General features: G+C 71.9%; 44 protein-coding genes (1 of these 44 only partly in view). 11 read left to right on the top strand and 33 right to left on the bottom strand.

The features are described 5' to 3' along the window. From ASE20_RS22825 to ASE20_RS22815, 3 genes are all read right to left on the bottom strand, one after another. Nucleotides 1-341: the 5' portion of an NTP transferase domain-containing protein gene (locus ASE20_RS22825; RefSeq protein ID WP_056896860.1), read on the bottom strand. The gene continues 211 nt to the left of window position 1, outside the view; only the first 341 of its 552 coding nucleotides appear in the window; its start codon is at nt 339-341; the stop codon falls past the left edge of the window. Between the two features lie 261 nt (nt 342-602). Next, on the bottom strand, nt 603-2,318 hold the full coding sequence (locus ASE20_RS22820) for a GMC oxidoreductase (RefSeq protein ID WP_056896859.1): 1,716 nt from the start codon (nt 2,316-2,318) through the stop codon (nt 603-605). Between the two features lie 3 nt (nt 2,319-2,321). After that, nucleotides 2,322-3,950 (bottom strand): succinic semialdehyde dehydrogenase, encoded by a 1,629-nt coding sequence (locus tag ASE20_RS22815; protein ID WP_056896858.1) that lies wholly within the window; start codon nt 3,948-3,950, stop codon nt 2,322-2,324. 191 nt (nt 3,951-4,141) lie between these two features. Between ASE20_RS22815 and ASE20_RS22810 the strand changes: the two genes are divergently transcribed. Next, nucleotides 4,142-4,519, top strand: a complete 378-nt coding sequence (locus ASE20_RS22810; RefSeq protein ID WP_056896857.1) for a cupin domain-containing protein — start codon at nt 4,142-4,144, stop codon at nt 4,517-4,519. A 34-nt stretch (nt 4,520-4,553) separates the two neighbouring features. Further along, the gene (locus tag ASE20_RS22805) at nt 4,554-7,553 is read left to right on the top strand and encodes an ATP-binding protein (RefSeq protein ID WP_056896856.1); all 3,000 of its coding nucleotides are present in this window, start codon (nt 4,554-4,556) and stop codon (nt 7,551-7,553) included. On the opposite strand, the gene ASE20_RS22800 is transcribed toward ASE20_RS22805, so the two are convergent. From ASE20_RS22800 to ASE20_RS22775, 6 genes are all read right to left on the bottom strand, one after another. Beyond that, nucleotides 7,540-8,292, bottom strand: coding sequence for a class I SAM-dependent methyltransferase (locus tag ASE20_RS22800; protein ID WP_056896855.1), 753 nt, complete (start codon nt 8,290-8,292; stop codon nt 7,540-7,542). The genes ASE20_RS22805 and ASE20_RS22800 overlap by 14 nt on opposite strands. Beyond that, entirely contained in the window at nt 8,289-9,278 is a 990-nt protein-coding gene (locus ASE20_RS22795; RefSeq protein WP_056896854.1) for a hypothetical protein, read from the bottom strand. The genes ASE20_RS22800 and ASE20_RS22795 overlap by 4 nt, the downstream gene beginning before the upstream one ends. Then, nucleotides 9,271-9,657: a hypothetical protein gene (locus ASE20_RS22790; protein ID WP_056896853.1), complete on the bottom strand. Its 387-nt coding sequence runs from the start codon at nt 9,655-9,657 to the stop codon at nt 9,271-9,273. Before ASE20_RS22790 ends, ASE20_RS22795 begins: the two co-directional genes overlap by 8 nt. Before the next feature lie 200 nt (nt 9,658-9,857). After that, nucleotides 9,858-11,312 (bottom strand): aldehyde dehydrogenase, encoded by a 1,455-nt coding sequence (locus tag ASE20_RS22785; RefSeq protein WP_056896852.1) that lies wholly within the window; start codon nt 11,310-11,312, stop codon nt 9,858-9,860. Nucleotides 11,313-11,332: 20 nt separating this feature from the next. After that, a complete protein-coding gene (locus ASE20_RS22780; protein ID WP_056896851.1) occupies nt 11,333-12,523 on the bottom strand; it encodes a hypothetical protein in 1,191 nt (396 codons plus the stop codon). Then, a complete protein-coding gene (locus ASE20_RS22775) occupies nt 12,520-13,668 on the bottom strand; it encodes a phosphotransferase family protein (protein ID WP_200952916.1) in 1,149 nt (382 codons plus the stop codon). The genes ASE20_RS22780 and ASE20_RS22775 overlap by 4 nt, the downstream gene beginning before the upstream one ends. Nucleotides 13,669-13,765: 97 nt before the next feature. On the opposite strand from ASE20_RS22775, the gene ASE20_RS22770 reads away from it, so the two are divergent. Both ASE20_RS22770 and ASE20_RS22765 read left to right on the top strand, forming a co-directional pair. Next, nucleotides 13,766-14,353, top strand: coding sequence for a TetR-like C-terminal domain-containing protein (locus tag ASE20_RS22770; RefSeq protein WP_056896849.1), 588 nt, complete (start codon nt 13,766-13,768; stop codon nt 14,351-14,353). 66 nt (nt 14,354-14,419) lie between these two features. After that, the gene (locus tag ASE20_RS22765; RefSeq protein WP_056896848.1) at nt 14,420-15,406 is read left to right on the top strand and encodes a type IV toxin-antitoxin system AbiEi family antitoxin; all 987 of its coding nucleotides are present in this window, start codon (nt 14,420-14,422) and stop codon (nt 15,404-15,406) included. An 855-nt stretch (nt 15,407-16,261) separates the two neighbouring features. On the opposite strand, the gene ASE20_RS22755 is transcribed toward ASE20_RS22765, so the two are convergent. From ASE20_RS22755 to guaB, 16 genes are all read right to left on the bottom strand, one after another. Beyond that, nucleotides 16,262-19,216 carry a S8 family serine peptidase gene (locus tag ASE20_RS22755; protein WP_162260966.1) on the bottom strand — a complete coding sequence of 985 codons (2,955 nt, stop codon included), beginning with the start codon at nt 19,214-19,216 and terminating at the stop codon, nt 16,262-16,264. 116 nt (nt 19,217-19,332) lie between these two features. Next, on the bottom strand, nt 19,333-20,046 hold the full coding sequence (locus ASE20_RS22750) for a carbon-nitrogen hydrolase family protein (protein WP_056896845.1): 714 nt from the start codon (nt 20,044-20,046) through the stop codon (nt 19,333-19,335). A 13-nt stretch (nt 20,047-20,059) separates the two neighbouring features. Next, nucleotides 20,060-21,166 carry a GuaB3 family IMP dehydrogenase-related protein gene (locus ASE20_RS22745; RefSeq protein ID WP_056896844.1) on the bottom strand — a complete coding sequence of 369 codons (1,107 nt, stop codon included), beginning with the start codon at nt 21,164-21,166 and terminating at the stop codon, nt 20,060-20,062. Between the two features lie 34 nt (nt 21,167-21,200). Then, nucleotides 21,201-21,800: a hypothetical protein gene (locus tag ASE20_RS22740; protein ID WP_056896843.1), complete on the bottom strand. Its 600-nt coding sequence runs from the start codon at nt 21,798-21,800 to the stop codon at nt 21,201-21,203. A 27-nt stretch (nt 21,801-21,827) separates the two neighbouring features. After that, complete coding sequence (locus ASE20_RS22735; RefSeq protein WP_082612801.1) at nt 21,828-22,808, bottom strand: phosphate ABC transporter ATP-binding protein; 981 nt, start codon at nt 22,806-22,808, stop codon at nt 21,828-21,830. 26 nt (nt 22,809-22,834) lie between these two features. Next, nucleotides 22,835-23,800 carry a sortase gene (locus ASE20_RS22730; RefSeq protein ID WP_056896842.1) on the bottom strand — a complete coding sequence of 322 codons (966 nt, stop codon included), beginning with the start codon at nt 23,798-23,800 and terminating at the stop codon, nt 22,835-22,837. Next, nucleotides 23,797-25,575: a substrate-binding domain-containing protein gene (locus tag ASE20_RS22725; RefSeq protein ID WP_056896841.1), complete on the bottom strand. Its 1,779-nt coding sequence runs from the start codon at nt 25,573-25,575 to the stop codon at nt 23,797-23,799. The genes ASE20_RS22730 and ASE20_RS22725 overlap by 4 nt, the downstream gene beginning before the upstream one ends. Continuing rightward, the gene (locus tag ASE20_RS22720; protein ID WP_082612799.1) at nt 25,572-26,882 is read right to left on the bottom strand and encodes a PstA family ABC transporter permease; all 1,311 of its coding nucleotides are present in this window, start codon (nt 26,880-26,882) and stop codon (nt 25,572-25,574) included. The genes ASE20_RS22725 and ASE20_RS22720 overlap by 4 nt, the downstream gene beginning before the upstream one ends. Then, nucleotides 26,882-27,907 carry a phosphate ABC transporter permease subunit PstC gene (pstC, locus tag ASE20_RS22715; RefSeq protein ID WP_056896840.1) on the bottom strand — a complete coding sequence of 342 codons (1,026 nt, stop codon included), beginning with the start codon at nt 27,905-27,907 and terminating at the stop codon, nt 26,882-26,884. Before pstC ends, ASE20_RS22720 begins: the two co-directional genes overlap by 1 nt. After that, nucleotides 27,904-30,666, bottom strand: coding sequence for a hypothetical protein (locus ASE20_RS22710; protein ID WP_056896839.1), 2,763 nt, complete (start codon nt 30,664-30,666; stop codon nt 27,904-27,906). The genes pstC and ASE20_RS22710 overlap by 4 nt, the downstream gene beginning before the upstream one ends. A gap of 34 nt (nt 30,667-30,700) precedes the next feature. After that, a complete protein-coding gene (locus ASE20_RS22705) occupies nt 30,701-32,419 on the bottom strand; it encodes an Ig-like domain-containing protein (protein ID WP_056896838.1) in 1,719 nt (572 codons plus the stop codon). An 80-nt stretch (nt 32,420-32,499) separates the two neighbouring features. Then, nucleotides 32,500-34,137, bottom strand: a complete 1,638-nt coding sequence (locus ASE20_RS22700; RefSeq protein ID WP_157538311.1) for an Ig-like domain-containing protein — start codon at nt 34,135-34,137, stop codon at nt 32,500-32,502. After that, nucleotides 34,134-36,368, bottom strand: coding sequence for a hypothetical protein (locus ASE20_RS22695; RefSeq protein WP_056896836.1), 2,235 nt, complete (start codon nt 36,366-36,368; stop codon nt 34,134-34,136). The genes ASE20_RS22700 and ASE20_RS22695 overlap by 4 nt, the downstream gene beginning before the upstream one ends. A gap of 126 nt (nt 36,369-36,494) precedes the next feature. Further along, entirely contained in the window at nt 36,495-38,420 is a 1,926-nt protein-coding gene (locus ASE20_RS22690; RefSeq protein ID WP_056896835.1) for an Ig-like domain-containing protein, read from the bottom strand. 192 nt (nt 38,421-38,612) lie between these two features. Next, a complete protein-coding gene (locus ASE20_RS22685) occupies nt 38,613-39,776 on the bottom strand; it encodes a hypothetical protein (RefSeq protein ID WP_157538312.1) in 1,164 nt (387 codons plus the stop codon). 404 nt (nt 39,777-40,180) lie between these two features. Then, a complete protein-coding gene (gene guaB / locus ASE20_RS22680; RefSeq protein WP_056896833.1) occupies nt 40,181-41,680 on the bottom strand; it encodes an IMP dehydrogenase in 1,500 nt (499 codons plus the stop codon). A 58-nt stretch (nt 41,681-41,738) separates the two neighbouring features. Between guaB and zwf the strand changes: the two genes are divergently transcribed. Next, nucleotides 41,739-43,178 carry a glucose-6-phosphate dehydrogenase gene (gene zwf / locus ASE20_RS22675; protein ID WP_056896832.1) on the top strand — a complete coding sequence of 480 codons (1,440 nt, stop codon included), beginning with the start codon at nt 41,739-41,741 and terminating at the stop codon, nt 43,176-43,178. 33 nt (nt 43,179-43,211) lie between these two features. Continuing rightward, the gene (locus ASE20_RS22670) at nt 43,212-43,919 is read left to right on the top strand and encodes a hypothetical protein (RefSeq protein ID WP_056896831.1); all 708 of its coding nucleotides are present in this window, start codon (nt 43,212-43,214) and stop codon (nt 43,917-43,919) included. On the opposite strand, the gene ASE20_RS22665 is transcribed toward ASE20_RS22670, so the two are convergent. From ASE20_RS22665 to ASE20_RS22655, 3 genes are all read right to left on the bottom strand, one after another. Further along, nucleotides 43,882-44,889 carry a cytochrome d ubiquinol oxidase subunit II gene (locus ASE20_RS22665; protein ID WP_056896830.1) on the bottom strand — a complete coding sequence of 336 codons (1,008 nt, stop codon included), beginning with the start codon at nt 44,887-44,889 and terminating at the stop codon, nt 43,882-43,884. The genes ASE20_RS22670 and ASE20_RS22665 overlap by 38 nt on opposite strands. Further along, nucleotides 44,886-46,283 (bottom strand): cytochrome ubiquinol oxidase subunit I, encoded by a 1,398-nt coding sequence (locus tag ASE20_RS22660; RefSeq protein ID WP_225868936.1) that lies wholly within the window; start codon nt 46,281-46,283, stop codon nt 44,886-44,888. The genes ASE20_RS22665 and ASE20_RS22660 overlap by 4 nt, the downstream gene beginning before the upstream one ends. Nucleotides 46,284-46,370: 87 nt before the next feature. Further along, entirely contained in the window at nt 46,371-47,234 is an 864-nt protein-coding gene (locus ASE20_RS22655; protein WP_082612797.1) for a GNAT family N-acetyltransferase, read from the bottom strand. Between the two features lie 76 nt (nt 47,235-47,310). Here ASE20_RS22655 and ASE20_RS25090 point away from each other — a divergent pair, with 76 nt between their 5' ends. After that, nucleotides 47,311-47,610 carry a YciI family protein gene (locus ASE20_RS25090; RefSeq protein ID WP_162260967.1) on the top strand — a complete coding sequence of 100 codons (300 nt, stop codon included), beginning with the start codon at nt 47,311-47,313 and terminating at the stop codon, nt 47,608-47,610. A 244-nt stretch (nt 47,611-47,854) separates the two neighbouring features. On the opposite strand, the gene groL is transcribed toward ASE20_RS25090, so the two are convergent. Together groL and groES are read right to left on the bottom strand one after the other, a co-directional pair. Next, entirely contained in the window at nt 47,855-49,480 is a 1,626-nt protein-coding gene (groL, locus tag ASE20_RS22645) for a chaperonin GroEL (RefSeq protein WP_056896827.1), read from the bottom strand. A 105-nt stretch (nt 49,481-49,585) separates the two neighbouring features. Continuing rightward, nucleotides 49,586-49,879, bottom strand: coding sequence for a co-chaperone GroES (gene groES, locus ASE20_RS22640; protein WP_056896909.1), 294 nt, complete (start codon nt 49,877-49,879; stop codon nt 49,586-49,588). 175 nt (nt 49,880-50,054) lie between these two features. On the opposite strand from groES, the gene ASE20_RS22635 reads away from it, so the two are divergent. Further along, nucleotides 50,055-52,202 (top strand): MMPL family transporter, encoded by a 2,148-nt coding sequence (locus ASE20_RS22635; RefSeq protein WP_056896826.1) that lies wholly within the window; start codon nt 50,055-50,057, stop codon nt 52,200-52,202. 12 nt (nt 52,203-52,214) lie between these two features. Continuing rightward, nucleotides 52,215-53,390 carry a class I SAM-dependent methyltransferase gene (locus ASE20_RS22630; protein ID WP_056896825.1) on the top strand — a complete coding sequence of 392 codons (1,176 nt, stop codon included), beginning with the start codon at nt 52,215-52,217 and terminating at the stop codon, nt 53,388-53,390. A gap of 14 nt (nt 53,391-53,404) precedes the next feature. Here the strand turns inward: ASE20_RS22630 and ASE20_RS22625 are convergent, their stop codons facing one another. The 3 genes from ASE20_RS22625 to ASE20_RS22615 all read right to left on the bottom strand — a co-directional run bounded on the left by ASE20_RS22625 (nt 53,405) and on the right by ASE20_RS22615 (nt 55,825). Continuing rightward, entirely contained in the window at nt 53,405-54,040 is a 636-nt protein-coding gene (locus ASE20_RS22625) for an MBL fold metallo-hydrolase (protein WP_056896824.1), read from the bottom strand. Further along, the gene (locus ASE20_RS22620; protein WP_056896823.1) at nt 54,040-55,152 is read right to left on the bottom strand and encodes an S-(hydroxymethyl)mycothiol dehydrogenase; all 1,113 of its coding nucleotides are present in this window, start codon (nt 55,150-55,152) and stop codon (nt 54,040-54,042) included. The genes ASE20_RS22625 and ASE20_RS22620 overlap by 1 nt, the downstream gene beginning before the upstream one ends. A 61-nt stretch (nt 55,153-55,213) precedes the next feature. Further along, nucleotides 55,214-55,825 carry a hypothetical protein gene (locus ASE20_RS22615; RefSeq protein ID WP_056896822.1) on the bottom strand — a complete coding sequence of 204 codons (612 nt, stop codon included), beginning with the start codon at nt 55,823-55,825 and terminating at the stop codon, nt 55,214-55,216. Nucleotides 55,826-55,947: 122 nt separating this feature from the next. Here ASE20_RS22615 and ASE20_RS22610 point away from each other — a divergent pair, with 122 nt between their 5' ends. Then, on the top strand, nt 55,948-56,433 hold the full coding sequence (locus tag ASE20_RS22610; protein WP_056896821.1) for a hypothetical protein: 486 nt from the start codon (nt 55,948-55,950) through the stop codon (nt 56,431-56,433). Then, nucleotides 56,433-57,665: a hypothetical protein gene (locus ASE20_RS22605; protein WP_056896820.1), complete on the top strand. Its 1,233-nt coding sequence runs from the start codon at nt 56,433-56,435 to the stop codon at nt 57,663-57,665. The genes ASE20_RS22610 and ASE20_RS22605 overlap by 1 nt, the downstream gene beginning before the upstream one ends. Nucleotides 57,666-57,671 lie beyond the last annotated feature (6 nt).

Raw genomic sequence — 57,671 nt, 5'->3', positions numbered from 1 at the left:
AGGACGCGCGCGACCGCCGCCGCGGGGACGTCGGGCAGGTCGACCAGGTGCACCAGCGCCGCCTCGGTCACGACCGCCGCGAGGCCGGCGACCAGCGAGGCGCCCATCCCCTCGGCCCAGTCCGCCGAGCGGACCGCGGTCACGCCGGCCATGCCGTCGAGCAGCGGGGCGGCGTCGTCGGCACCCGCCCCGAGCACCACCACGACCTGCGGGCAGCCGCCGTCGAGGAGCACCTGCGCCGACCGGCTCAGCCACGGGCCGTCGTCGTCGCGGACCAGCGCCTTGGGCATGCCCATGCGGCGGCCGGCGCCGGCGGCGAGGAGGAGCCCGGTGACGGTCATGGCCCGACCCTGCCACAGGAATCCGGGTGAAAACGCACCAGGACCCGGCCGGGGAGGGAGGGTGGCCGGGTCCTGATTGTCCACGCAGCTGATGGACAGTGCCTGGACCGAGCCCGGGCTTCGGGAGGGAGCGTGATTCCCGGGCTCGCTCAGTTCAACGAGGGGACAACGGGCGGGTTACGCCGCCGGGTGACAACTTGCTCCAAAACTTCTGGGGCGGTCCCGGTGGTCCGGAACCGCCCCAGGGGACACTTCAGCCCCTCAGCTCACACCCACGATGGGCAGGCGCAGCGCCGCCGGCGCATCGTCCGGTACGACGGGCGCCTGCGGCGCCACCGGGTCGATCCGCTGGTAGGCCTCGCCGAGGGCCGGCCGGCTGTCGGTCGTGCCCTTGTTGGGCCAGTAGGCCATCGCCCGCTCGGCCTGGGCGGTGATCGTCAGCGACGGGTTCACGCCCAGGTTCGCGGAGATGGTCGAGCCGTCGACGATGTGCAGGCCCGGGTGGCCGAAGACGCGCTGGTAGCCGTCGACGACGCCCGACTCGGGGCTGTCGCCGATCGTGCAACCGCCGATGAAGTGGGCGGTCAGCGGCCGGTTGAACGGCTCACCGATCGTGCCGCCGGCGGTGCCGCCGCCCATCACGTCGGCCATCCGTCGTACGGCGTCGTTGGCGGCGGGGATCCAGGTCGGGTTCGGCTCGCCGTGGCCCTGCTTCGACGACAGGATCCACTTGCCCGCGACCCGGCGCGGGAAGGTGGTGATCGAGTTGTCGACCGACTGCATGACCAGCGCGATGACGACCCGCTCCGACCAGTGCTTCACGTCGTAGAGGTCCCGGACGCGCGAGCGCTCCTTCCACAGCTCCTTGAGCCACACCTTCCAGCGCGGCTGGTCGCCGTCACCGTCGGTGAGCACGGTCTGCATCAGCGACATCGCGTTGCTGCCCTTGCCGTAGCGCACCGGCTCGATGTGGGTGTGCTCGTCGGGGTGCCACGAGGAGGTGATCGCCACGCCCTCGGTGTAGTCGACGTCGGCGCCCTCGGGCGCGATCGCGCCGAGGATCGACTCCGAGTTGGTGCGGGTCAGGTGCCCGATCCGGTCGGAGATGTTCGGCAGGTCGCCCTCGGCCTTGAGCCGGTGGAGCAGCTTCTGGGTGCCGAGCGCCGCGGCGGAGAAGACCACCTGCTCCGCGGTGAACGTCTTGACCGCGGTACGACGGGAGAGCTTCGCCTTCGTCCAGCGGGTGTCGACCTGGTAGCCGCCCCCGGCCAGCGGGCGGACCCGGGTCACCGTGGTCAGCGGGTGCACCTCGGCGCCGTTCTGCTCGGCGAGGTAGAGGTAGTTCTTGACCAGGGTGTTCTTCGCGTTGTGCCGGCACCCGGTCATGCACTCGCCGCAGTTGAGGCAGGTGTTGCGCTTCGGGCCGACGCCGCCGAAGTACGGGTCCTCGACCGCGTCGCCGGCCGCCTGCGAGGGACCGCCGAAGAAGACGCCGACCGGGGTGTGGTGGAAGGTGTCGCCGACGCCCATCTGGTCGGCGACCTTCTTCATCACCTCGTCGGACGGCGTCATCCGCGGGTACTCGACGACGCCCAGCATCCGCTTGGCCTGGTCGTAGTAGGGCGCCAGCTCCGACTTCCAGTCGGTGATGTGGGCCCACGACGGGTCCTTGTAGAAGGGCTCGAGCGGCTCGTAGAGCGTGTTGGCGTAGACGAGCGAGCCACCGCCCACGCCGGCACCGGCGAGGATCAGGCAGTCCTTGACCATGTCGATGCGCTGGATGCCGTAGCAGCCGGCCGACGGGGCGTAGAGGTACTTCTTCAGGTCCCAGGAGTTGTCGGCGAAGTCGGCGTCGGTGAACCGGGCGCCGGCCTCGAGCACGCCGACCCGGTAGCCCTTCTCGGTCAGCCGGAGCGCGGTGACGGAGCCGCCGAAGCCGGAGCCGATGACGAGGACGTCGTAGTCGAAGTCAGCCATGGGTCACGCCCGTCCGAGCTTGTCCATGAGCCGCAGCGAGGCGGTCATCATCTTCGCGTAGCCCTCGTCGGACATGCCGAACATCGGGCCGAAGCGGAGCAGGCGCTGGGTGCCGACCGACTGTGTCTCGGTGTAGCGGTGGATGCCCTCGCTGCCCTGGCGGCGGCCCATGCCGGACTCGCGCATGCCGCCCATCGGGGCGTCGATGCTGGCGAAGGTGGCCCCGAACGCCTCGTTGACGTTGACCGTGCCGCACTTGATCTGGCGGGCGACGGCCCGGCCGCGGTCGGTGTCGCGGGTGTAGACCGAGCCGTTGAGGCCGTAGTCGCCGTCGTTGGCGCGGGCGATCGCGTCGGCCTCGTCGTGGAAGCGGTAGATCGAGATGACCGGACCGAAGGTCTCGTTGGCGAAGCAGGTCATCTCCGGGGTGACGCCCTCGAGGATGGTCGGCTCGTAGTAGTACGGCGCCAGGTCGGGCCGCGCCTTGCCGCCGGCCAGGACGCGAGCGCCCTTGGCGACCGCGTCGTCGACGTGCGCCGAGACCGTCTCGAGCTGGTCGGCGGAGATCAGGGTGCCCATGTCGGCGTCCCAGTCCATGCTGGCGCCCAGGCTCATCGCCTTGGTCCGGGCCACGAAGCGCTCCACGAAGCGGTCGTAGACCGCGTCGGCCACGAACATCCGCTCGGTCGAGACGCACAGCTGGCCGGCGTTCGAGAAGCAGGCACGCACGGCGCCCTCGGCCGCCCGTTCGATGTCGGCGTCGCGGAGCACCAGGATCGGGTTCTTGCCGCCGAGCTCGAGCGAGCAGCCGATCAGCCGCTCGGCCGCCTGCTGGGCGATGATCTTGCCGGTCGCGGTGGAGCCGGTGAAGCAGATGTAGTCGGCGCGCTGGATGATCGGCGTGCCGAGCTGGCGGCCGGGGCCGGCGACGACCTGCCACAGGTCGCGCGGGAACCCGGCGTCCTCGAGCATCTGGGCACCGAGCAGCGCCGACAGCATGGTCTGGGCGTCGGGCTTGGTGACCACGGCGTTGCCCGCGAGCAGGGCCGGGAGGCCGTCGCACAGCGCCATCGTGAACGGGTAGTTCCACGGCGAGATGATGCCGACGACGCCCTTGGGCACGCGGTTCAGCTCGACCTTCGTCAGCACCGGGACGACACCGGGGCGGCGCTCGGTGTCGAGGTGCTTGTGGGCGGTGCGCGCGTAGTAGCGGGCGGTGAGCGCGATGTGCAGCGGCTCGTCGAAGGCGTGCTTGCGCGCCTTGCCGGACTCGAGCTGGATCAGGTCCATGATCTCGGCCTGGCGGTCGAGCACGATGTCGTGCAGGCGGTGCAGGATCCGCGCCCGCTCGTCGATCGAGACCCGCGCCCAGGCCGCCTGGGCGACGCGCGCCCGGCGGAAGGCCTCGGCCACGTCGTCCTCGCTGGACTGCGGGATGTTGGCGACCGGGGCGCCGTTGATCGGCGAGTGCACCTGGGCGGTGGTGCCCGTGGTGGCCAGGATGCGGTCGGTCAGCCGGGCGACGTACTCCGGCTCCAGGGCGTACGACGCCCGCGGGTCGTGCTCAGGATCCTTGGGGCCCTCGACGACGGGGCCCTCGGAGCCGCCGGAGCCGGAAATCGCTTCGCTCATGGGAGGAGCGTAGGTGACCGCCGTCACCGAATCTACTGATCGGTAGCAGATGTGCTGCTTTACACATCCCCGCCCCGTGTCAAGGACCGGAAAAGGGGTGCCCGGCGGCTGCAAGCCGGCTGCAAACCACCGGGCGCAGGCTCCTCCCGAGGGCGACGGACCGCGTCGCCGCCGACGCCGAGGAGAAGGCCATGAGCACCGACCAGCACCACCAGCAGCACACCGAGCAGAAGAGCTTCAGCACCCCCGACGAGACCCGCTCCTTCGAGCGGGGCGTCGCCGAGATCCTCGAGGTCGCCGGCACCCCGATCGGCCGGCTCACCCTCCAGCCCGGCTGGCGCTGGTCCGAGCACGTCAAGCCGATCGCCGGCACCGACTCCTGCGAGGCGCCGCACTTCCAGTACCACGTCAGCGGCCGGCTGGGGATCCTGATGGACGACGGCACCGAGCTGGTGGCCGGCCCCGGCGACGTCACCTCGCTCCCCCAGGGCCACGACGCCTGGGTCATCGGCGACGAGCCGGTCGTCGTCGTCGACTGGTGGGGCGCGTCGTCGTACGCGAAGCCCTGATCGCACACCGCCTCAGCGGCGTACCATCGCGACAGTGGTCAGCGCACTCGCCGTGCGTGTGCTCGGGGAACTCACGGTCGACGGCTTCGACACCGCAGTGCTGGACAGGAAGGCCCGCGGCCTGCTCCTGCTCCTCGCGCTGGCCTGCGGGCGACCGGTCCCCGTCGACGCGATCGTCGAGGGGCTCTGGGGCGACCGGCCTCCGGGCAGCCCGGCCGACCAGGTCGCCGTCCTCGCGAGCCGGGTACGACGGCTGCTGGGCCGCGAACGCGTCGAGCGCACCGACCAGGGCTACCGCCTGCACGCGGACTGGACCGACCTGACCGAGCTGGACGCGGTGGTCCACGAGGCGGAGCGCCGGCTCGCGGCGGGCGAGACCGGCGCGGCGGCCAGTGCCGCGCGGGCCGCGGTCGCCCTGCTCCGCGGGCCGGTGCCCGAGGTCCGCGCCGAGGCCGCCTGGGCCGCCGCCGAGCACGCGACGGCCACGCGGCTGGTCCAGCGGGCCCGGCGGGTCGCGGCGAGCGGCCTGCTCGCCGCCGGCGAGTGGCGCGACGCGCTGGAGCTGGCGAGTGCCGACCTCGTCGCCGACCCGCTCGACGAGCAGGCGGCCCGGACGGTGATGCGTGCCCACGTGGCCGGGGGCCGCCCCGCCCAGGCCCTCGCCGTGCACGCCGACCTGCGCGCCACCCTCGCCGACGAGCTCGGCACGGATCCCGCGGAGGAGACCGCCGTGCTGCACACGGCGATCCTGCGCGGCGACCTGCCCGTCGTCCGACCGTCGGTGCGGGTGCCGACGCTGGTCGGCCGTGACAGCCAGTTCGCGCACCTGAACTCGCTGGTCGGCCGGGCCGCCGCCGAGCACGCGCCGCGGGTCGCGCTGGTCGCCGGTGAGGCGGGGATCGGGAAGACGACGCTGCTGATGAGCTGGGCGGCCGCGCGTCGCGCCGCGGGCGACCGAGTGCTCGTCGGGACCTGCGGACCGCTGGACCGCGCCGCGCCGCTCGACGTGGTCCTCTCGGCCCTGGCAGGGCACGTGGAGGACCACGGTGTCCTGGTCGGCTCCACGGACCCTGCAGGGTCCGTCGATCCCGCGCTCGGACCCTCGGTGCTCTACGCCGAGGTGACCCGGGCACTTGCCCGGATCGCGTCCGACCGGCCGCTCGTGCTCGTGGTCGACGACGCGCACCTGGCCGGGCCGACCCTCGCCCACTGGCTGGCCTACCTGCGCCGGCGGCCGGTGCCGGTGGTCGTGGTGCTGGGCGCCCGGCCCGACGAGGGAGCCCCCCTGTCGGCCACGGATCACGTCGGCCTCGGGCCGCTGGACCGCGCGCACGTCGCCGCTCTGGTCGGCGAACGGCGTGCTGACGAGCTGCACGCACGCTCCGGCGGCCACCCGCTGTTCCTCGCCGAGCTGGCGTCGGTGCCGTCCGGGGACCTGCCCGAGTCCCTCGTCGCCGCGGTGACCGGTCGCTGCGACGACCTCGGCACCGCCGGCGAGCTGGTCCGCACCGCGGCCGTCCTCGGCGGCGACCTCGACATCGACCTGCTCGCCGGCGTCCTGGGCCGCAGCACCCTCGAGGTGCTGACCGACGCCGAGCGGGCGGTCCGCAGCGGCCTGCTGGTCGAGACCACCGGACGGCTGCGCTTCCGGCACGACCTGGTCCGCACCGCCCTCGTGTCCGGTACGACGACGGGCCGGGCCGCGCTGCTCCACCGCGAGGCCGGACGGGCGCTCGCTCGTCGCCGCGACGCCGACCCGGCCACCGTCGCCGAGCACGCCCGGATCGGTGGCGACCACGACCTCGCGGCCCGCTCGCTGCGCACGGCCGCCGCGCGCGCCGCCGAGCGCTTCGACCACGCCACGGCGGAGGAGCTGCTCGACCAGTCGCTCGCCCTCACCCCGGACGACGCCACACTGCTCGCCCGGGCCCGGGTGCGGATCCGGCGCCGGCGCTACCGGGACGCGGAGGCCGACGCGCTCGCGGCCGGCGGCGCGGGGGCGCTGCGGTGGGAGGCGGCTGCCTGGGCGGCGTACTTCGACCGCCGCTTCGACGACGCGGCGTCGTACGCCGACGACGGGGCGCTCGCCGCCGACGACGCGACCTCCCGCACCCGCTGCCTGGTCGCGTCCGGACGGATCCTGCACGCCCGCGGGGAGCTGGGCCGCGCGGGCGAGCGCCTCGACGCCGCGCTGGCCGGGGCGAGTGGGACGGACCGGCTGGAGGCGGCCGCGTGGCGCGGGGTGCTGCACGCCCACCGCAGCGAGGTCGACGACGCGCTCGCACTGCTCCGGCCGGCGACCCGGCCCGGCGTCGGGGTCGCGCACACGCCCGCCTCGCTGCACGCCCTGCTCTTCACCGGTCACACGCTCGCGGTCGCCGGCCGGGCGCGCGAGGCGCTGGCCTGCTTCGCCGACTACACGGCCGAGGTGGAGCGGCGCGACGTCCCGCGCTTCGCCGGGCGGGGCGTGAACTTCTCCGGCTGGGTGCTGCGCAACCTCGGCGACGTCGCCGCCGGCGTCGACGCCCACCAGCAGGCGGCCGACGAGGCGGTGGCGGGCGTGGTGATCCCGGAGGTGCTGGTCGCGGCGCTCGAGGACCTCGCCGAGGAACGGGTCCGCGCCGGGGACCCCGACGCGGCCGACGTCCTGCTCGAGCGGGCGCGGGCCGCGCTGGTGGGCGACCTCGTGTTCGGGTGGCGGCTGACGATGAAGCTGCAGCTGCTGCAGGTCCAGGTCCACCTGCTCCGTGAGCAGCCCGAACCGGCCCTCGCCGTCGCGACGGCGCTCGCGGCCGACGCGGCCCGCGCCGGCGTCCCCCGGTACGACGCCTGTGCCCGTCTGCTCGTCCACCGGGCCCTGCACGCGCTCGGCGAGCCCGTCGACCCGGCGGCGGCCCGGCGCGACCTCGCGGAGGTCGAGCGTGCCGTGGGGATCGAGGCGTGGTGGTGGGCCGCGAGCACCGGTGCCGCACTCGGGGACGAGCGGTGGCTGGCCCGCTCGGAGCTGCTGGCCGCGGAGCTCAGGTCGCGGTGAGGACCAGCATCGGGACGACCACCTCGGGCGCACCGGCCAGCCCGCGCTCGGCCTCGGATCGGAGCGCCTGCTGCGCGGTCTCCGGGAGTGTCGCGACGAAGGGGGCGACGTGGGCCATCCCCAGTCGCCACGCCACCAGGTCCCGCGGTGCCGAGAGCCCGGTCGCGACCTCGACCCGGCTCACCCGCACGTCGTGGTGACCGGCGGCGACGGCCAGGTCCGCCAGCCGGTCGGGGGCGCCGGCCCGGCGCTCCGGACCGTCCTTGAAGGCGGTGTACCAGTCGGGCGCGCGGTAGCCGTGCACGGCGAGGACGTCGTCGACGACCTCCTTGGCCGGGTGCGTCCACCCCTCCGCGAAGGCGGAGGCGAGCAGGGCCGGCGCGACCCGGCGCAGCTCCCGCACGCCGAGCACCGGGTCGTCGAGGTGGCCCAGGCTGAAGGCGGCGACGGTGAGGTCGAACGCGCGGTCGCGGAACGGGAGTCTCCTCAGGTCGGCGGCCACTCCTCCGGGCGCAAGGATCTCCGGCGCGAGGTCAGCGTCCACCACCCGGGCCGCCCCGCGGACCCACGCGGCGTCGCCGGCCACACCGGTCCCGGCACCGGCGTCGAGCACCACCGCTCCTCGGACCGGGACGGGAGCGTGGTCCAGCAGCACCTGGGCGAGGACGCCGTAGAGGCGCGCCGGACCCACGCGCCAGGCAGGCGCGGCGGCGTCGTAGGCCTGCCGGATCTCCTTCATCGCAGGAGGGGCGCCGCCGCGACGGCCCGCTCCTCCCACCAGGCGAGCTCGTCGTCGTACCCGCCGAGGGCCTTCTCCCAGCCGAACTGCACCAGCGCGCCGAGCAGCCCCAGCGCGAGCTGGCGGTCCCACCAGGGACCGGTGTCGAGGCCGCGACGCTCGAGCGCCGCGCGGTAGAGCTCGGCCGACGCCTCCTTGCTGACGGGCAGGCGGCGGCAGTTGATCGCGAGGTACCAGGCCAGGTCGGCGGTGCCCGCGCCCCGGCCGGGCGTCTCCCAGTCGAGCAGGAGGGTGCGGCCGGTGGCATCGGTGCCGAGGTTGTCGAGCTTCCAGTTGCCGTGGACGAAGGTCTGCGGCGTGCTCGCCAACACGTCGAGCAAGGGGCCCGGCTCGTGCACCAGCGGTACGACGACCGCCGCGGCCCGCGGCGCCACCGACTCCAGCAGCGGCCACCCCTGCGCGACCAGGCGCGGCACGAGGTGGTCCTGCCCGAGGGCGGCCTCGGCCGCCGCCATCCGGGGCGAGAGCTCGAGGTAGCGGTCGACGGCCGGCACCACGTCGATGTCCTCGGCCGTCTCCCAGAAGGCGGCGTGCAGCGCGGCGAGGTGGTCGAGGAAGCGCGCGTTCTGCTCGACCGTGATCGGGTCGTCGACCGCCGGCACGAGGTCGGAGCCGATGTCGTGCATCAGCAGTGCCGAGAGGGCCGGGCGCTCGCGGTCGTGGGCGACCGCCACGATCGGCTGCGCGATCTCCGCGGGCAGCCGGTGCAGGATGCCGCGACGCCACAGCTCGACCGTCGGGCTGCCGGGCACGCCGGCCGCCCGCAGCGACCAGTCGCGCTCGTGGTCAAGGTACTTCACGACGTACCGGCGCCCGTCGATGGTGACGCACTCGAGGACCGCGCCGGACTTGCCCGGCGCCTCCAACACGTGACGGTCCGAAGCACCGGCCAGCAGCGCGTCGACGGACTCCAGGACCTCAGGCATCTGCCGCCTCCATCTCGGCGAGCAGACCGGCGGACCAGCGGCCGCCGCACAGCACGACGTCGGCGACGATGCGGTCGTCGGCGACGGTGAGCAGGTGCACGTGGTGGGCGAGGTGCGGCACCCCGTCCTCCCACCAGGTCAGGTCGTACTCGACCACCTCGCCCCCGGACACCGGCTCCCGCCGCAGGCGCTCGAAGGAGCCCGGATCGGCGAACCACCCCCGGTAGGTCTCCCTGATCGCGTCCGCACCGGTGCGGTGGAAGCGCCAGTTCGGCACCGTGGCAGCGAGCGTGGCCCCCGGCGCCCACGCGTCGCAGTGGTCGATGTCGGCGCGCTCGATCGCATCCAGGAAGCGGTCGACGACGGCATGCTCGGTCATGGCGGGCTCCTCGGCTCGGGACTCTCTTGCGGTCCCGAGCCTGCGCGCCCAGCCTTGCAGACGGATTGCAGGAGTTTCACCGGCCGGCCGGTGTTTCTCCCGCACCTGGACGACGAAACTCACGCTTGGACGAGGAAACTTCGTCGTCCAAGCGTGAGTTTCACCGGCCGGCCGGTGAAACTCCCTCGACGCCGCGAGCGCTACATCGCGGGCGCGGAAAGGTACACCGACTTCAGCTCGGTGTACTGCCCCAGGCCCTCCGGGCCGAACTCGCGCCCGAGGCCGGAGGCCTTGAAGCCGCCGAACGGTGCCGCGAAGTCCATCGTGTAGGTGTTGATGCCGTAGGTGCCGGTGCGCACGCCGCGCGCGACCTCCAGGCCCGCCTCGGGATCGGCCGTCCACACCGTGCCCGCGAGGCCGTACTCCGAGTCGTTCGCGATCCGCACGGCGTCGGCCACGTCGACGTACGGGATCACCGAGAGGACCGGGCCGAAGATCTCCTCCTGCGCGATCCGCATCCGGTTGTCGACACCGGCGAAGACGGTGGGACGGACGTACCAACCGGTGTCCAGCCCGTCGGGCCGGCCCTCGCCGCCGGTGAGCAGCTGCGCGCCCTCGTCCTGCCCGATCCGGATGTACGACGCCACGCGCTCCTGCTGGCGCTGGGCGACCATCGGCCCGATCTCGGTCGCCGGGTCGAGCGGGTCGCCCACCTTCATCGCACCGATCGCCGACGCGAGGGCGGCTGCGAAGGCGTCGTGCCGCTCGCGGGAGACGAGCACCCGGGTCTGCGCGACGCAGGCCTGGCCGGAGTTCATCACGCCCAGGAACTTCAGGCCCTCGATCGCGGCCGCCTCGTCGGCGTCGTCGAGGATGATCGCCGCCGACTTGCCACCCAGCTCGAGCGAGACCCGCTTGAGCTGCTCACCGCAGATCGCGCCGATCTTGCGGCCCGCGGCGGTGGAGCCGGTGAAGGCGACCTTGTCGACCCCGGGGTGCCGGACCAGGTGCTCGCCGACCTCGCGGCCGCCCGCGACGATCGAGACGACCCCCTCGGGTACGCCGGCCTCGACGAGCAGCTCGGCCAGCAGGTAGGCGTCCAACGGCGTCTCGGGGGCCGGCTTCACCACGACGGTGCAGCCGGTCAGCAGGGCCGGGACCACCTTCGACAGGATCGTGAACTGCGGGACGTTCCACGGCGGGATGGCCGCGACGACGCCCACCGGCTCGTGGCGGACCACGACGTCGGCGCCGAGCGAGCCGGGCCGGGTCGCCTCCCACGGGAACTCCCGGGCGATCGCCAGGAAGGCCTCGATCTGCATCCACGGGGCCGGCGCCTGGGCGAGCGAGCTGAACGAGATCGGTGAGCCCATCTCGGTCGAGATGATCGTTGCCATCTCGTCGAGCCTGGCGGCGTACAGGCCGGAGAGGTTCTGGATGACGTCGATCCGCTCCTGCGGCGACATCCGCGGCCAGGGTCCCTCGTCGAACGCCTTGCGCGCCGCCGCCACCGCGGCGTCGATGTCGGCGGCCGAACCCTCGGGGACGCGGGCGACGACCTGCTCCGAGTGCGGAGAGACCACCTCCAGCACGGCGTCGGTGGCGGGCCTGGCCCAGGTGCCACCGATGAAGAGGGCGTCGCGGTCGAGGGTCATGGAAGTGCCTTTCCTGGGTCTCACGGGGCGAGGGTGAACCAGTCGGCGAAGCCGCTGGGGTCGTGGCGGCCGAGGGAGCCGTGCTCGAACAGGCCCCACCCCTCCGCGCCGTCGGGTACGCCGGCGCCGGGGCCGTGCACGGTCGCACGGCCCACGTGGTCGATCACGCCGAACATCACCCGTCCGGCGACGGCCGGGTCGGCCAGGTCGTAGGTGAGCCGCTCGGTGAACGCGGGGCCCTTCCACATGCCGTGGGTCCAGTCCGAGTCGCCGCCGTAGCCGCCGCCGACGTGGATCGGCACCGGCAGCAGGGACTCGACCTCGAGCACCAGCTCCGTGCCCTGCGGCGTGGTGCAGGTGATCGTGGCACCGGTCGGGACCCGCGTGTCCGAGGTGTAGCGGACCTCGACGCGCGGCCACCCGAGCTGCTCGACCCGCCCGTCCTTCCAGACCCGTGTGCAGTCGTTGAGCGTGCGGAAGCCGTCGGGGGTCTCCTGGATGATCAGCACGACACAGAACTCGTCGAAGCGCATCGGCACGTAGAGCCACCACATGCCCTCGAACGCCGGGTCGGCCGGCTTGCCGGCGGGCGCGGCCTCGCCGACCGGGCGGATGCCCCACGACCGGTCGCGGCTGCCGACCCATCGGTCGGGGGTGACCGCGATGTCGGTGCCGTCGACGTGGAGGGTGCCCTCCCAGGTGCCGACCTGCGCGAAGCGCTGCGCGTCGAGCGTCGTACCGCTGCCCTGGCGCATAACGTGCGGCAGCTCCTGCACGACCTCGAAGGAGCCCTCCCACCGCAGGTCGAGCGCGACGCCCTCGGTCTCCTCCATCACGATGCGCAGCCTGCGCATCGGCTCGGTGACCTCGATGCGGTAGTTGCCGACCTGCTGGGCCATCCGGTCGGCGCCGCGCGGGTCGGCGGCGTCGCTGAGGTGGACGGCGGTCTGCTCGCGGCGGCCCTCGACCTCGCGGCTGAGCAGGACGAAGGCGTCCTTGGTGCCGAGGTTGGGGTAGAACCCGAGGCCGGTGATCAGGAACAGGTCACCCGTGCGGTCGTGGGCGTTGAGGTAGCAGCGGTCGTAGAAGTTGCGGTCGCTGCTGCCGGCCCAGGCCACGGGACGCGGGAGCTGGTGGATCGGGAACTCGTCGAGCGGACCGAGCCCGTAGTACTCGCCGTGCAGGCCGTGCGGACTCGTGGGGTCGCTCATGCGCCGACCTCTTCGAGGAGGCGCTCGAACAGCGGGCGGTGGTGGAACACCGACTCCGGGTCCGCGGGCACCTCGATCTCACCGAAGTGGATCTGGCGGGCGCTGGTCCGCAGGAAGACGCAGCCCCAGTTCACCGCCGCGTGGAGGAGGTACCAGGTCAGGTCGCCGGTCTCGACGCCCGTGAGCTCGCGGTACGTCGCCACGACGTCGTCGGTCGCGAGGAAGTCGGGCATGCCGGGCAGCCCCAGCATGGTCGCGATCTCCTGGAAGACCTGGTGCGCGAACACCATCCACGCCAGGTCCATCTCGCGCGGGCCGAGCGTCGCCATCTCCCAGTCGAGGACGGCGACCGGCTCGAAGTCGCGGTACATCATGTTGCCGATCCGGGAGTCGCCCCAGACCAGCACCGGCTCGCCCTCGTCGGCCGGGAGGTTGGCCTCCAGCCAGTCGAGGCCGCGCTCGATCAGCGGCGAGCGGGGGCTCGCCTCCCTCGTCGTGATCGCGTAGTCGTACCAGGCCCGGGTCTTGGCGAGGTTGCGTGCGAGCGGGGTGGCGCCCTCGTGGCCCGTGACGGCCGGGTCGAGGAAGGCGAAGGTCGTCGCGGCGGCCGGGATCCCGTGCAGCTTCGCGAGCACCTCGACGCTGGTGCGCTGCAGCCTGGCCTGCTGCTCGGGCGAGGCGTCGAAGAGCCAGTTGTCACCGAACGGGTACGGCAGCACGTCCGGCGGCACCGCGCCGTCGAGCCGCTCCATCAGGAAGAACGGCGTGCCGAGCACCTCCCCCGTCGTCTCATTGAGGCCGACCGGCGGCACCGGCACGCCGGCCAGCTCACCGGCGAGGCGCATCGCGTCGTACTGGTCGGTGAGGCGGTACTCCGCGAAGACCGGCAGGTCCCCCGCCGCCGGGGCCACGCGGGCGACGTACTCCTTCGTGACCCGGCGGCCGTCCTCGGTCGCGGTGACGCCGAGCAGCACGGTCTCGCTCGACATGCCGTTGGTCTGGATGCCCTCGTGGACGGTGACCTCGGGGTCGGCACCCTCGGGGAGCACCGTGGCGAGCCAGCCGGTCAGCCGGGCGCGGACGTCGTCGGCATCGCGACTCGACCGCTGCAGGGTCATGTCGGCGGGTGGGGGCGACTGGGTCACGAGGGTCCTCCTGAGGTGGCACAAGCCTGTTAGAACGTGTTCTAACTTGTCAACGGATCGTTACGGTACCCTCGGTATCGAAAGAGGGGAAGAGGTCATGGGGACACGTTCTTCCACCCGGACGACGGGTCGCCCGCGGGACCCGCGGATCGAGCAGGCCGCGGTCGCCGCGGTCCGCGAGCTGCTGGCCGAGGGCGGGTACGCCGCCGTCACCGGCACCGCCGTCGCCGCCCGCGCCGGGACGACGAAGGCGGCGCTCTACCGCCGCTGGCCCGCCCTCCCCCACCTCGTCCACGAGGCCGTGTTCCCCGGCGAGCTGGCACTCGGCACCGACCTCGAGGCCGACCTCGACGCGGTGGTCGCCCGGCTCGTCAGCGGCACCCGCGACGCCCTGTGCAGCCCGGTCGCGGTGGCCGCGCTGCCGGGCCTGCTCGCCGAGGCCAGCACCTACCCCGACCTGCACGCCAGCATGATCCGGCGCTTCTCCGGCGTGCTGGTCGCGATGGACGAGCGGCTACGTCAGGCCATGGCTGCGGGCGAGGCCCACCCCGACGCGCGCGCCGACGACCTGGTGCAGCTCGTGGTCGGCACCGTCATCGCCGCGATCCTGCTGACGCCCGGCGCGCTCGACGACGCGTGGGCCGACCGGCTGACGCGGTCGGTACTGCGGAGCCTGCGTCCCTAACTGTTCAATATTTCGCGCAGTTCAGTTATTCTGAACGTGCGCCTGAACTGAACACAAGGAGTGATCGTGAGCCCGTACGCCCCTGTCGCGCACCGCATCGAGGAGCTCGGCATCAGGATCTCCACCGGCCGAGTACACACCAGCACCTCGCGGGTCGGCGAGCTGGATGCCACCTTGGCGAGGGGGCGGTCGCATCAGGCCTATCACGTCGCACACGGAGACCGGGTCGCCCTCTCTGACATCACTCGGGTCACCGGCAAGTCCGACGCGCCCTTGTTGGTCTGGAGCATCGTGATCCCCCCGCGCACCGCTGAGGCCTACCGGCGGATGGGGGTGCAGTATGCCGACGCCGCCGGAAACGCCTGGCTTGAGTTCGGCGACGTCCTCATCGACATCCGAGGACGGCGGCCTGTGGAAGAAATGCACCCGCGTCCCCTCGACAAACGGTCCACCAACCTCTTCAGCGCAGGCCGGTCGAAGGTGATCTTCGCCCTGCTCACGTGGCCACACCTGTGGGAGGCCAGCAAGCGCGAGCTGGCACACGTCGCCGGAGTGTCCGTGGGCTTGGCACACGACTCGATCACCCTGCTCGAGCAATCGGGCTACGGAAAATACTCACGCATGTCCCGGAACCACGGCCTGCTCGACCCGTGGGCCGCTGCTTACGCGACGGCCCTGGCACCGCAGATCACGTTGGGAAGCTACCGCGGCGACTTCGGCGCCGTGGTCACCACCCGGGAGTCCGGCGAGGTCCTCGTCAGCGGAGAGTCGGCGGCCAAGGACCTGATCCGACCGACCACGTTGACCCTCTACGTCGAGCAGCCCGACCCCCGACTGCCGGTCGCGAACAGGTGGCGCGCCGACGGAGAGCCGACCATCTTCGTCCGTCGTAGGTTCTGGCACGCACCCGACGAGCGTCAAGATCATCCGCCGGGCTTGGGCTTGCGCGACGCACCGTGGACGATCGTCTACGCCGATCTGGTTAGCAACGACGACCCTCGCCTCCAGAACGTCGCGCGGGAATGGCGGGACCGGCATGCTGACCCTTCCTGATCCCGGCGCCTCAGTGCTCGCCCCGCTCCAGGTCGTCGTCGAGGATTTACGGGCGGCCTGCCCGGAGCTTCCACCCGAGTCGATCATGCTCGTCGGCGCTCACTGCCGCGATGTGCTGCACGCGGCGCTCGGCCACGAATCTCCCACGTCGACCACCACTGACCTCGACCTGGCGCTCGCACTGTCGTCGTGGACCACCTACGAGACCATCACGACGGCGTTCCAGCCCGTCGGGTCGAACCAGATCCGGTACCGGATCGCATCGATGCCCGTGGACCTCATCGCCTTCGGCGCCGTCGAGGCCCCTACCGGAACGGTGACGCCACCGCCCCGGGACGAGGCCATGAGCGTGTGGGCATTCGAGGAGATCTTCGCCGGATCGTTACCGCTCGCACTCGACGGCATGACCATCCGCATCCCCGATCCTGCTGGATACACGGCGGCCAAGCTCATGGCCTGGCTGGACCGATCAGCATGGGGCGAGACGAGAGACGCCCGGGACATCGCCCTCGCACTCCACTGGTACGCGGAGTCGCCGTCCGTGCAGCAACGCCTGTGGGAGACCGACAGAGGAAACGACCTCTTGGTCGCGGAGAGTTCAGACCTCTCCCGATCGGCGGCGAGGCTCCTCGGCGAGGACGTTGTCGCGGTGATCGGACCGGAGCGCAGCGCAGAACTGGTAACACGGTGGCCGGGCGACCAGGTCATGCTGACCCACCACTTGATCAACACGACTCCGACGCCTTGGCAGCAAAGCCGCAGGGATGAGCTTGTCGATGCGCTGACACGTGGGCTCACCNCCCGCGGGCCGGGGATCACTCCCCGGCCCGCCGTGCTGAAGGTGTCGCCGCGGGCTCAGCCCACCGACAGGTAGGTGAAGCTGGTCGTGCCCGCGTAGTTGATGACGCCGAAGTACCGCTTGGCCGGGTCGAGACCGGTCCAGCTCGCGGTCAGGGTGGTGTCGACGCCCTGGGTGACCGACGCCGGGTCGGGCGCGACCGAGGCGTTCCCGGCCGAAGCCGCGTCCACCACGAAGTTGGCCAGGCCGTAGCCGGTCGAGCCGCCCGGGGTCGAGAACCCGTTGACGTAGACGTCGTAGGTGCCCGCCGCAGGGTCGAGCATCGTGACCTCCTCATCGGCCGCGCTGGACGCCGACAGCGCCACGAGCTCGCCGTCCTGGTAGGCGTACAGGTCGAGGTCGGCCGTGTCGTCGTTCGCGTCGAGCGAGAACCGGGCGGCTCTCGTCCCGGCCGGGACGACGACGTGGTAGACCTTCGTGCCCGCGTCCGCCACCGGGTTCTCCGCGTCGAACGCCGAGGTCGCCACCGAGTCCGCGGTCGGGGTCACGCCGGTCAGCCCGGACACGGTGCTGCTCAGGGCACCGGTGAAGCCGGGGGTCACGTCGAACTCCTGGCTGCCCGTGGCGCTGGCGTCGGCGTGCACCTCGTGCGGGGCAGCGACCCCGACCGGGCGCAGCGCGATCGGGGAGCGCACGTCGTGCACCCCGTCGGTCCACGTCAGTGCGCCGGTGGTGAACGCGTCGAACGCGGCGTCGGTCCGGGCGAAGGTGACAGTGAACGTCTGCGTCGCGCCCGGGGCGAGCGTGAGCTGGCTGGGCGTGACCGTCACGTCGAAGCCCGGCACGTTCGCGTCGGCGGTGTAGGTCGCCTCCGTGCTGCCGACGTTCTTCACCGTGCGCGTCACCGAGGCGACGCCCGGCACCGAGCCGACGGCGATGGACGCCTGGTTGAGGTCCGGCGCGGACAGCGGCGTCAGCGTGTCGTTCGGCGGTGCGAAGGTGACGCCCAGGCCCACCAGGTAGCGCCGGTAGTCGGTCGCCGTGGTCGGGTAGACGAGACCCGGGTCGTCCGCGTCGTTCGGCACGACGAAGCCGGCACCCTGCGCGAACGGGTCGTTCGCGCTGGACACGGTGTCCCTGGCGCTGGTCATGATGGCCGACTTGATCTCCGACGGCAGCCAGCTCGGGTGCCGCGCCTTGATCAGGGCGCCGATGCCCGCGATGTGCGGGGAGGCCATCGACGTACCCGAGATGAAGTCGAAGCTCCGACCGTGGTTGAACGGAGGTGCGACCGCCGCGAGGACGTCGACGCCCGGCGCCGCGATGTCGGGCTTCAGGATGTCGCCGCCCGTTGTCGTGGACGGGCCGCGCGAGGAGAACTCGGCGATCTCCGGGACCTGCGGCGCCGCCGCGAGCTCGCCGGCCGTCAACGGCACGATCCTGGCCGTGGCCGCCGCACCGTTGGCAGCGATGTAGGCCTTGATCGCGGCGCCGTCGGTGTCCACCACGTGCACGGCCGGGATCGGGTGGTAGTCACCGTTGATCGAGTTCGGCGAGACGTTCGCCAGCACGAGGCCGACACCCCCGGCCCGCTTGACCTCGAAGCCCTTCGCGATCCGGTCGTTGACACCACGGTCGCAGACCACGATCTTGCCGACCGCCTTGGCCGGGTCGAGCGTTCCCTCGATGCACCGGTTCGCGTCGACGACGGTCGCGCCGGCCAGCTTCACGCTGGCCGAGGTCACGATCCGGGTCGGGGTCGGCAGGGTGCCGGTGGTCGAGGCGCCGACGTAGCGAGCCCCGTTGCCGAGCTCGACGACGTTGAACGCGCGCCGGAAGGTGGCCGCGGCGACCGTCGTCAGCCAGGGCGAGGGGTGGTCGAGGGTGCTGGCGCCGGGGCCGGAGTTGCCGGCCGAGTTGGCGACGAAGACCCCCGCGTTGGACGCGGCGCGGAACGCCTGCTCCACCGGGTCCAGCACGCCGGACTCCGAGGTGCCGCCGATCGAGTAGTTGATGACGTCGACGCCGTCGGCGACGGCCTGGTTGATCGCCGCCACGCTGTCGGAGTTGAAGCAGCCGTCCGGGACGCCCTTCCCCGACCAGCACACCTTGTACGCCGCGACCTTCGCGCCCGGCGCCATGCCCGACACGGAGCCGAGGCTGCGCCCGTCGATCGAGGCCGGCACGTTGGCGCGGCCTGCGGCCGTCGACGCGGTGTGGGAGCCGTGGCCGTCGCCGTCGCGCGGGGACAGGTAGTCCGACTTGGCGATGAGCTTCTTGCCGAACGCGGCGTAGTAGTAGCGCGCGCCGACCAGCTTGTCGTTGCAGGCCAGGTTCTTGTCGAACTGCTCGCCGGAGACGCACGTCCCGTGCCACGTCGAGGGCACCGGGATCCCGGTGCCACCCGCGAACGAGGCGGACTCGGGCCAGATGCCGGTGTCGAGGACACCGACGACGAGCCCGGCACCCGCCTTCGACTGGCCCCCGCTGAACCGCGACCACAGGCCGCCCGGGGCCGTCAGGCCGAGGAACTCCGGCGAGTACGACGTGTCCGGGTGGCGCAGCTGGTCGCGGCTCAGTGCCAGCACGCCCGGCGTCTTCGCCAGCTGGTTCGCCTGCTTGGCACTGAGCTGTGCTGCAACCGCGTTGTTGGTCACCGTGTAGTCGTAGACCTTGGTGGCCCCGACCTTCGCCAGCACGGCGTCGTGACGAGTCGTGAGGTGTCGGCTCCACGCCTTGGCGGCCGCGGAGCGCACGTTCACCTTCCGGCCGCGCGCCGGCTGGGTCGCCGCGAAGCCCTTGGCGTAGCCGGTGTAGCTGGCGACCGGCTCGTCGGCGAAGGTCACGATGTAGCGACCGGCGGTGTAGGGACGGGCACCGGCAGGACTGGCGTCGGCCACCGGGGCCGGCGCCGCGGCGGTGGGCTGCGCGGAGACGGGTGCGAGACCGAGCGCCGTGGTGGCGACGACCCCGACGAGTGCGGCACGCAGGGACAAGGACCTCTGAGTCACGGATTCCCCCTCATTCTCCCGGACACGGACGTCCCCGAGGGACGGGGGTCGAGAGTCCGATGAACGCAAGACAGCGCTGAGCACAGCCTCCGCCTGTGCCCGGACCAGGTCAAGGGTCAGGAACCCACGGAAGAGAGGGAGGCGAGGGCGATGCCCTCCTCGGCGCCGAGGCGCGCGAGCAGTTCGGCGTCGGGGCCGTAGATCGCCGAGCACCCGATGAAGGTGTGGGTGCCGCAGCGACCGGTCAGGCCGGCGACGACGACCGGGAAGCGGTGGTCGAGGGCGCGGGCGGCGTAGGTGACGTCCATGCGGCGGGCGCCACCGGGGAAGTACGCGGCGGAGCACAGGTACGCCGAGGCTCCGGCGGCAGCCGCCGCCGCGGCGTGGGACGGGACGCTGCCGTCGCGGCAGATCGACAGGGCCAGGCGGTGCCCGTCGACGACGACCTCCGCCCCGGCACGACCGGCGACGAACCAGGTCGGCTCGTCGCCGTCCAGGTGCTGCTTGTCGTACGGCGCCGTGGTGGTGCCGTCGGGCTCGACGACGACCGACGAGAGGGTTCGGCCGTGTGGGCGGAGCAGCGCCGCCGACGCCACCACGGTGGTGCCGTACGCGGCCGCGGCCTCCCGCAGGGGGTCGAGCACCCCGCCGGCCAGGTCGTCGAGGGTCGGCAGGCTGCCGGCGAACACGCTGGCGTCGTACCCGGTCAGGAAGGCCTCGGGCAGCACGACCACCCGGGCCTGGGCCTGTCGGACGAGCCGGGCAGCCGTGGCGACGTTGGACGCGAGGTCTCCCGCGCGCGACTCGGCCTGTGCGGCGGCGACGATCAACGCAGCGACGACCTCAGCTGGAGACGACCTCGACCCGCTGGAACTCCTTGAGCTCGGTGTAGCCGGTCGTGGCCATCGAGCGCTTGAGCGCACCGATCAGGTTCATGGTGCCGTCGGCGACGCGGGAGGGCCCGAACAGGATCTCCTCGATGGTGCCGACCTGGTCGAACTGCACCCGCTGGCCGCGTGGCAGGTCCGCGTGGTGCGCCTCGGCGCCCCAGTGGAAACCGCGGCCGGGGGCGTCGGTGGCGCGCGCGAAGGGCGAGCCGACCATCACGGCGTCGGCGCCGCAGGCGATCGCCTTGGCGAGGTCGCCGGACGTGCCGATGGAGCCGTCGGCGATGACGTGGACGTAGCGGCCGCCCGACTCGTCGAGGTAGTCGCGGCGGGCCGCGGCGACGTCGGCGACGGCCGAGGCCATCGGGACCGAGATGCCCAGGACGGTGCGGGTGGTGTGGGCGGCACCGCCGCCGAAGCCGACGAGCACGCCGGCCGCGCCGGTGCGCATCAGGTGGAGCGCGGCCTGGTGGGTCGCGCAACCGCCGACGATGACCGGGACGTCGAGCTCGTAGATGAACTCCTTGAGGTTCAGCGGCTCGGCCTGGCTCGACACGTGCTCGGCGGACACCGTGGTGCCGCGGATGACGAACAGGTCGACGCCCGCGTCGGTCACCGTCTTGGCGAACTCCTTGGTGCGCTGCGGCGACAGCGAGCCGGCGACGGTCACGCCGGCCTCACGCACCGCACGCAGCCGCTCGGTGATCAGCTCGGCCTTGATCGGCTCGTCGTAGATCTCCTGGAGGCGACGGGTGGCCTCGACGCCCTGCAGGCCGGCGACCTCTTCGAGCAACGGCTCGGGGTCGTCGTAGCGCGTCCAGAGGCCCTCGAGGTTGAGCACGCCGAGGCCGCCGTGCTGGCCGATCGCGACCGCGGTGGCGGGCGACATGACCGAGTCCATCGGGGCGGCGAGGATCGGCAGCGAGAAGCGGTAGGCGTCGATCTGCCAGTCGACGCTGACCTCCTCGGGGTCGCGCGTGCGCCGGGACGGCACGATGGCGATGTCGTCGAAGGAGTACGCGCGGCGGGCCCGCTTGGCTCGGCCGATCTCGATGTCGCTCACCGGAGAAGGGTACCGGGGGCCTCCGGCGGAGCCGTCAGGACGCGGCGTCCGCGAACGGGGCCGCGATCACGTCGTGCACCTGCGACTTCCAGCGGGCCAGCGCGATGATGGCAGCCAGGCTCTCCCCCACGTCCTCGGTCGGGACGAGGTGGTGGTCCGGCAGCCCGACGAACACCGGCTGCACGCCGTCGTGCACCGCCCACGCCGGGACCAGCCGGCCCGGCAGGAAGGCGAGCGCGACCCGCAGCCGGCCGATCTTGAGCGGCAGCCTGCGGGTGTTCTCGACCGCGGTGGCGACATCGGCGCGTGGCCGCGCGTCGATCGCGAACGCCCGCTGCCGTACGGCGAGCCGCCAGAACACGAGCGCGTCGCCCGTCCGTCGCCGGGGCGCCACCAGGCTGTCCTGGTGGCGCACCCAGCCCTCGATGACCGGGTCAGCGACCGGGGTGGCGATGCGCGTGAAGACGAACTTCGCGCGCTGCCCCGAGGCCGCCAGCGTCTTGGCGTGCCGGCTGTGCACCGGCTTCCAGCCGCTGATCGGGCCGCCGTCGACCCAGTGGGCGGGCGCACCCGCGAGGCGCTCCAGGACGCGGGGATCGAGTCCCCCGAGGACGGTCGTGGTGTCGTGCGGCATCGCGCCGCCTCCGTAGGGTCGGGTTGCTCATCCGAAGCGTCCGTGGACGTAGTCGGACGTGCGCGGGTCCCGAGGAGAGTTGAACATGGCCTCGGTGTCACCGTGCTCGACGATGACACCGGGGGTGTTCATGGCAGCGAGGAAGAACGCGCACCGGTCGGAGACACGTGCCGCCTGCTGCATGTTGTGCGTGACGATGACGATCGTGACCTGCCCGCGCAGCTCGGCGATCGTCTCCTCCACGCGGCGCGTCGAGGTCGGGTCGAGGGCCGAGCAGGGCTCGTCCATCAGCAGGACCTCGGGGGCGATGGCCATCGCGCGAGCGATGCAGAGCCGCTGCTGCTGACCACCGGAGAGACCGCCACCGGGCTGGTGCAGCCGATCCTTGACCTCGTCCCACAGCGACGCCTTGCGCAGCGAGTCCTCGACGAGGAAGTCCTTCTCCCCCTTGCTGGCCTTGAGGCCCGTCAGGGCGAGGGAGGCGATCGTGTTCTCGTAGATGGACATCGCCGGGAACGGGTTGGGCTTCTGGAAGACCATGCCGATCCGGCGGCGCGCGTGGGTGACCCGCTGGTCGGGGCCGTAGATGTCCTCGTCGCCGAGGAGGACCTGCCCGGACAGCGACGCCGACGGGACCAGCTCGTGCATCCGGTTGAGGATGCGCAGGAAGGTCGACTTCCCGCAGCCGGACGGGCCGATCAGGGCGGTGACCTCACCGGCGGGCATCGTCAGCGAGACCCGGTCGAGCACCTTGCGCTCGCCGAACCAGGCGGTGATGTCGTCGGCGCGCAGCTCGGCGGCGTTGCCGGCACCGACCCGCTGGGCGATCACGTCGGTCAGCGGGGCGTAGCCCTCGGCCGGGGCCGGGCGCTCGCTGCGGCCGCGGGCACCGAAGAGGCGGCGCCGGGTCGCCCCGTCAGCCGGGGCGTCGACGACGGCGGGCACCGCGGGGATGGTCTGGGTCGCGTCGTCCAGCGCCGGGAGCGGTGGTGCGTCGTACTCGGTCATGGTGGTTCCTGTCGGGGTGGGCCGGACTACAGGGTGTTCGGCAGCAGGTCGGTCACGCGGTCGGCGCAGGCGAGCGCCAGCATCGCGATGACGGGGACGAAGACGATCCAGGTCGCCAGGCGGTTCCAGCGCTTGGCCGCCCAGACCGCGGCGACCGAGGCCGCGACCAGGAGCTGGATCAGCCAGGACAGTGAGAAGACCCGGCTGGTGTCGCCGGAGAGCACCCGCTCGTCCGGCTTGACGTAGCCCTCGGCGATCGCGATGGACGGGCGCGGGAAGACCGGGGTGGTCAGCTCGGCGTCGACCATGGTCACGCCGCTGGGCTGGAAGGGCCGGCCGGAGGACGTGATCATCGTGAGCCGGCCGTCCTTGCCCGGCTCCAGCGCCGGCAGGTCCTGCTGCCCGTGGCGGGCGCCGATGACGGAGTACTCCGAGGTGCCCTGGCCGGTGCTGACGCGGATCGTGTCACCGGGCTGCAGCTTGTCGATCCAGCGGAAGGCGCCGCCGTACGCCGACGCCCGGCCGACCAGCACGGACGCGCCCGCCTGGCCGGGGTACGGCGTGTCGAACCGGTGCCCGATGCCGAGCTTGGTCTGCCGCGAGCTGGATCCCTCGACCACGACCTCGCGCAGCTCGAGCCGCGGGATCTCCAGCAGGGCGATCGGCGTGCCGGCCTCGACCAGCTCACCGTCGACGTCGCGCTGGCCGATCGGCACCGAGCCCTCGGCGATCGTCAGCCGCAGCTGGTCGTACAGCTTGTTCTGCGAGGTGAAGTGCTGCACCTGGCTGATCACGGTCAGGTTGAGCAGCAGGGCGAGCAGGACGACCGACAGCATCGACAGTGCGTACGACGCCACGACCAGCCGCCAGTCCGTCGGCGCCGGGTTCGCGACCCGCTCGACCTTGGGCATCCGCGCGCGGAGGGCCGCCCCCGGACCGGTCCGCTCCCGGCGGCGGTCCTTGCGCTGCGGCGCCTCGGGGGCGGCCGTCATGGCGCACCCGGGCTCGCGGTCGGCGGGGCCGGCGGGTCGGCCGACACCGGCGGGGTGCCGGCGACGCGGCGCGGCGCACGGGTACCGCCGTCGAGCGCACGGGCCGCGATCGGCGGGCCCAGCACGAGCAGGGCGACCAGCAGCGCACTGATGAGCAGCGCGAGCTGCGCGGTGCCCCAGGTCTTCTGGCGGGTGAGGTTGTAGGGGTTGGCGCTCGCGTTCGGGTCGCCGGTGCCGGCACCCGAGCCCTGGTCTCCGGTGCACAGTCCGGTCACGGGGTCACAGCTGGTGCCCCCGGCAGCCGGGCCGGCGCCCGGCCCTGCCCCGGTCCCGTCGCCGCCCGTCCCCGTCGTACCGGGTCCGGAGGTGCCGGTGCCGCCCGTCGTGCCGGTGCCGTTGCCGGTCGGGTTCTTTCCGGGTCCGCCCGTTCCGATCGCGTTGATCCACGGCGCCTGGCAGGCGGCGTCGCACCCCTCCGGGAAGGGGGCGCTCTTGATCAGCTGGTTGTTGCTCGGGCTGTCGCCGGGCTTGAAGGTCGGGTTGTTGCAGGGGTTGGCTCCGCCGGTCTTCACGCCGTTCTTGGTGGCGGCGATCTTGGCCTTGGTGTCGGCGCCGATGCCGGGCACCTTCTGCACCTGGTCGAGCGCCGCCAGCACCAGGTTCATCGGCAGCGGCGAGTAGCCCAGGCGTCCCATCGTCTGCTGGCCCTCGCAGAGCACGAACTGCTCGAAGTAGGCCAGCGTCGTGCCCTTGGCCTTGTCGAAGTTTCCTCGGGTCTCGGTCGGCTCGATCATGTAGGAGTAGGCCGACAGGGGGTAGCTGCGCGGGTCCTTGTAGGGGTAGACCGCGGCCAGGTCCTGCGACAGGTAGTTGTCGGAGGCCTTGTTGTTGTTGATCTTCGCCTGGGTCAGCGCCACGGCGACGGCGTACTGGTCCGGCAGGGTGAAGTAGCCGGCGGCGTTCTTGATCTGCGCCGACGGGAAGCCGAGGTTCTGCGCGTAGGAGTACTCGTCGTAGTTGATCGTGTACTCGGTGTTCGAGGTGTAGGTCGTGACACCCACGGAGCCGGTCTGGGCGACGAAGTTGCTCAGGTTCTTGGTCGGGAAGTACGACGTCGCGTGCTTGCCGTCGCAACCGCCGGTCGTGGAGCAGAGCGCCTTGTACTGCGCGGGGAACTGCCGCAGCATCCACAGCGTGAACTGAGCCGTCGCGCCCGAGCCGTCGGCGCGCACCACGACGGTGATCCGCTGCTGCGGGATCGCCTTGCCCGGGTTGGTCGCCTTGATCGCCGGGTCGTTCCACTGGGTGATCTGACCGCTGAAGATCTTGGCCAGCGTGAGCTGGTCGAGCTTGAGCTCCTTGAACTGCTGGCCGGTGACCTTGAGGTTGTACATGAACGCGGTCCCGCCGGCGACGACCGGCAGCATGGCGTAGCTGAAGTCCGGCCGGACGTTGTCCTTCGGGTCGGCCGTGTCGCCGGTGTAGGGGATCTCGGAGACGGCGAAGTCGGCGAGGCCGTTGGCGAAGTCCTTGCGCCCCTGCGACGAGCCGGCGTTGTTGTAGTTGACGGTGACGCTCTGGGCCTTGATGGCGGCCTTCCAGTCGTCCACCGCGTTGCCGGCCCACGACGAGCCCGAGCCCGAGATGGGTGCCGTCGGTGCGGCCGCCCGCGGCATCGCGAGGGCCGGTGCGGCGGCGCTCAGCGCGACCAGCGCGGCGGCGACGACCCCGACGCGCAGCCGGCGGGTGCGTGACCTGGGGGTGCGGTCGGTCATGACGGGTGGTCTCCTCGGGAGTCGAGCGAGTGGGCTGCGCGGAGCAGCTCGAGCTGGTGGCGGATCACGTCGTGGTTGGACTCGACGCGCCCCTGGTCGCGCCGCGAGCGCGCCATCCTGCGGCGCAGCTGGCGGACGCTGAGCTCACCGGCCCGCTGGCCGCCGATGAGCCGGGCGAGGGTGAAGAGGATCAGGACCACGATCAGCAGCAGCGCCGCCGTCGCGAAGCCACGCGTGACGAACGAGGGCTGCGGGGCCTTGATGAACTCGAGCGCCTGCAGCGGCAGCGAGGTCTGCGGCCCGCTGAACGGGTTCCAGTTCGTGTTGGAGGTGACCCCGGCGGTGAGCAGGACCGGCGCGGTCTCGCCGATGCCGTGGGCCGTACCGAGGATGATCGCGGTGGTCAGTCCGGAGCGCACCGTCGGCAGCACCACGTGCCGTACGACGGCCCACTGGCCACCCCCGAGGGCGAGACCGGCCTCGCGGAGGTTGCCCGGCACCAGTCGCAGCACGACGTCCGCCGACCGGATCATGATCGGCAGCATGAGGACCGTCAGCGCCAGCGCCGCGGCGATGCCGTTCTGCTCCTTGGTGAACAGCAGGATCACCGTCGAGTAGACGAACAGTCCCGCCACGACGGACGGCAGCGCGGTCATCGCCTCGACCACGGTCCGCACGAAGCGCGCGAAGCGGCCCTTGACCTCGGAGAGGAACAGCGCGGTCGCCGTACCGAGGGGGACGGTGATGACCAGCGCGATGCCGATCTGCTCGAGCGTCCCGACGAGGGCATGGAAGACACCGCCCTCGGTGATCGGCGACAGCGGACCGGCCAGGCCCATGTCGCTCGTGATGAAGTTGTGCCGCAGGTCGGTCCAGTCCATCTGGCGGTAGACGCCCCAGCCGCGGACGAAGACGTAGGCGATCACCATGCCCAGGACGCCGGTGACGAGGGCACCGGTCGACCACAGCAGGACCTGCCAGAACCGGTCCGTGACGGCCCGCTTGTCCTCGGTCAGGCTGATCAGCACGCAGTAGTAGACGATGAACAGCACGAAGGTCAGCAGCGGGACCCAGCCCATCCCGAGCATCCCGAGGACCGGCCCGATGAGCAGGGCCGTGGCCAGCGCGGCCGCGACGGCGCCGGGCAGCGAGTAGCGCTCGTGCTGCGACGCGCCGACGCGGACCCGGTCCGGCTCGTGCTCCAGCGGCGGCAGGGTCTCGCGCGGCAGGACCGTGGTCGGCACCCGCCCCGCCTGCGGGGTTGCATCGATGGTGTGGTCGACGGTGGGGTCGATCGTGTGCGTCATCATCCCTCGCTGTCGGCGCCGGAGCGCGATCGGGAGATGATCGACGAGGCGGTGAAGTTGACGAACATGGTCAGGATGAACAGCGCCAGGCCGGCGGACATGAGGGCGGACATCGAGAAGTCGTTCGCCTCGCCGTACCGCTGCGCGATCATGGCGGCGATCGTGACCGCGCCGTTCTCGAGGATGCGGAACTTGATCTCGAAGAGCGGCGAGATGATCAGGTAGACCGCGATGGTCTCGCCGAGCGCACGGCCCAGGCCGAGCATCACGGCGCCGATCATGCCGCCCTTGCCGAAGGGCAGCACGACGTTGCGGATCATCCCCCACTTGGTGGCGCCGAGGGCGAAGGCGCCCTCCTTCTCCCCCTGCGGTGCGCGCGAGAAGGACTCGACCATGATCGACGTCTGGATCGGGATCACCATCAGCGACACGATGATGCCGGCGATGAAGAAGGACGACGTGTAGAGCGCCGGGTTCGGCAACGCGTTGCTCGGGTCGACGCCCCGGACGTCGAAGATCGGGATCCAGCCGAAGTACTTCGCCAGGAACTCGGCGAAGGGCACCACGTGGGTCTGGAAGTAGGCCAGGCCCCAGACGCCGTAGACCAGCGACGGCACGGCGGCCATCAGGTCGACCATGCCGGTCATCAGCCGGCGGAGCCGGCCGGTCGCGACCTCGGTGATGAACAGCGCCGCCCCGATCGACAGCGGTACGGCGACGGTGAGCGCCACCAGCGCGATGACGATCGAGCCGGGGAGCACCGCGGCGATCCCGAAGCTGTTGTTCTCCGGCGACCACTCCTGGGTGGTCACCCACTTGCCCACCCCGACCGAGCTGATCGCGTCGACGGAGTTGACCGTGAGGAAGACACCGATCAGGACCATGAGCGCCAGCACGATGCCGCCGGCGGCCCGGCTGGTGTGCCGGAAGACCTGGTCCGTCGGGGCGTGGATCACCGGCACCTTGCGGGCGACGGCGTCGTCGGCGCCCGCCTCCGGGTAGTCCGGGAGGACGGTGGCGGTCATCGGCCCACCGCGAATCGTCCACGCAGGCGCATGACGGGCCCGGCCAGGCCGGCGACGAGCGCCAGGCTGAACCCGAGCGGGACCACCCACCAGTCCCAGGTGTCGGTGCTCGCCGACACCGTCATGATCTGGTCGGTCGACGTCGCCGGACCGGGGGCGTCGGTCGCCCCGGCCTTCGGGCCGCCGGCCGGGTCGACCTCGGGCGCCGGGTCGGCGACGGCCGGCGTGCTGCCGGGGTCGTCGCCCTCGTCGTCGTCGTTCGGGTCGACGACGACCGGCACCGCCTTGCGCAGCTCGGCGATGCCTGCCCGGGCCTGCGTGCGCAGCGTCTCCGAGAGGGGCGCGTAGCCCGGGGGCAGCTCGCCGGCCTCGAACCCGGGGACCTGGCCCCGGGTGGTGACGAAGTCGAGTGCGTCGGCGTACACCTTGCGGTCGGCGAGCGGCAGCGTCGGGTCGATCGCGGCGTAGACCGGAAGGGTCAGCGGGTAGGCGCCGCTGGCGAGGTCGGTGCCACCGGCGACGTACCAACCCGCGTCGTCCTTGGTGAACCGGTCCGCTGCCTTGCGCAGCGAGCCGACGTCGGCGCCCACGCACTGGCCGCCGTCGCTCGAGCACAGCTGCGCGGTCGGCACCCGCCACCGCGCGGCGGACGCGGTGTCGGTGATCGCCAGCAGGTTGAGCTCCGCCGGGTTCTGCCGCTTCTTGTCCGCCTTGTACTTGCCCGGCGCGGGCTGGCAGGTCTCGTCCTCGTTGGTCGGGCACCAGCCGAGCAGGCTGTTGACCGGGATGTGGCCACGGCCGACCTCACGGCCGGACGCCGGCATCGAGTCGACCCGCGGCATCAGGTCCGTGAGCGTGTACGCCGATTTCGTGACCTCGCCGCCCGCTCCGAGGATCGGCGGGATCTCCTGCCAGGTCGGCATCGGGTACGGCGAGCCGGCGGGCGGGTACGAGACGGCGCCGTCGACGTAGGCCGAGGACTTCTTGGTCGCCTCGCGGTCGGCGTCGGCCTGCCGCTCGAGGGCGTCCTTGTCGTCCTCGCAGCCGACGTAGGTGCGCGTGGAGTAGAACGGGTTGACGGTGAGCCCGTCGGGGTCGGGGCACCCGTTGAGGAAGGCCCGGGCGTCGGGGTCGCTGAGCAGCCACTGCCAGACCCTGGTGGCGGCGTCGGAACGCATCGCCTCGAGGATCAGGTGGTCGGTCCGGTCGCCGGCGTTCGACGCCATGTGGCGCAGCTGCGGGTTGAGCCGCTTGAACTCGGGGTCGTCCAGCAGGAACTTCGGGCGCTTGCGCGTGCCCCAGGCGGGGAGCGGCAGGCGCACGGAGTCGTCGAGGATCGACAGGTAGTAGGACTGCGTGAGCAGCTTGGCGACCAGCCGCGCGTCGAGCTTCAGGTCACGCACCGGCGTGCCCGCCCTGGCGTGGTCCGCCCGCAGGGCGGCGAGGTCGTCGTACCCGCACTGGGTGGCGCCCTCGTCGGTCGTCGGCGCGTTCTGCGCGCAGGCCGGTTGGTAGGTGAGCTGGTAGGCCACCGTCGGCGCCGCGAGCGCGACCGGCACCGGGACGGCTGCCTTGTCCGGCCGCTCCGACGTCAGGATCGCCGCGTTCTGGCCGGCGACGTACTGGCTGCGGCCGACCGGGTCGCCGAGCTGGCTGTAGCCCAGTGCGATGTCGCGCGCGCCGCACACCCCGGGCACCCAGGACTCGGCCGCGTTGGTCAGCATCTCCGAGCCACCGATCAGGGTGCGCGACGTACCGCCGGGGCAACCGACCGAGATCTTGCGGAAGTCGAGCTTCACCTGGAGTCGCTGCGCCCACACCGACGGCGAGATCGCGCCGGTGCTGGGGAGCACGTCCACCACCCGCGGTACGACCACCAGCCAGCACGAGCCGGTGCTGGCCGCGTCGGAGCGCTTCCCGCAGCCCAGTCCGTAGGACTCGACCGTGGTCTGCATCTCGAACTGGCGCTGGGCGGTGCCGGCCGAGGTCACCGAGATGTTGGAGAACTCGTTGGTCATGTTGCGGTCGAAGAAGGGGTTCTTGCCCTCCTCCCCGTCCACGCTGCGCCCGGTGATGGCCGTGAAGGGGACCCAGCCCTTGTTGTAGTGCTCCTGCCAGTCACCGCCGACGGCGAGGGTGTCGTCGAGGATCCGCCGCTCCTCGCGGCTGCGGCCCACCGTCACGTCCGGACCACCGGCACCGAACTGGCAGGTCGCGGGGTCCGGGTTCGCGGCACCGGGGTCCGGCTTGCCGGTGTCGGTGAGACCGCCCCAGCACTGGAAGACCTGGAAGGACGCCCGGGACTCCAGCGCGCCGGCGGTGACACGGTCGGCCTTCACGCCGCTGATGTCGATCGACACCGACTGGTTGACCAGGTCCTGGGTCTGGGACACCGTGACCGACAGGTCCTTGAAGTAGTCGACGTACGGCTGGGTCACCGACGCCTTGATGTCGTCGTAGGTGCGCAGCGCGCCGGTGTCCGGGTCCTTGGTGTGCGGGATCCGCTGTCCGCCGTCCCGCGGGACGATGCTGGACGCCGGGTTGCCCCCGTTGTCCCAGCGCACGGTGATCGCGCTGTCGCTCGAGAGCGTGCCCTGCGATCCCCAGTCGGAACCGTCGTCGACCTTGCCCGAGGCACCCGCCGGCGCGGAGACTCCGGTGAGTCCCGTGCCGGCGAGTGCCAGGCCGACGACGGCCAGGGCGATCCGGGACCAGCGGAACGGCGTGCTGGCCGAACCGCCGGTGGCGGTGTTCTTCATGCGGGTTGTCCCCTGGTGGTGCGTCGGTCCGCGATCAGCGGACGGTGTAGGCCGGAAGGGCCTTCGATGCAGTGGCGACGGTGGAGCTGCCCGAGTACTTCACCTTGACGACGGTGCGGCCCTTGACCGCGGCGGGCAGCGTGATCGTGACCTTGCCCGCCCGCAGGGTGCCCTTGAGGATCTTGGTCGCTCCGGTCGCCGGGTCCCAGGTGACCGTCACGGTGCCGGTCGGCACCAGGCCGGTCGCCTTGACCGTGATGACCAGCTTGGCCCGCACGCCCTTGCGGACCGTGGTCGGCGTGCGGACGGCCGTGACGGTCGGCGTCGCCTTGGCGATGGTCCTGGCGACGGTCGCCGACGTGGCCGCGTTGTAGCCAGCGCTGCTCGGGGCGAAAGTGGCCGATAGCGAGCGCGCGCCGACCTTGAGCGCGAGCGTGGCGACGGCCTTGCCCGTGCTCGCCGAGACGGGGGCCGAGCCGAGCGCGGTGGTGCCGTCGAAGAAGGTCACCGTGCCGGTCGCGCCGATCGGGGTGATCGCCGCGGTCAGCGTCTGCTTGTAGCCCGCCTTGAGGGTGCCCGTCACCGCGAGCACGGCCTTGCTGGAGGTGACCGTCCGGTTGTTGCTGGTCGCCGCGGTGTACTTGGTGGCGCCGGCGGTGTCGGGCGTGTAGACCGCCTGGAACTGTTGCGCGTCGCCCGGGACCAGGCCGGTGACGTCGTACGACGCCGTGCCGGAGGCCGTCACCGGGACCGGCGATCCGACAGGGGTGAACGAGCCCGTGGGGTTGTTCTTCGGCTTCGCCGAGAACTGGACGGTGCCGGTGGCGTCGGTCAGCGTCGCGCCGCCGGTGCCCTTGAGGGTCGCGGTGACGGTGGCGGTGGTGCCGCTCCACGTCGTACCGAGGGAGAGGTCGGGCGCCTCGAGGGCGCTGGTGATCAGGTAGCCGCCGGAGGTCGCGACACCGGCGTGGCCGGCGTCGCCGACCTCCGGGTCGACCTGCGTCGTGAAGTTGAACCACGCGGCGACCGCACGGCCGTCCGCACCACGGTGCACGATCGGCAGACCGCCCTGGGTGCCGTCGATCTGGACGAAGACCAGGCTCATCTCCTGGCCTGCCGCCCAGCGGTTGAGGATCGACTTGCCGCGCGGGTGCGCGGAGACCGGCACACCGGGACGCAACGCGTCGTGCATGACCAGGTCGTCGGAGGAGGCGATCTGGGCAGGGCCGCCATCGGCCACCCATGCCTCGTGCTCGGCGAGCGTCGAGACGACCATCACCTGGTCGAGCGCGGGGTTGGCCGAACCGGTCCAGCCGCCCATGCCGTTGTTGCCGTCCACCGTGAAGTAGTCGTAGGCGTCGCCGATGCTCTCGCCGGCCGTGACGACCGGGCGCTCGGCGGAGCCGTCCGCCGACTTCGGCACGAAGGCGACGGCGAACGAGCTCGAGTCCGAGACGCCCTCCCACTTCGCGAGCCACGCGGCCTCGCCGGCGGACAGGTCGGAGGAGATGTAGGTGCCCTGGTCGTGGTTCGGGCCCTCGTGGCCCCAGAACCCGGAACCGTTGATCCGGTTGGCCGGGTCGTAGGTCGGCGCTCCGGCCTCGGTGAACATCTCGACGATCGAACCCGTCGGGTTGGCAGCGTTCGCGGCCGGCTCGACGGCGACCAGGCCGATCGAGCCGAGGGTCGCGGCGGCGACAGCACCGGCGATGAGCCGGTGAGGGCGCCGCACGACAGACTGCATGCGGGACATGGGTGGTCCTCCAAGGACGTCAGAAAGACAAGGCAGCCCGAGATTCAGGAGAAGTGAGCCCTACGCGGGTGTCCGGTTGGTTAATCGATGGTGAAGGTGACCATGCCCGTGTAGTGACCGGGTGGTGTCGATACCGGCGCGCGGAGCATCAGCACGCCTGACAGCTCGACCGTCCCGGGTCCCGCGGTGAGGTTCATCACGGGCTTCGGGTCGAGCCCGAGGCCGAGCGCGCCGGCCGCAGCGGCCTCGACCGGAGGGAAGGCACCCGGGCGATCCACCGGTGCGGCGGTGCCCGAGCCGGTCCGGATGTCGGCGACGAGGTGCACCAGGCCGAGGTTCTGGGCGTTGATGACGGCACCGTTCGCGCCGGTCAGGTTCGTCGCCAGCGCGGCCAGCTCCCAGGGCAGCCCGCCGGCGCGGGTGTCGGACACGAGCACCCCGTCGAACGGGACCGAGCTCGTGTACGTCGCCGCGTCGGGCGCCATCGTCAGCCGGCCGAGGTCGAGCGGATGGTCCGGCGTGTAGGGCGTCGACACGACCAGCATGCCCTCGGGCACACCGTCGCCCGCCCGTCCGCCGGACGGACGGGGCGCTGCGTCCACCACCTCCACCGGGGTCGGCGGGGAGGACGAGCCCGCCCACGCGGCACCGTCCCGCGGCCGGAAGACCGCTGTCAGGGTGTGGTGCCCCGGGCTCGGCGTCCACGACCACGCGGCCACCCCGTCGGCGTCGAGGGCGACGACGGCCAGCACGTCGGTCCCGTCGCGGACCTCGACCGTGCCGTCCGCGGCCGGGACCACCGCCGCGGTGAGCGGCACGGGGACACCGGCGGTCAGGGGCCCGGAGGGCACCGACAGCACGGTCATCGTCGCGGCGCCGCTCCCGGCGGGCGTCGTACCGGATCCGAGCTGGTAGGCGCCCGACGTGGCGACACCCGGATGGTCGGCGTCGCCGACCGCGGGGTCGACCGCCGTGGTGAAGCTGACCCACGCGGCCTGTGCACGCCCCTGGCTGGCGTCGACGACCGGGACGCCGTCGACCAGCTCCCCAGTGGTCCTCACGGCTACTGCCGACATGCGCTGGCCGGCCGCCCACCGGTCGAGGATCGACCTCCCCCGCGGGTGCGCGGCCTCTGGTGCGCCGGGCAGGTCGGTGTCGCGCACGACCAGGTCGTCGGACGACGCCGCCTGCGCCGGTCGTCCGTCGGCCACCCAGTCGTCCCACTCGGCCTGGGTCGACACGAGCAGGACCTGGTCGTCGGCCGGGTGCGCGGGATCGCCCTGCAACGGCGTCTGGAGGCCGGCCCGGGTGAAGTACGGGTACGCCTCCGCGACGGTCTGCCCGGCGGTCACCTCCGGTGCCTCGGCCGAGCCGTCGGTCGACGTCGGGGTGAACACCAGGGCGAAGTCGGCCATCGAGGCGCCCGACCCGAACTGCCCCAGGAAGCCGGCGCCGCCGTCGGTCAGGTCCGCCGACAGCACGGTCGCACCTTCGCGCGCCGGCCCCTCGTGGCCCCAGAAGCCGCCATCGTCGACGGCCGTGGCCGGGTCGCCCGCCGTGTCGGTGGCGAGGAAGAGGTCACCGGCACCGGGGTCCGGTGCTGCTCCGGCGGCCGGTCCTGCTGCCGGACCGACGGCCAGGCCGACGAGGGCGACCAGCACCGCCCCGAGCCGGGCCAGACCCCCGCGCGTGGCCGCACCGCGGGGGTCCCGGCTCAAGGTCGGTCCACCCGTCCTCGCAGGAGCGAGGTGGCGGCGAGGAATCCCCCGACCGCGATGAGCAACCCGACGATCGGCCAGGCCCAGCCGGAGCCGGTCCACAACGTGCCGAACGACGCGGACTCGTCGATCACCGACGACGAGCCGGTCGCGGACGCGGCGGGCGTGCCGTCCGGCGTACCGGTGGCTGCGTCGCCGGCGTCCGGGGAAGTCGCGCCCTTCTTGCCGTTCACCTCGGCGGACGGGTCCTTCGAGACCTCCGACGGCTTCTTCGGCAGCACGCTGGCGCCGAGGACGTGGTAGCCGGCCGAGGTCCGCACCGACGGGTCGTCCTTGCCCGCCACCGTGCGGAAGGTCAGCCACGCCGACCGAGCGCGGCCGTCGTCGGCGACCGCGACGATCGGGACGTCGTTCTCGTCGAAGCCGTCGTACTGGAACATGACGAGGCTGAGCTTCTCCCCCGCCGGCCAGCGGTTCTGGATCGACCTGCCCGACGGGTGCGCGGAGACCGGTTCGCCGTCGACGAGCGCGTCGTGGGCGACCAGCTTGTCGTCGTACACCTGGGCGGGCGAGCCGAACTTGATCCAGTCCGCGAACTCCGCCTTGGTGTGGACCACGGCCACCTGGTCCGTGTAGGGCTCTCCGGTGCCAGCCCAGCCGACGCCGAGGCTGAAGTCGGTGAACCACTCGAAGACGTCGGCCGCGGTCTGGCCCTTGGTCACCTTCGGCCGCTCGGTCGTGCCGTCGGCGCTGGCGCGCACGAACGCGATCCCGATGTTGTTGAAGTCGGTGATGCCGAAGCGCTTCATCCAGAAGGCCTGGGAGGCATCGGTGATCCTGCCGCTCGAGTCGGTCAGGTCGGCCACGACGAAGGTGCCGAGCTTGCCGTCCTTGCCCTCGTGGCCCCAGACGCCGTCGGTGATCGCGCGCTCCGGGTCACCGGTCAGCTTGCCGGTCTCGAGGAAGATCTTGCCGCCCCCGGGCTTCGAGACGTCGGCGTGTGCTGCGGGCACGAACGCCGCGACCGCCGCCACGAGAAAGGTCGCCAGGCCGATGACGGCGACGCGGGCGACCGGTTGCGGCTCCGGCGCGGGCTTGCCCGTCCTGCGCCGCCGGCCACCGTGGACCTTGACGCGCGCGCCCCGCCAGCGCCGGAGGCCGAGGGCCAGGAGCAGCAGGAGCAGGAGGACGACCACGACCGCCGCGACGATCCACTGCCACGCCCACACCTCGACGCTTCCCTGGACGGGCGTGCGGTCGGCCGGCACGGTGTCGTCGACCGGCACCGGGATGAGCGAGACGAGGGGCGTGAGCGGGCCCGCGGAGAAGTTGCCCTCGACCGTCTGGCTCACCGAGAGGGTCGCGCCCGGCAGCAGGTCGGCGACCGGTGCCGGCCGCACGATGATGTCGTCGCGGAACGGGCGCTGCAGGTTGACGAGCTGCGCGGCGTTCATGCGGACGTTGCCGGTGTTGCGGACGTCGTAGGTGACGGTGACCGAGTCCCGCCCGTGGGCCTCCGGGCTCCAGTCGTACGACGCGTGCAGGTTCTCGACCGCGAGCTGCGGCTCGAGGTCACCCGACAGCCGGAAGTAGGTGCGCAGGCCGATCCGCTGGTCGAACTTGATCCGCGCGCCGTCGGCGTCCTTGCCCGTCGAGACGAGGGACGCGATCACACCGCCGACGTGGTCGCCGGGCGTCGCGTCGAGCGGGATCCGGGCCTCGAGGGGGACGTCCACCCGGCCGTAGTCGCCGCCCTTGCGTCCCGGCACCGTGATCCGTGCGCGGGCGACCAGCTTCCTCGAGCCCGGCGCCCTCAGCCGGAACCAGGAGCCGGCGTCGCTCGGCGTCGCGTCCCCCGCCTTCAGCCCGAAGGCACCGTCGGTGCCCTGCACCGCGTCGGTCACGTAGACGTTCAGGGCGATCGGCTCGGTGCCGTAGTTGATCAGCGCGACGGTGTCGCGGACCGCGCCACCGGGGCCCGAGAGGTACTGCAGGTAGGGGCGGCCGTCGACGACCTGGTCCTCGGGTACGGCGTGCGCCGGCCCGATGCCGAAGGTGATGTTGTCGGAGCGGTCGACCGGCGCGTCGGTCGCGCCGTCGGTCGCGCCGTCGGTCGGTGCCGACGGTGTCGGGTCGGCGACCGCGGGAGCGGCCGTGCCGCCGACGGTGCCGGACAGCAGCGCCGCGACGACGAGGAGGGTGGCCAGCAGGGGCCGGAGGAGAGTGCGCATTCTGGGGGCGTCCGTTTCTGTGGGTGGATCCCCACCCCGGGGGCGGTGTCGCTGGGTCGGGCGCCGGAGCGCCCGACCCAGCTCAGGAGGCCCGTCGGCCTCCTCCGCCCCCAAGGCGGTCCTGGGTCAGGAAACCGTGAACGTCACGGTGCCCGTGTAGTGGCCGGCCTGCGTCGAGGTCGGGGCCTGGATGGTGAGCAGGCCCTTGTACTCGACCGTGCCGGTGCCGGGAGCCGCACGACGAAGGACCTCGTGGCCCGTCGTACCACCGAGGCCGAGGGCGCCGGCGTCGCTGGCGGCCACGGCGTTCGCCGCCTGGACGTCGGTCGCCGTGAGCACGCCCACGCCGCTGGTGCCCGGCTGCTCCGCCAGGTTCGTGAGGCCGACGTTCTGGCCGTTGATGGTGCCGCCCAGCGGCTCGCTGAGGGCGCCCGCGAGGGCAGTCAGGGTCCACGGGAGGCCACCCGCACGGGTGTCGGTCACGATGATGTGCTCGAACGCAGCAGACCCGGTGTACATGGTGTTGGTGGGGTTCAGCTTGAGCGGGTCGGCGACCAGCGGCGTCGAGGGGTCACCGTCGACGACGAGCGGGTTGGTGGGCGTGTACGGCGTCGAGATGGTGATCGCACCGGCGTCGACGTCGGCCACGATGGTCTGCTCGTCCGGGACCGGCTGGTTGGCCGGGTACGAAACCGTGGCGAGCTGCGCCGACGACGTCGACGGCGTGAACGCGGCCGGGTTGGCCGGGATGAACGCCGCGGAGATGTTGTGGCCACCGCCGACGGCCGTCCAGCTGGTGGAGGCGACGCCCGAGACCAGCGGGACCGGCGAGCCGAAGTTCACGCCGTCGGCCTTGAACTGGACCGCACCGACGGCAGAGGTCGGCGTGACCGACGCCGTCACCGGGACGGAGTCGCCGGAGGCGATGGCGCCGGCTGGGATGCTGACCACGGTCGTCGTCGCGACGGCCGGGGTGGCGGTCGTCGTGAACGGCACGGCCGAGGAGGTCGAGGCCGCGTAGGCCGCGGTGTCCGCCGGGGCGAACGCCGCGGTCAGGTTGTGCGAGCCGGCCGGGAGCGACGCCGTGATCGCGGCGGAGCCGCCGGAGACCGGGGCGGAGCCGACGGTCGTGCTGCCGTCCTTGAACGTGACGGTGCCGGCAGCAGCCGGGGACACGGTCGCGGTCAGGTGCAGCGTGGCGGTCTCCAGCTGCGGCGACGTCTCGGTGACCGCCAGGGAGGTGGTGGTCGTCGTGGCCGGCGCGACGGCGAAGTTGTAGGCACCCGAGGTGGCGATGCCCGAGGTGGTGCCGATGGCGGGGTCGACGGCGGTGGTGAACGGGACCCACGCCGCCTCGGCGTGGCCGGTGGAGGCGTCGATGACCGGGATGCCGTTGACGAACGCTCCGGTGGTCTTGACGATGACCGCCGACATGTTCTGGCCCGCGGCCCAGCGGTTCAGGATCGACTTGCCCTTCGGGTGCGCCGAGACCGGTGCGCCCGGGCGGACGGCGTCGTGCAGCACCAGGTCGTTGGACGAGGCGATCTGCGACGGCTTGCCGTCAGCGGTCCAGTCGGCCCACTCGGCGGCGGTCGACACCAGGAGGACCTGGTCGTTCGACGGGTTGGACGCACCCTGCATCGCGGTGGCGAAGCCGATCTCGGTGAAGTACGGGTAGGCGTCGGCCACGGTCTGGCCGGCGGTCACGGTGGGCTCCTCGGCCGAGCCGTTGGCCGAGGTCGGCACGAAGACGAGAGCGAAGTTGTCGGTGTTGCCCCCGAACGCGGCGGCGAGGGCGGCACCACCGTCGGTCAGGTCACCGGAGACGGTGGTCGCCTCGAGGTGGGAGGCACCCTCGTGGCCCCAGCGGCCACCGCCGACGATCTTGTTGGCGGGGTCGCCAGTCAGGTTGGTCTCGAAGAAGAGCTCGTAGTTCGAGCCCGTGGGGTTCGCCGCGTCGGCCGCGGGGGCCAGGGCGAGGAGGGCGGCCGGGACCGCGGTCGCGGCGAGGCCGGCCACGATGCGGCGGCGCCGCGTGAAGGTAGAGCGCATTGCTACTGTCTCCTGTTGATGTGTCATTGCATCTGAGGGATGGGTGATGCATTCCGTCCGCGCAGGCGGACGACAGCCGCGTCGCTGCTACGACGCGGCAGCTCGAGATGCTCCGCTCCCCGGCGCTTCGGCACGGGGACGGAGCAGGGCACCGGTCCCGTCCGGGCAGGACGGGACCGGTCCCTCAGCGCATCAGTTGGTGTAGGCCGACGACAGGTACTTCGACGCGTCGGTCAGGTAGCTCAGCGTGCCGAAGCCGTACTTCTTGATCGTGGTCTTCTGCGAGGCGCCGTTCAGGCCGCTGGTCAGCGCCGCGACGAGGTTGGCCTGCTTGGGCGTGCCGCTCAGGAACTGGGTGGGGATCACGTCGTAGGTGTCGCGCGAGAACGCACCGACACCGGTGGCCGGCGGCGCGGTGTAGTTGCCGAGCGTGGCCGTGCCGTAGAGCGCACCGGGGGTGATCGTCGGCGCGGTGCCGTTCACCGCGGCCTGGCCGTTGATCGCGGCGAGGGCGAGGCCCGTGGTGGTGTTCTCGAGGCCCGGGATCTGGCCGTTGGCCTGGGCGATCCACTGGCCGGCCGAGAACGGGACGAGGTCACCGTCGTTCGGGATGAACGTGCCGTTGTTCTCACCGAAGGTCGCGGCGCCGTCGACGTAGCTGGCGAGCGCGGTCACGCCGGCCGCGGCGAGGAAGAACTTGCGGGTTCCGGACGCCGCCTGCGGCAGCTTCGGGTGGACCGCCACACCGTTGATCTGCGGCTGGCCGCTGACGAAGGTGACGACCGAGTTGGCGCTGTCGTCGACGCCCGAGTAGAGCTCCTTGATCTGCGCCGTCGTCAGGTCGAGCGAGGTCAGCCCGGTGGTCGGGTTGAACGCGATGCTCACGGCGTCGCGCGCGAACGGGATGAAGGTCAGGGCGCTGCCGCTGACCGACGGGCCGCCCGAGGAGCGGGCGAAGTCGATCGCGCTGGACGTGAACAGGTCCTTGGTCTTGAAGATGTGGTTCGCGGAGTTCCACGAGGCCGAGAGCGACTTCACGCCGTCACCGGAGCCGGACGGACGGGTGACCCACGGGGCCAGCGTCTTGGGCTTGATCATGACCGTGTCGGCCGCAACGCCCGAACCGTCGAAGGCGTCGTACGACGCGATGTCGCCGAACGGCGAGGCGGCACCGTCGTTCGTGAGGGCGTTCCAGACGTCCTGGATGGTGTCCGAGCCCGCGGCGGCGTACGGGCGGGTCGGGTCGGCCTGGGCCGGGAGGACCGAACCGACGGCGATGGCCGCGGCGGCGAGGGCGGCGATGGAGCCACCGACGTACTTGTTGAGCTTCATGTCGGGGTGTCCGACCTTTCTCATCTCGGGTGAGCACCTGCTCGCGGGGCCGCGCGCAGGAACGGCGAGGGCATGCAGGAATGCGACCGGGCCTACCCCCTCGCGGAAGTCTTGTGGCGAGGGGTCGCGCGGGATAGGGACGAGCGAGGGAAGGGACGGGAAACACGACGTGAAGTCGGCCGTTTTCGCTCAGCCGACCATCGGTTCGGCCGACACCCGGACGGCGTCGTGTGACCCGGATCTCGGCGGGACGGTCACGCCAGGAAGGGCACCGTGCCGGTCAGCGCAGCACCAGGGCGAGCCGGGGACGCGCGGGCAGCACGCAGCCGGTTCTCCTTCCATGATGGTCCCGGGAGCAGGTCATCAGGAGGTGAACCGGAGTTCGTCAGGCCGCGCGGCCGCCCTCCGCGGCCACCGTCACGGTGGTGTCAGCGATGGTAGTTCGGCGCCTCGACGGTCATCTCGATGTCGTGCGGGTGGCTCTCCTTGAGCGAGGCGGAGGTGATCCGGATGAACCGGCCCTTCTCCTGCAGCTCGGGGATGGACTGCGCGCCGACGTAGAACATCGACTGCGACAGGCCGCCCAGGAGCTGGTGGGCGACGCCGGCGAGCGGGCCCTTGTAGGCCACCCGGCCCTCGATGCCCTCGGGGACGATCTTGTCGTCGCTGGTGACCTCGGCCTGGAAGTAGCGGTCCTTGGAGTAGGACTTCTTGCCGCGGCTCGACATGGCGCCCAGCGAGCCCATGCCGCGGTAGGCCTTGTACTGCTTGCCCTGGTGGAAGACGACCTCGCCGGGCGACTCCTCGCAACCGGCGAGCATCGAGCCGATCATCACGGACTCGGCGCCGGCGACGATGGCCTTGGCGATGTCACCGGACTGCTGGAGGCCGCCGTCGGCGATGACGGGTACGCCGGCCGGGCCCGCGGCGAGCGAGGCCTCGTAGACGGCGGTGACCTGCGGGACGCCGCAGCCGGTGACGACGCGGGTGGTGCAGATGGAGCCCGGCCCGAAGCCGACCTTCACCGCGTCGGCACCCGCGTCGACGAAGGCCTGCGCACCCTCACGGGTGGCGACGTTGCCGCCGATGACCTGGACGTGCTTGGTGGCCGGGTCGGACTTGAGCCGGCGGACCATGTCGAGCAGCAGGGTGACGTGACCGTGGGCGGTGTCGGCGACGAGGACGTCGACGCCGGCCTCGATCAGGCCGGTGGCCCGCTCCCACGCGTCGCCGAAGTAGCCGATCGCGGCACCGACCATGAGCCGGCCGTCGCCGTCCTTGGACGCGAGGGGGAACTGCTCGGACTTCACGAAGTCCTTGACCGTGATCAGGCCGCCGAGGCGACCCTGCTCGTCGATCAGCGGGAGCCGCTCGCGCTTGTGCCGGCGCAGCAGCGCGGTCGCGTCGTCGCGGGAGATGCCGACGTCGCCGGTGAACAGCGGCATCGGGGTCATCACCTCGTCGACCTTGGTGGTCGCCCACTCCGCGACGGGGGTGAAGCGCAGGTCGCGGTTGGTGCAGATGCCGAGCAGGCGGTTGTCGGCGTCGACGACGGGCAGGCCGGAGACGCGGTACTCGCCGCAGATCCGGTCCAGCTCCTCGAGCGTCGCGTCGGGACCGATGGTGACCGGGTTCGAGATGATCCCCGTCTGGGTCCGCTTCACCAGGTCGACCTGGTAGGCCTGCTCCTCGGCCGACAGGTTCCGGTGCAGGATGCCGATGCCACCCTGGCGCGCCATCGCGATCGCCATCCGCGACTCGGTGACGGTGTCCATCGCGGCGCTGATCAGCGGCGACTTGATCGAGATCTCGCGGGTCAACCGCGAGGTGGTGTCGATGTCGTCCGGAGCCAGGTCGGAATGACCCGGCAGCAGGAGGACGTCGTCGTAGGTGAGACCGAGCGCTGCGAACTTGTCAGGGACCTCCACCCAACCATCGTAGTGCGTGATCGGGCTCACCCCTTGACTGGCCCGGGAGGCTGGGAACGTGAGCAACGAGCTGCCCCCGCACGTCCTCGTCCTGTTCGGCGCGACCGGCGACCTCGCCGCCCGCAAGCTGTTCCCCGGCCTCTACCGACTGGCCGCGGCCGGTCGGTTGCCCGACCACTTCGCGGTGATCGGGAGCGGGCGCCACTCCCCCGGCTCCGACGAGGAGTTCCGCACCCACGTGCGGGACGCGTTGACCGAGTTCGTCGGCGACCTCGACACCGCCGTGGCCGAGCGCCTGCTCGAGCGGATCCGCTTCGTCGCGTCCTCGGCCGACGACGGTCGCGCGCTCGGCGAGGCGGTGCGGGAGGCCGAGGACCAGCTGCTCGCCGAGTGCGGTGGCTGCCTGCTGGGCGACGTACGACGCCTGTTGTACCTCTCGGTCCCGCCGGGTGCCGTGAAGGGCATGGTGGGGATGCTCGACCGCGAGGACCTCGTGACCCGGTCGCGGCTGGTCGCCGAGAAGCCGTTCGGCACCGACCTCGCCACCGCCCGCGAGCTGCAGGCGGTCCTGGGGACCGCGTTCGCGGACGACCAGGTGTTCCGGATCGACCACTTCCTCGGCAAGGAGGCGGTGCAGAACATCCTCGCCCTGCGCTTCGCCAACGGCCTGTTCGAGCCCGCGTGGAACCGCCACTCCATCGAGTCGGTGCAGATCGACGTCCCCGAGAAGCTCACGGTCGAGGGCCGCGGCAGCTTCTACGAAGGCACCGGCTGCCTGCGCGACATGGTCACCACCCACCTCGCGCAGCTGCTCGGCTTCGTCGCTCTCGAGGACCCGCACGCCTTCCGCGCCTCGGCCATCCGCGCCGCCAAGACGGCCACCTTCTCGGCGGTGCGCCCGATCGACCCCGAGCGCGTCGTCTTCGGCCAGTACGACGGCTACCGGTCCGAGCCCGACGTCGCGGAGGACTCGACGGTCGAGACCTTCGTCGCCGCCGAGGTCTGGATCGACAACGACCGCTGGCGCGACGTGCCCTTCTACCTGCGCACCGGCAAGGCGATGGCCGACGGCCGCCGCACGATCACCGTCCGCTTCCGCGACCCCCGCCACCGCTGGCTCAAGCCCGAGGACGGTGGTGTCCCGGAGCCCAACGAGCTCGTGATCGAGCTGGCCGACCAGCCCCGCGTCGCCATCGACGTGCGCGCCAAGCGGCCGGGGCCCGACATGGCGCTGGTCGAGGGCGTGTTCCGGCTCGACCTGGTGTGCGACGTACCGGGGGCGGACCCGCTGGAGGCCTACGAGCGCCTGCTGCTCGACGTGATGCGCGGCGACCGGACGCTGTTCATCAGCGCGGAGGAGGTCGACCGGCTCTGGGAGATCTTCCAGCCCGTGCTGGACCGGCGACCGCCGACGCAGACCTACGCCGCCGGCACGTGGGGCCCCGCCGCCGCGCTCGACCTGCCCATCGGTGGGTGGCGGCTGGGCAACCACTCCTAGCGCGCTCGGGCGCAGGTCTGCGACGATCGAAGCATGGACAAGGCGCCTGGCGCCGCGGCGGTCATCGCCGGAGCCATGCTCGGGGCGGCCCCGCTGATCGAGCTCGTCGGGACCGCGCGCGGAGACACGGACAACGCGACCGACGGCCTGCGCTTCCTCGACGACTCGGCGTACCGCTACGGCCTGGCCGGATTCGCGCTCGTCGTGGGTGGACTGGCCCTGATCGTGGCCGCGCTCGGCTTCGCGCAGGCAGTGGGCCGACGCACCGAGCTCGGCCTGGGCTTGCTGACGGTCACCACCTTGGCAGTGGTCGCGGGCGCAAGCTACCTGTTCGCAGGGATCATCCGTCACACTTCGCACGGCACCATCGGCTACATCGAGGGCATGGACCGCGGCTGGGCCGAGTCCGCCTACCTCAGCACTCACATGATCGGCACCCAGGCGCTGCTGCCGATGGCGAGCCATCTCCTCGCCGCGTGGCTGGTCGGGGTTGCGGTCCTGCTTTTCAGGGTCGGACGCCGCCGGCTCGCCGTGGTCGGCGTCCTGCCGGCACTGCTGCTCGCCCTGTTTGTCGTCGACGCACTGGTGCCCCTCGCGGAGGAGAGTGCCGCCGGCGGGGTCCTGTGGGCCTGTTACGTCCTGACCATGCTGGTCGCGCAGCCGTTGACGCTCGTCGTCGTCGGGCTGGTGGCGGTAGGGGCGGTCAGTGATCCGCTCGCGTCCACTCCTCCGACTGCGTGAGCCTGAACAGGTAGGCCAGCGGCGGTACGACGGCCACCACCGCGAGCCCGACCGCGACCAGCAGTCCCTGCAGGGTCGCCGTGGCACCGGCCGCGTCGTGGATCGTCACCTCGTCGACGAGCAGCCACGGGTACTGGCCCACGCCCCACCCCGACACGACCGCGGCGACGGCGAGCACGGCGGTGATCCGCGCGACGCCGTACCGCCGGGTCCAGAGCAGGTAGGTCGTCGCGACGCCCGCCAGCGCGGCGAGCACCACGAGCGGCGCCGCCCGGCCCTCGAGCCCAGCAGCAAGAGTCGGGGCGTCGTGGTCGATCGGCAGCAGCGCGGCGAAGACGAGAGCACCCGTGACGAGCCCGACGGCCAGCGCGCGGGCCCGGATCTCCCCCGCCAGGCGGTGGTTGCCGCTGCGCTCTGCGTCGGCGACGAGGAAGGTGCCGGCGAGGAAGGCGCAGGTGCCGACGGCGATCAGCCCGCCGAACAGCGAGGTCGGGTTCACCCACGACGACCAACGGTCGCCGGCACCGTCCATCGGCACCCGGCCCGAGGCGATCGCGCCGGCGACGGTGCCGAGGAAGAACGGGGTGATGATCGAGGAGGCGGCGAAGACGATGCCGAACAGGCGGGCCTGGCCGAGCGTCTCGGCGTACTTGCGGAAGGCGAAGCTGGCGCCGCGCAGCACGATCCCGAGCAGCGCGAACAGCAGCGGCAGCACCAGCGTCGACATCGCGGCGGCGAAGGACTCGGGGAACCCGGTCCACCAGATCACCAGCACGTAGATCAGCCAGACGTGGTTGGCCTCCCAGACCGGGCCGATGCTGTGGTCGACCAGGGTGCGCAGCTCGGCCCCGCGGCGGCTGCTCCCGGCCGTCAGGTCGAAGAAGCCGGACCCGAAGTCGGCGCCGCCGAGCACCGCGTAGGCGATGACGCCGACGAACAGGGCGGCCGCGACCGCCACCTCGAGGCTCATCGGTGGTCCTCCCCGGCGGTCGTGGCCGTCGCCGGGGCGTAGGGACTGGGCAGGTCGACGGCCCCGTCGCGCCAGCGCCGGGCCATCGAGCGCAGCACGACGACCGCGCCCACCGTCATCGCGGTGTAGACCACCACGCTGGTCCCCAGCAGCCACCACAGGCTGGCGGTGTAGTCGCCGACCGCGTCGGTGGTGCGCATGACGTCGTAGACGATCCAGGGCTGGCGACCGACCTCGGTCGCGATCCACCCGGCCTCGAGCGCGACCACCGCGAGCGGTCCGGCGATCGCGGCGAACCGCAGGAACCACCGCTTCTCCAGCAGGTCCCGGCCGCGGCGGCGCAGGAACCAGAACAGCACGACCGCGCCGGCGAGCAGGGTGCCGATGCCGACCATCGTCTGGAAGGCCAGATGGGTCATGTTGACCGGCGGGTGGTCCTCCTCGGGGATCGTGTCGAGGCCGGGCACGGGCTTGTCGGGTGAGTTCATGGCGATCAGCGAGCCGAGGCGGGGGATGTCGATCGAGTACTTCACCTCGCCGTCGACCAGGATCCCGCCCAGCCGCAGCGGCGAGGGGCTCTCGGTCGTCTCGGCGAGCTCGAACGCCGCCAGCTTGGCCGGCTGGCGCTCGTCGAGGCCGAAGCCCAGCACGTGCCCGACGAACGGCTGGGTGACGGCGGCGATCGACGCGAAGACGAACGGGACCATGAAGCCCAGCCGGTGGTGGGCGTCGCGCCGGCCGCGGAGCATCCCGACGGCGTACACGCCGGCCACGCTGAAGCCGGTGAGCATGTACGCGCCGACCCACATGTGCGCGAACTGCAGGAAGGCGTGGCCGTTGAAGAGCACCTTCCACGGCTCGACGTCGGTGACCTCGCCGTCGACGAGCCGGAAGCCGGTCGGCACGTTCATCCACGCGTTGACCGCGAGCACGCAGTAGGCACCGATGATCCCGGTGACCGCCATCGGCAGCACCATCAGCACGTGGCGCTTCGGGGGCATCCGGTTCCAGCCGTAGAGGTAGATGCCGAGGAAGATCGCCTCGAGGAAGAAGGCCAGGCCCTCGAACGCGAAGGGCAGGCCGAGCACGTCGCCGTACGTCCCCATCAGGCCGGGCCACAGCACGCCCATCTCGAAGCTGAGCACGGTGCCGGAGACGGCGCCGATCGCGAAGAGCACCGCCGAGACCTTGGCCCAGCGCTGCGCGAGCCCGAGCGCCACCGGGTCGTTGCGACGGATGCCGCGCAGGTGCATCACGAAGATCATCGCGGGGAACGCGACGCCGAAGCAGGCGAGCACGATGTGCCACCCGAGGGACAGGGCCATCTGCTCGCGCGCGGGCAGCAGGCCCGCGGGTTCGGCGGTGGCCAGGGCGAGGACGTGGGCGCTCAGCACACGACGAACGTACGTCGGGTCGGCGCCACGATCACGACTTTGTGAATCTTTTCACGAGCGCCGTGGGACCACTGCCTGCGATCCGGGTCAGGAGCCCCGCAGCTCGGTGATGGCGATGCGCACGGTGAGCGTGTCGCCGGCCATCCGGATCCGGCCACGCATGCCCGCGGCCAGCACCATCGGCAGCACGGCCTTGGTGTCCGACGGAGCGGTCAGCACGATCTCCTCCGCCCCAGCGCCGCGGGCCGCCCGCGCGACCGCGGCGAGGAGCTGCGTGCCGACGCCCCGGCGGTGCCAGGCCGGGTCGACCCACAGGTCCACCGGCCACGGCGCGTCGTCGTCGGCCCGGGTGAACTCGGCCCGGCCCGCCACCTTGCCGCCGGCGAGCGCCGAGACCACCGCACCCGAGGTGACGTACTCGGGCGAGCCCGCCCCCGGTTGGTACGGCGCCGGCGGGGCCTGCGCGTCGAGCACCTCGCCCACCAGCTCGGCCAGCGACGCGGCCCGGGCCCGCTCGGTCGCCGTGAACGGGGTGTCGCGGCGGATCTGGATCGTCGCGGACCCGCCCACGACCATCTCGAGCACGTCCTCGGACCCCGTGCTCGGCGCGACGTCGGCGTCGAAGAGGTGCGCGGCCACGTCGGGGAAGGTCGCCGGCTGGGCGATGATCGCGCGCACGGCCTGCACGTAGCGGGTGGGCTGGTCCTCCAGCGCGGCCGTCGTGACGGGCACCGCCGTCACCGCCTGTCCCCCGGCTCCGGCCACCAGCTGGAGCAGCTGGTCGCGGGCCCAGTCCTGCGGCACCTGCAGCACCAGCTCGTCGGTGACCGTCGTCCCGTCGGGGAAGACCTGCACCGTCTGGATGTTGACGCCCGCCCGGCCGCAGGCGGCGGCCAGCTCGGCGAGCGCACCGGGTCGGTCGGGCAGTCCGGCACGCACTCTCCACAGCATGGGCCCACTATGCCGGAGACAGGTCACGTGCCGCGATCACCGATGTTTCGGCCAGCGACGTGCCACGCTGATGACCATGCCGAGCTGGGTCTACTTCATCCATCCGCCGCGCGAACGCTTCGTCGAGACCATCACCGAGGACGAGGCCGCGATCATGCAGACGCACGCCGGCTACCTCGACCAGCTGCTGCAGGACGGCGTGCTGGTCCTCGCCGGCCCGACCTTCGGCGACGTCAACACCGGCATCTCGATCTTCGACGCCGACGACGAGGACGCCGCCCGCGCGATCATGCTCGCCGATCCCGCCGTCCAGGCCGGCCTGATGACGCCGGAGCTGCGGCCCATGCGGGTCAGCTTCCTCCGCGGCCGCGACTGACCACCCCCGCCCGTCGAGGTGTGAGGTATCGGGCGTCGAGGTGTGAGGTATCGGGCGTCGAGGTGTGAGGTATCGGGCGTCGAGGTGTTGGTTCTGTCCGGCTCACCGATGACCAGAACTACGACCTCGACCCCCCTTTCCCAACACCTCGACCGCCCTTTCCCAACACCTCGTGGCAAAACGCGGACCGGCCCGCCGTACCGAATCGGTACGACGGGCCGGATCGCGTCAGGAGGAGCGACGGTCAGTGGCCGTGGCCGTGCCCGTGGCCGTGGCCGGCGTCGGCCTCGTCCTCATCCTCGGGCTTGTCGACGACGAGCACCTCGGTGGTGAGGAGCATGCCGGCGACGGAGACCGCGTTGGCGAGAGCCGAGCGGGTGACCTTGACCGGGTCGATGACGCCCTGGGCGACGAGGTCGCCGTACTCGCCGGTCGCGGCGTTGTAGCCGTTGCCGACACCGAGCTCGCGGACCTTGTTGGTGACGACGTAGCCGTTCTCGCCACCGTTCTCGGCGATCCAGCGCAGCGGCTCGTCGACCGCCTTGCGGACGATGCGGACACCGACCGCCTCGTCGCCGCTCAGGCCGAGGTCGCCCTCGAGCGCCGCCGCGGCGTGGATGATGGCCGAGCCACCGCCGGGGACGATGCCCTCCTCGATCGCGGCGCGCGTCGCGGAGACGGCGTCCTCGATCCGGTGCTTCTTCTCCTTGAGCTCGACCTCGGTGTGCGCGCCGACCTTGATCACCACGACGCCGCCGGAGAGCTTGGCCAGCCGCTCCTGGAGCTTCTCGGTGTCCCAGTCGGAGTCGGACGCCTCGATCTCGCGCTTGATCTGCTCCACGCGACCGGCCACCTGGGACTCGTCGCCGGCGCCGTCGATGATCGTGGTGTTGTCCTTGGTCACCACGATGCGACGGGCCTGGCCGAGCTCGTCGAGACCGATCTGGTCGAGCTTGAGGCCGACCTCGGGCGAGATGACCGTGCCGCCGGTCAGGATCGCGATGTCCTGCAGGATCGCCTTGCGGCGGTCGCCGAAGCCGGGGGCCTTGCCCGCGACGGCGGTGAAGGTGCCGCGGATCTTGTTGACGACCAGGGTCGAGAGCGCCTCGCCCTCGACGTCCTCGGCGAGGATGAAGAGCGGCTTGCCGGTCTGGATGACCTTCTCCAGCAGCGGCAGGAGCTCGGCGATCGCCGAGATCTTGCCCTGGTTGATCAGGATGTACGGGTCGTCGAGGACCGCCTCCTGGCGCTCCGCGTCGGTGACGAAGTACGCCGAGTTGAAGCCCTTGTCGAACTGCATGCCCTCGGTGAACTCGAGCTCGGTCGAGGGGGTGTTGGACTCCTCGACGGTGATGACGCCGTCCTTGCCGACCTTGCCGAACGCCTCGGCGAGCAGCTCGCCGATGTGGCTGTCGCGCGAGGAGACCGTCGCGACCGAGGCGATGTCCTTCTCGTCCTCGACCTCGCGGGCAGCAGACTTGAGCGCGTCGCTCACGGCCGCAGCAGCGGCGTCCATGCCGCGCTTGAGGCCCATCGGGTTCACGCCGGCCGCGACGGCGCGGAGGCCCTCGTGGACCAGCGCCTGCGCGAGCACGGTCGCGGTCGTCGTGCCGTCACCGGCGACGTCGTTGGTCTTGGTCGCGACCTCCTTGGTGAGCTGGGCACCGAGGTTCTCGAACGGGTCGTCCAGCTCGACCTCACGAGCGACGGTCACACCGTCGTTCGTGATGGTCGGGGCGCCCCACTTCTTGTCGAGGACGACGTAGCGGCCCTTGGGGCCGAGGGTCACCTTGACGGTGTTGGCGAGCTTGTCGACGCCGCGCTCGAGCGCGCGGCGCGCGTTCTCGTCGAACTCCAGGATCTTGGGCACTGCTTGCTCCTTGGGTGTGGAAAGCCGACCGCCCGGGAGGTCATACGAACAGGGTCGTCAGACGACCGCTTCGTATGACGTCCCGGGCGGTGAGAGACGCGAGGGTCAGGCGATGACGGCGAGGACGTCGCGCGCCGAGAGGATGAGGTACTCCTGGCCGGCGTACTTGACCTCGGTGCCGCCGTACTTGCTGTAGATGACCTTGTCACCCACGGCGACGTCCAGCGGGACGCGGTTCCCGTTGTCGTCGATGCGACCGGGGCCGATGGCCAGGACCTCGCCCTCCTGGGGCTTCTCCTTGGCCGTGTCGGGGATGACCAGGCCGGACGCGGTGGTCTGCTCCGCCTCGACCGCCTTGACGACGATCCGGTCCTCGAGCGGCTTGATGTTGACCGACACGATGTCGACCTCCACTTTCTAGGGCTGACGGTGGTTGGCACACTCACCTCGAGAGTGCCAATGACGAAACTAGCACTCACCGCAAGCGAGTGCCAGAGCGGCCCGGCCTGCGGTTGTGGCGAGTCCCTACCAAAGTCGGTTGACCGCCGGGTCCCGCGCACGAAAGCGTGGTGCCATGTTCGCTGCCCTCGGTCGTTTCGTGACCCGGTTCCGCTGGTACGTCATCGCCGCGTGGGTGCTGCTGGCCGTCGTGGTCGCCTCCTTCGCCCCCGCCCTCGAGTCGACGCAGGACAACTCCGAGTTCCTGCCCGACCACTATGAGTCGATCAAGGCGCTGAACCTGCAGGAGGCCGAGTTCTCCGACGCTTTCTCGCCCGGCGCGATCCTCGTGGTGGAGCGGAAGGACGGCGCCAAGCTCACCCCCGACGACCAGGCCGAGGTCGCCACGATCGCCAAGGGGCTGGGCCCCGAGCTCGGCACCAAGACCTTCCAACCCACCGTGATCACGCAGGGAGAGGACGGCAAGCCGAACCTCTCCGAGGACGGGACCGTCATGTTCGCGGTGATCCCGCTGGCCGACGGCGCGACCGGCTACGACACCCAGGCGATCGACGACGCCAAGGACCTGCGCAAGGACATCAAGGAGCTGGTCGGCGACTCCGACCTCGAGGTCCGCGCGACGGGCGCCGTCCCGCAGAGCCTGGACTCGCAGGAGTCCAGCGAGGACACCCTGCTGATCGTCGCGGTCGCCACGGTGGTGCTGATCGTCGGCCTGCTCGCCCTGATCTTCCGCAGCGTGCTGATCTGCCTGCTGCCCATCGTCGTGGTCGCGGTCGTCTCGAGCATCGCCACCGGCGCCATCGCGTGGGCCAACGACATCTTCGACCTCAAGGCCGACTCCTCGGTCCAGCAGATCCTGATCGTCGTGCTCTACGGCGTCGGCACCGACTACATCCTGTTCTTCCTGTTCCGCCACCGTGAACGGCTGCGCCAGGGCGCGGCGGTCAAGGACTCGGTGGTGCACAGCCTCGACCGGGCGGGCGAGGCGATCGCCTCGGCCGGTGGCGCAGTGATCGTCGCCTTCATGGCGCTGATCCTCAGCTCCCTCAGCATCTTCCGCGCGATCGGCCCGGCTCTGGCGATCGCCGTCTTCGTGACCCTGCTGGCCGCGCTGACGCTGGTTCCGGCCGTCGTCTCCCTGCTCGGCAAGGCTCTCTTCTGGCCGTCGAAGTCCTGGCAGAAGGAACCCAAGCACGGCACCTTCGTCAAGCTCGGCAACGCGGTCGGCCGCAGGCCCGGCGTGACCGCGCTGGTCTCCGGCGGCGCGATGGCGGTGCTGGCGATCTTCGCGCTCAGCTTCAACCCGTCCTTCGACTTCAACTCCAGCCTCCCCGAGGGCGTCGAGTCGACCGAGGCGATGGAGACCTTCCAGGAGCACTTCTCCGCCGGCGCGGCCGAGCCGGTCCCCGTGCTCGTCGACGCCAAGGACACCGAGGTCACGCCCGACCAGCTCGAGGCGTTCAAGACCGCGCTCGGCGAGGCCAAGGGGGTCGACGCCGTCGACGGCCCGGTGCCGTCGGCCGACGGCACGGCGTACCAGTACTACCTGACGCTGTCCGACGACCCCGTCTCCGACGCCGCGCAGGACAACGTCAGCGGCCCGATCCGCGATGCCGCCCACGACGCCGCCCCCGAGGGCACGGAGGCGTACGTCGGCGGGACGCCCGGCATCTTCGCCGACATGTCGGCGGCGATGTCGCGCGACTACAAGGTCGTCTTCCCGATCGCGGCGCTCGTCATCATGGTGATCCTCGCACTGCTGCTGCGCAGCCTGGTGGCGCCGTGGTTCCTGATGGCCGCTGTCGGCCTCGGCTTCGCGGCCACCCTCGGCCTGACCGTGATCGCGTTCCAGCACATCGGGGGCGAGGCCGGCCTGATCTTCATGCTGCCGATCTACATCTACCTGTTCGTCACGGCCCTCGGCACGGACTACAACATCCTGATGATCGCCCGGCTCCGGGAGGAGGCCAGGGAGGGGCGCGACCCGCACGATGCCGCCCGCCAGGCCGTCACCCATGCCGGTCCGACGATCGGTGCGGCCGGCATCATCCTGGCCGGTACCTTCGCCTCGCTGATGCTCGGAGGCAACACGCTGATCGTCTCGATGGGCTTCGCGCTGGCCGTCGGCATCCTGATCGTCTCGTTCGTCATGTCGATGTTCTTCACGCCGGCGCTGACCTCGCTGCTCGGGCACGCCGCCTGGTGGCCGGGCCACGGGGACGAGAAGCGCGACGGCGCCGAGGAGCACGCGCCCTCCGCCTGACAGGATCAGGGGGTGGACCTCGAGACCTTCCGGTGGTTGCTGACCGACGACGGGCAGGCGCTGCTGGCCGAGGCCACCACCCAGGTGGCGAGCGGCGCGAGCCCGCTCGCCACCGGATCCGCCCTCCGTCGTACGACGACCGGGGAGCGGGCCGCGGCAGCGCTCACCCAGGTCGAGCTGCGCGCGCGGGCGGTGGCGAAGTTCGGTGACCTGGCCGAGCGGATGTACTTCACGCCCGACGCCCTCGAGCAGGCCACCCGCCAGCGGGTCGCGAACCACCGTGCGGGCCGGGCCGTGGCGTTCGGGACCGAGACGCTGGTCGACCTCGGCTGCGGCATCGGCGGCGACCTGGTCGCCGCCGCCCGTGCCGGCATCATCTGCGCCGGCGTCGACCTCGACCCCGTGCGGGTGGCGATCGCCGAGGCCAACCTCGCCGCGCTCGGGTTGCCCGGAGCCGTCCAGGTCGCCGACGCGACGACGGTCGCGCACGACGCCTTCGACCTCGCGTACGCCGACCCGGCCCGTCGTACCGGAGCGGGCCGCAGCTTCCGGGTCGACGACTGGACCCCACCCTGGTCGTGGGTCGAGGGCCTGCTCACCCGCGACGCCTGCGTGAAGGTCGCCCCCGGCATCCCCCACGACCTGGTGCCCGCCGGCGTCGAGGCGGAGTGGGTCAGCGACGCGGGCGAGGTCAAGGAGGCCGCGCTGTGGGCCGGTCGCACCGCGACCGTCGCGCGCCGGGCCACCGTCATCGGCGAGGGCGGCCTCGCGACCCTGACCGACGAGGACGACCCGGGCGCCGCCGCGGTCGGCACCCGCGCGGTCGGCGCCTACCTCTACGAGCCCGACGGGGCCGTGATCCGCGCGGGCCTCGTGACCGCGGTCGCGGCGGGCATCGGCGGCGGTCTGGTCGACCCGAAGATCGCCTATGTCACCGCGGACGCCTCCTTCCGCACCCCCTTCGCCCGCGGGTACCGCGTCCTGGAGGTGCTGCCCTACCGCGAGAAGCAGCTCAAGGCGGCGCTCCGCGAGCGCGGCATCGGCCGGCTGACCATCAAGAAGCGCGGCGTCGACGTCGTGCCCGAGCAGCTGCGCAAGCGCCTCGCGCTCAGCGGCGACAACGAGGCGACCGTCGTGCTCACCCGGGTCGACGGCGAGGGTATGGCGCTCCTCGTCGAGCCCTTCTGAGCCGAGCGCCTGCCTCAGCGACCGAGCGCGGCCGCCTCGGCCCCGATCGTGGTGTCCTCACCGTGCCCGGTGTGCACGACCGTCTCCTCCGGCAGCGCGAACAGTGCGGCGCGGATGGAGCCCTCCAGCGTCGGCCGGTCGCTGTACGACCGACCGGTGGCACCGGGTCCGCCGTGGAAGAGCGTGTCGCCGGTGAACACGCAGCCCAGGTCGGGCGCGTGGAGGCAGACCGCGCCGGGCGCATGACCGGGCGTGTGCAGGACCCGCAGGACGGTGCCGGCGACGGGGATCTCGACGCCGTCGGCGAGGTCGAGGTCCCAGAGGACGGCGTCAGGGTCGTCCGGCCCGCCGTGGGTGAGCTCCCACAGCGGCCGGTCGTCGGGGTGCAGCAGGATCGGCGCGACGACCTTCTCGCGCAGGGCCGGGGCGACGCGGACGTGGTCGTCGTGGGCGTGGGTGCAGATGATCGCCTTGACGCGCCGGTCCCCCACCACGGCCATGATGTCGTCGACCGAGTGCGGGGCGTCGATCACGACGCACTCCTCGTCGTCGCCGACGACCCAGATGTTGTTGTCGACGTCGAAGGTCTCCCCGTCGAGCGAGAAGGTGCCCGACGAGACGGCGTGGTCGACCCGGACCGGGCCGGCCATCAGAGGACCACCACGGAGCGCAGCACGTCGCCGTGGTGCATCCGCTCGAAGGCGGCCTCGATGTCGCCGATCCCGATCTCCTCGGTCACGAACGCGTCCAGGTCGAGCCGTCCCTGCTGGTAGAGGTCGACGAGCATCGGGAAGTCGCGCGAGGGCAGGCAGTCGCCGTACCAGCTGGACTTGAGGGCGCCACCGCGGCCGAAGACGTCGATGAGCGGGATGTCCGGGACCACCATGTCGGGGGTCGGTACGCCGACCAGGACCACCGTGCCGGCGAGGTCGCGGGCGTAGAACGCCTGCTTCCACGTCTCGGGGCGCCCCACGGCCTCGACCACCACGTCGGCACCCTCGGCACCGGCGTAGGTCCCGGCGCAGATCCGCTTGATCTCCTCCACCGGGTCCACGGCCGACGAGTCGACCGTGTGCGTCGCGCCCATCGCGCGCGCCTTCTCGAGCTTCTTCGCGTCGATGTCGACGGCGATGATCGGCGACGCGCCCGCCAGGGCAGCGCCCGCGATCGCGGCCACACCGACGCCGCCGCAGCCGATGACCGCGATCGAGCGGCCGCGGGTGACCTGTCCGGTGTTGATGGCGGCGCCGATGCCGGCCATCACGCCGCAGCCCAGCAGGCCGACCGCGGCCGGGCGGGCAGCGGGGTCGACCTTCGTGCACTGGCCGGCGGCGACCAGCGTCTTCTCGGCGAAGGCGCCGATGCCGAGTGCCGGCGACAGCTCGGTGCCAGCGTCCGGGCCGTCGGCGAGCGTCATCCGCTGCTTCGCGTTGTGGGTGGCGAAGCAGTAGTGCAGGTCGCCGCGCTTGCACGCCCGGCACTCACCGCACACCGCACGCCAGTTGAGGATGACGAAGTCCCCCGGCGCGACGTCGGTGACGTCGGGACCGACGGACTCGACGATGCCGGAGGCCTCGTGGCCCAGCAGGAACGGGAAGTCGTCGTTGATCCCGCCCTCGCGGTAGTGCAGGTCGGTGTGGCAGACCCCGCAGGTCAGGACCTTGACGACCGCCTCACCCGGGCCGGGGTCAGGGACGTTGATGGTGGCGATCTCGACGGGTGCGCCCTTGCTACGGGCGATGACGGCACGGACCTGCTGCATGACGGGCCTCCGGTTCGGGGACGGGCAGCCACAACCTAGCGAGGCGCAGGTTGGTCGGCGGTCAGCTCCGCCACTCGAGGCTGGCGAGGGCCGGCTCGACGTAGTCCGCGAGGTCCAGCTCGGTGGGGATCATGAAGGTGAGGACGACCGCCCGGTTGCCGGCGTCGAGGCCGCCCCACTCGTAGTAGTTGAAGTGCAGGCCCGTGCCCTCGAAGACGTAGCCCTTGACGCCCTTGACGTCCCGGTAGCCGGTGTGACGCAGTCGCGCCTTGTAGTTCTGGGCATGGATCCGCAGCGAGATCTTCGCCAGCTGCGCGAGGTCGTCACCGATCTGGGGGAACTCGGAGATGTCGACGCGCACGCCCGCGAGGGCACCGTCCACGGAGGCGTCGGCGAGCACGAGCGGCTCACCGTTGTCGGTGATCTTCCACTCCGGTCCGGCGATCAGACGGAGGTCGGCCGACTCGGGGAGGTGGATCTCGGGTCCCGTCGCGGGCTCGACCGTCGCCGACGCGGTGTCGGAAGGGGTCTCGGACGGGGTGCTGCTCGTCGTACCGGTCGGGGCGGCGGACGTCGGGTCGTCGCCGCCCGGGTCCTTGTCGTCGGAGCAGCCGGCCAGCACCGACACCAGTACGACGCCGGCGAGGGCCGCCGTCGCGAGCCGAACGCGCATGCGATCCGGTCCTTTCCCGAGAAATTGTCTGTTCGCAGCCTACTGGCGTTTCATCGACCGCCGGGACGGGCAGGGAGCCCGGAGCCCCTGTCGTCGACCTCAAACTCGGGAAGGCCATCCACATGATCCCTGAGCTCGCCGGGTACACCCCGACCGACCTCGCCGCCGCATCCCCCACGGGACTCGCCCTGGTCGAGGAGAAGATCGCCGAGGTCATCAAGACCCTCGAGGACGAACTCGACAACCTGGCCAAGGTCGACTTCCCGACGAGCGGGCACATCGCCAAGGGCTCCTTCGGCAGCGTGGGCCCGTCCGCCCTCCTCGCGCTCCACCACGCCAAGGCCCACGGCGTGGTCACCGACACGCTGACGGACCTGCGCACCGACCTCCTCGACTTCCAGAAGGCGATCCACGAGGCGCGCCAGCTCATCAAGACCACCGACGAGAACGCCGAGGGCAACGCGCTCGCGCTGCTGAAGTCCACCGAGGACCTCGACCTCGGCGCGTACGCCTACCAGCAGGCGCAGGTCGACCACCGCAACGACGTCGCCACCGCGACGCCGGAGACCAGCGACACGACCGGGACGAGCGACGGGGGCGAGGGCTGATGGCCGGCGAGCACATCAAGAAGCTGGAGACCTGGGTCAACGGCATGAACGTCGAGGACGTCAGCGACTCGCAGACGGCCTGGCGCAAGATCACGGGTGCGCTCGTCGTCGCCCAGGTCGCCCTGGAGCTCGCCGCCCCGAAGATCGGCGAGGGCTTCGGCGACTCCGACCTCGGTACCGGCGCCTCGGAGGCCTTCCTCGCTGCGGCCAAGCGGCTGGAGACCCAGCGCCTGCCGATGGGAGACGCGTCCAGCGCCCTCCTGCAGGTCGAGTCCGACATGAAGACCGCCCGGACGACGATCAACGGGGCAGCCAAGGAGCCGGGCGAGGCCCCGAAGGAGGAGAACTACCCCGGTCTGCCGCGGCTCCTCAACCTGCCGCTCGCGCTGGCCGAGGCGCAGCACACGGCCGAGGTCAACGCCTACAACCAGTCCGACGACGACGCCCGCAAGCAGATCGAGCAGCTCAACAAGAGCTACGGCGAGGCGATCGTCGTGTTCACGAAGATCCACGGCGACCCGTACGTCCCGATCGACCCGGACGGCACCCGACAGGCGCCCACCCCCGGCACGCCCGGAGCGCCGACGGTCCCGACGAGCAAGCCGAAGGGCACGGTCAGGGATCCCCACGTCGACATCGGCCGGCCCGTCGACCCGCCCGTCGACCCGCCCATCGACAAGCCCTGGCCGCCGGTCAGGCCCCCGGTCGACGTGTGGCCGCCGATCGACATCGGCGACCCCGAGTGGCCGGACCCGGACTTCCCCGACCCCGAGCCGCCGACGACGACCGACCCCACCGGTCCGGGTGGCACCGGCGGTGGGGTCCACCCCGGCGTCCTGGGCGGTGGCCTGCTGGCGGGCGGGCTGGCCACGCCGGGTGCGGTCAACGGCATCCGCGGCCTGCTCTCGCGCGGCGGCCTCAGCAGCGGCGGTGCCGGTGCGATCGGCAGCAGCTCCCGTGCCGGTGGACCGGGGTCGCTGGGCCGCAGTGGCGGCACGGGTGCGGGTGCGCCCGGCAGCCAGGCCGGTCGCGGCGGCGGCCGTGGTGGCGGCTCTGCCGGCAGCCAGGCGGGCCGCGGCGGACGGGGCGGACGCTCCGGCGGTGCTGGCGGCGCGGGTGGCCGGGGCAACCGTCGCAAGGACGACCGGGACCCGTCGAACGAGCAGGACCTCTACGACGACGGCAAGGACTGGCTGGACGACGAGGGCACCGCACCCGGCGTGCTCGGCTGATCCGTC

Source organism: Nocardioides sp. Root240, from assembly GCF_001428825.1.
Lineage (GTDB): Bacteria > Actinomycetota > Actinomycetes > Propionibacteriales > Nocardioidaceae > Nocardioides.
The sequence above is the reverse complement of the archived record's forward strand: the minus strand, read 5'-3'. Positions and strand labels throughout refer to the sequence as shown.

Excerpts from the sequence above, each read along its gene's own strand:
- ASE20_RS22820 (WP_056896859.1), bottom strand. The coding sequence starts at position 2,318 with ATGGCTGACTTCGACTACGACGTCCTCGTCATCGGCTCCGGCTTCGGC.
- ASE20_RS22815 (WP_056896858.1), bottom strand. The coding sequence starts at position 3,950 with ATGAGCGAAGCGATTTCCGGCTCCGGCGGCTCCGAGGGCCCCGTCGTC.
- ASE20_RS22810 (WP_056896857.1), top strand. The coding sequence starts at position 4,142 with ATGAGCACCGACCAGCACCACCAGCAGCACACCGAGCAGAAGAGCTTC.
- ASE20_RS22800 (WP_056896855.1), bottom strand. The coding sequence starts at position 8,292 with ATGAAGGAGATCCGGCAGGCCTACGACGCCGCCGCGCCTGCCTGGCGC.
- ASE20_RS22795 (WP_056896854.1), bottom strand. The coding sequence starts at position 9,278 with ATGCCTGAGGTCCTGGAGTCCGTCGACGCGCTGCTGGCCGGTGCTTCG.
- ASE20_RS22790 (WP_056896853.1), bottom strand. The coding sequence starts at position 9,657 with ATGACCGAGCATGCCGTCGTCGACCGCTTCCTGGATGCGATCGAGCGC.
- ASE20_RS22785 (WP_056896852.1), bottom strand. The coding sequence starts at position 11,312 with ATGACCCTCGACCGCGACGCCCTCTTCATCGGTGGCACCTGGGCCAGG.
- ASE20_RS22780 (WP_056896851.1), bottom strand. The coding sequence starts at position 12,523 with ATGAGCGACCCCACGAGTCCGCACGGCCTGCACGGCGAGTACTACGGG.
- ASE20_RS22770 (WP_056896849.1), top strand. The coding sequence starts at position 13,766 with ATGGGGACACGTTCTTCCACCCGGACGACGGGTCGCCCGCGGGACCCG.
- ASE20_RS22740 (WP_056896843.1), bottom strand. The coding sequence starts at position 21,800 with ATGCCGCACGACACCACGACCGTCCTCGGGGGACTCGATCCCCGCGTC.
- ASE20_RS22735 (WP_082612801.1), bottom strand. The coding sequence starts at position 22,808 with ATGACCGAGTACGACGCACCACCGCTCCCGGCGCTGGACGACGCGACC.
- ASE20_RS22730 (WP_056896842.1), bottom strand. The coding sequence starts at position 23,800 with ATGACGGCCGCCCCCGAGGCGCCGCAGCGCAAGGACCGCCGCCGGGAG.
- ASE20_RS22725 (WP_056896841.1), bottom strand. The coding sequence starts at position 25,575 with ATGACCGACCGCACCCCCAGGTCACGCACCCGCCGGCTGCGCGTCGGG.
- ASE20_RS22720 (WP_082612799.1), bottom strand. The coding sequence starts at position 26,882 with ATGACGCACACGATCGACCCCACCGTCGACCACACCATCGATGCAACC.
- pstC (WP_056896840.1), bottom strand. The coding sequence starts at position 27,907 with ATGACCGCCACCGTCCTCCCGGACTACCCGGAGGCGGGCGCCGACGAC.
- ASE20_RS22710 (WP_056896839.1), bottom strand. The coding sequence starts at position 30,666 with ATGAAGAACACCGCCACCGGCGGTTCGGCCAGCACGCCGTTCCGCTGG.
- ASE20_RS22705 (WP_056896838.1), bottom strand. The coding sequence starts at position 32,419 with ATGTCCCGCATGCAGTCTGTCGTGCGGCGCCCTCACCGGCTCATCGCC.
- ASE20_RS22695 (WP_056896836.1), bottom strand. The coding sequence starts at position 36,368 with ATGCGCACTCTCCTCCGGCCCCTGCTGGCCACCCTCCTCGTCGTCGCG.
- ASE20_RS22690 (WP_056896835.1), bottom strand. The coding sequence starts at position 38,420 with ATGCGCTCTACCTTCACGCGGCGCCGCCGCATCGTGGCCGGCCTCGCC.
- ASE20_RS22685 (WP_157538312.1), bottom strand. The coding sequence starts at position 39,776 with ATGAGAAAGGTCGGACACCCCGACATGAAGCTCAACAAGTACGTCGGT.
- ASE20_RS22670 (WP_056896831.1), top strand. The coding sequence starts at position 43,212 with ATGGACAAGGCGCCTGGCGCCGCGGCGGTCATCGCCGGAGCCATGCTC.
- ASE20_RS22665 (WP_056896830.1), bottom strand. The coding sequence starts at position 44,889 with ATGAGCCTCGAGGTGGCGGTCGCGGCCGCCCTGTTCGTCGGCGTCATC.
- ASE20_RS22655 (WP_082612797.1), bottom strand. The coding sequence starts at position 47,234 with ATGCTGTGGAGAGTGCGTGCCGGACTGCCCGACCGACCCGGTGCGCTC.
- ASE20_RS25090 (WP_162260967.1), top strand. The coding sequence starts at position 47,311 with ATGCCGAGCTGGGTCTACTTCATCCATCCGCCGCGCGAACGCTTCGTC.
- ASE20_RS22635 (WP_056896826.1), top strand. The coding sequence starts at position 50,055 with ATGTTCGCTGCCCTCGGTCGTTTCGTGACCCGGTTCCGCTGGTACGTC.
- ASE20_RS22625 (WP_056896824.1), bottom strand. The coding sequence starts at position 54,040 with ATGGCCGGCCCGGTCCGGGTCGACCACGCCGTCTCGTCGGGCACCTTC.
- ASE20_RS22620 (WP_056896823.1), bottom strand. The coding sequence starts at position 55,152 with ATGCAGCAGGTCCGTGCCGTCATCGCCCGTAGCAAGGGCGCACCCGTC.
- ASE20_RS22615 (WP_056896822.1), bottom strand. The coding sequence starts at position 55,825 with ATGCGCGTTCGGCTCGCGACGGCGGCCCTCGCCGGCGTCGTACTGGTG.
- ASE20_RS22610 (WP_056896821.1), top strand. The coding sequence starts at position 55,948 with ATGATCCCTGAGCTCGCCGGGTACACCCCGACCGACCTCGCCGCCGCA.
- ASE20_RS22605 (WP_056896820.1), top strand. The coding sequence starts at position 56,433 with ATGGCCGGCGAGCACATCAAGAAGCTGGAGACCTGGGTCAACGGCATG.